Genomic DNA, 57,671 nt, shown 5'->3' with positions numbered 1-57,671 from the left:
CGAGCAGCCGGCCGACGAGGCGGATCAGCTCGGCAGGGATCTCACCGCGGATCACTCCGAGGGGCGTCGGCTCGGCCTCGAGGTGCTTGCGGGCGAGCTCGAACGGCGACTCGCTGACGAAGGGAGGTACCCCGACGAGCATTTCGTACAGCACACAGCCCAGCGCGTACAGGTCGGCGGCCTGGGTCACCTGACGGGCCTCGAACTGCTCGGGCGCCATGTAGCGGGCGGTGCCGACGCTGACGCCGGTGCTGGTCAGCCGGGCCTCGTCCGGGTCGTCGACGATGCGGCCCATGCCGAAGTCGAGGACCTTGACGGTACCGCCCCGGATCAGCATGACGTTCGCGGGCTTCAGGTCGCGGTGCACCACGTCGGCCGCGTGGGCGGCGGAGAGGCCGTCGGCCATCTGGGCGCCGATCGCGGCCACCCAGGAGATGGGCAGCTGGCGCTCCTCCTCGATGAGATCGCGCAGCGTCTCGCCGTCCAGGAACTCCATGGCCAGGTACGGCAGTCCGCCGTCCGCGCTGATCCCTCCGGCGATGAGCCGTGTCAGGTTCGCGTGCTCGAGGCGGCGCATGATGCGCACCTCACGGGCGAACCGGTCCACGGCCTTGTTGTCCGCCCCGGTGTCGATCAGGCCGCCCGTGCGGCGGCGCAGGATCGTCTTCACGGCGACAGAGCGTTCGGCGCTGCCCTCCGGGGCCTGGAGGTCCTCGGCCCGGTGAACCTCCCCCATGTTGCCCTTGCCGATGACCTGTCCGACGCGGAATCTGCCATCGATCAGCTCGTGGCCCACGGCTGCTCCCCTGCCCTCTACTTCCCCGACCCCTAAGGGACTTGCCCCTGTGCCCGCCGCCGCTCCGCCATCCTGACCGAACGGAGAGTGCAGACGCGGTCACCGTACACGAGAAGCCCCAAGTTTCCTAGAGGCATGATGCGTTGACAGTGTTAACGTGACGCCCTTACTGTCTGGCGTGTAAATCACGTTGGGGGTGGGTGGCATGGCGGAGTATCAGGGGGTTGGCGGGCGGGGGGCCTCCGTCACCCGGGCTGCCCTGGCGGAGCTGATGGCTCAGCTCCGCCGGGCCGTGGTCGGCGGAGTCGTGCCGGAGGCGGTGTTCCTGGCGCAGACACGCAGGCTGGGGCTCGGTGAGGACGAGCGGGAGCGCCTGCGGCGTGAACTGCTCAGGCTGAGGGTGCCTGTCCAGAGGAACGTGGTGCATGCAGGCATCGACATTCCAGATGTGGGAAAGGTTGCGCGGAAGCGTGTAGAAATTGTGTTCCCCCGGCTCGATCGGGTGATGCGGCTGCTCGAGCGGTACGCGGACACCGAGGGATACGTGACGTCCCGGGCCCTGGAAGGAGTCGTACGGCTCGCGGGGCTGAACGCACGCGAGGCGGCGGCCCTTCGGGAGGCTGCCAGGGTGCGGCCCGAGAAGCCGTCCGTGGACACGACGGCCGACGCCACGCCCGAAGAGGCGCCCGGAAGGCAGGAGGCGGCCAGTGGCGGCCGGGCCGCAGGAGAGATGTCGGCCTTCGAGGAGCCTTCGGTCGCGGAGGAGCAGGGCTCACCGGAGCAGGTGGGCGAGCCGCCGGAGGACTTCCTGCCCGAGCCGTCCGGAACGGTCGTACGGACTGACGCGGACGTGGCCGCCGCAGTGGCCGCGGCACGGGCCGTCATGCGTGAGGACCGCATGCGCCGTCGGCCGGAGAACCGCCTGCTCACCGCGCAGGAGGAGGTCGGGCTCGCCGTGCTCGTCAGGGGCGCGGCGAACGAGGAACCCGACCAGGAAACGCTCAGCGCCCTGCCTCCGGAAGACATCAGGATTCGCGCGCGGGACTGCCTGGTCGTGCACAACCAGAGACTCGTCCACAGCCTTGTTCCCCGCTATCTGGAGCAGGGGCTGGACTACGACGACCTGTTCCAGCACGGAGCGCTGGGGCTGATGCGGGCGGCGCGCAAGTTCGACGCGGCCAAGGGGTTCAAGTTCTCGACCTACGCGACGTGGTGGATCCGGCAGTCGATCACCCGGGGTCTCTGGGACGAGGGAACCGTCATTCGCATCCCCGTCCACATGCACGAACGGATCCGCAAGGTGGCGGGCGCCGAACGGACTCTCGCGGCGCAGGGAAGACCGGCGACCACGGCCGACGTAGCCGTGCTGTGCGACCTGAGTCTGAGCAAGGTCGAAGAGGCCCGGAGACTGAGCCGACGTACCGACTCCCTGGACCGCGTGATCGGGGACGGGGCGACCCTCGGGGACTTCGTCGCGCGTACCCGGGCCGTGCCGCCGTTCGAGGAGCAGGTGCACAACGCCCTGCTCCTCACAGAGGCCATGACCGTGGTGGACACATTCTCCGGCCGGGACCACCGGATCCTCGTACGGCGCCTGGGGCTCGACGACGAGCCACCGTCGACCCTGGACCAACTGGGCGGCGAGTTCGGTGTGACGCGGGAGCGCATCAGGCAGCTGGAGGTCAAGCTGGTGCCCGAGCTGCGGGAACGCCTGCGCAGGGCGCGTCTTCTCCGTGTCGGTGGCTCGTCGGTGCCCGAGGAGTCCGGGAACGCACGGAGCGTCTCCACCGGTGCTGCACGTCGCCGCGTCTCTCGCGCGGCCCGTCCGGCTCGTCTCGTCCGCGCCGTCGGTCCGGCAGCTCGTTCTCTGGCCGCCCCGCCCAGCGGCCGGGCCACAACGGAGGCCGAGATGCCTCCGGCCGGCGGGATGACGACGGACAGGGCGACGTCCGTGGACGCGGCGGACCGGGCCAGGGCCCGTCGGCCGGCCGATGAGCCGTCCGGCCAGGCGGGGCTCGCGAACTACGCGCTCGCCGCTGTCGGAGGTCCGGGACTTGCCGAGATCCTCGGACCACCGGCGGCCGACGCGGTGCTGAGGATCGCGCGCGAGCGCGAGCCGGCCGACCACAGCGTGCTCATGGCGCTTGAGGTGCTGCGCCGTGTCTTCGACGCCGTTGCCGAGGCCGGGTTGCGGCCCGAGGACTTCCTGGACCGCTCTTTCGAGGCGCTCTGTGGCGTCACGCCACGGGCCTACCTCGCCCGCAAGCCGTTGGTGCACGGCGAGCCCCGGCTGGCGATGCGCGACGCCCTCCGGGAGTTCCTGGCCGCACCGCGGGCCCTCGCGGAGGCGGTGACGGCGGAAGGCGAGGCGGAGGCGCCGGCCCCGCCGGAAGCAACCGATCAGAGGTCGGCTGAGCTGGAACCGACCGAAAGGGCGCCGACCGGGCCGGAGCAGACAGCCGACCAGCCGGCGTGCGACGCCCCGACGGCCGCTGCCGACGAGCCCGACGCGGAGGCGGCCGAATCGCAGCAGAGCCGGACCACCGCGGGTGCCGCCGAGACCCCGGCGGGTGCGGCAGATGCCGAGGAGACCGCGGCGGATGCCGTCGGCACCGATGACATGCCGGTGCGGACGCAGTACACCGCCGACTGGCACAAGGCACGGGAGCTGACGGCGCCGCCCTTCGGTGGGGGATTGGTCTGGCTCGCCGAGTACGCGCTGCTCGCCGTCGGGCATCTGCAGCTGGCCGTGCTGCTCGGCTCGTCCGCCGCGGACGCCGTGGTCAGGGCCGGGCGGGAGCGGGGCATGCTCGACCGTCGTGTGATCAGCGCCCTGGAGGTACTGCAGGGCGTCTTCGATGTGCTCAGGGAACTCGAGCTCCGGCCCGAGCACTTCTTCGAGTGGACGTCCGAGGCCCTGGGCGGGACGACGCCGCGTGCGTACCTTGCTGCGAAGCCTCTGGTGGACAACGCGTCACGGCTCGCGATCCAGGACGCCCTGAACGAGTTCGCGTCGGTGCGGGTGACAGGGAGCGATGCCGATGCCGATGCGGAGAACGGGGACGGCGGTGCTTCGCAGGACGCTCCGGTTGAGACCGGGGAGGATGTCGAGCGGCGGCTCGCCGAGGCCCACGCCAGGCACGAGGCGGAAGTCGCGTGCCTCACGCAGGCCCATGAACGTCGCATCGCCGAGGAACGGCAGGCAGCCGACGCTCGTGTCACGGCCGCCCTGGCGCAGGCGGAACAGCAGCTCGACAGCTGGGAAGAGATCCTGCTGAACCGCGCGGACAAGGCGCTGGCCCGGCGGGAGCAGTACCTGCGACGTCAGGCCGACGAGCGCGTCGCGCGGCTCAAGGAGGAGCAGCGTGAGGCGACCGTCGCTGCCACGCGCCGCGCGCAGGAACGCATCGTGGACCTGGAGATCCGGTTGCGGCACACGGAATCGGCGGCGTCCACGGCCGGGGCCGAGCGAGTCTCCCGTTTCCAGGCCCGGGCCGAGGAAGCGGAGCAGCGGCTGCGCCGGTACCGCGAGGAGACCGAGGCGCGCATCGCGCACCTCGAAGCCCGGCTGCGGCAGGCCGAGACCCGCCTCATCGCCCGGGACCGGGCGATGTACGAGGCCGGGCAGCGTGCCGCCGCCGACGTCGAGCAGGCCCAGCAGTGGGCCGAGGCGGCGGAGCGGCGGGCCGAAGCACTCGTGTCGGCCGCCGACCAGGCGGAAGCCCGCGCGGCGCAGGGTCAGCAGATCGCTGCCGCACGCCTCGCACAGGTCGAGCACGACGCCTGGGCCCGGATCAGCGAGTTGCAGGCGCAGCTCGCCGCCCTGCAGGCACCGGCCGCCGGCCGGGCGTCTTTGAGGGATCGCTGGCGCCGGCCCTGAGCACGAGCCTCGCCCTTCCCCCCTTTTCGAACTTCTCGATCAGTTCCCAGGAGCACCATGGACGCCCGGCAAGAGCTCGTCGACTACCTGCACCGCCAACTCGTCGGCCCGGCAGTCGGAGAGCAGGAGATCCTCGACGCCCCGCCCGACCGGCAGTACCTCATGGGCACCCTGTACCCACAGGAAGCCGATCTGCAAAGACAGTTGGACCTCGCGGCGGAGGAGCCGGACGGCCCGGGCACGGAAGCACGCGCCGACGACACGGCTCCCTCCACGGACCCCGTTCCCGAGGCCAACTCCTGGCTGCCCTCTTCCCTGGGGCTGAGCTTCTACACGGACACGACCACGGTCACCGTCGGCTGCTCAGGGGCCCGGTACGAGACGAAGGCGGCGACGGGTGACCGGGGCCGGCGCTGGAAGCGGGTTCCGCTCCGCTCCGAGACCCACACGCTCGGACCGGAGCGCGACCGCGTGCCCGTACTCGACGGCCGGGCGGAAATCCGCGTGCGCCGCCGGACGTTCCGGGGTGGACACCTGGTCACCGTGGCCCTGGTCAACGCCGCCCACCACGAGCAGGCCCTCGGCAAGGCCGCGCAGTGGGACCGCATGCTGTTCCAGGTGGGCCTGGAGGCACGGCCCGTGGAGGGTGCCGTACTGCCGTACCCGAGCGTTCGCCTGGCCAGCCGCGACCCCGAGGAACAGGAACTGCGGCTGCAGTACCGGCACGTCCGGACCCATGCCGTCGGGCACGGGTGCGCGGTCGAGGAGCAGCGCGACGAGGACTCGGGGCAGGTGACCGGGGTGAAGGCCGCCGTCATGCCGCAGGCCGAGGTCAGCGGTACCAAGGCCGCGGGCCTCACCGGCACGCCCGTCCTCAATGTCCTGCACCTCGCGGACCCCCTGGTTTCCGTGGCGCAGCTCCGCGAAGAGCTGGGCGAGTTCGCGGCCCACTACCGCGCCTGGTACGTGGGCCAGCTCAACACCGACATCCCCGAGTGGGGACGCGAAGCCGCCGACCGGATTCTCGGCCGCGTCCACACCGCGGTCACCCGCATCGAATCCGGTGTGCGCACGCTCTGCGACCCGGACCGCCCCGAACTCCTGCGTGCCTTCCGGGCCGCGAACCGTGCCATGGCGTTGCAGATGCGGCACTCCGCTCGCGACCAGGCCGGCGAGCGGCGTGCCCGGCGCGACCCGGTGCTGCTCGACCCGGCGCCGAACCCGGAGGCGACCTGGCGGCCGTTCCAGCTGGCGTTCTTCCTGCTCGCCATGGACGGCGTCGCCGACCCGCGGCATCCGGACCGGGACGTCACCGACCTCATCTGGTTCCCCACCGGCGGTGGAAAGACCGAGGCGTACCTGCTGCTGGCCGCCTTCGTCATGGTCCTGCGGCGCGCCGCACCCGACGGTGGCGGGACCGCCGTCCTCAGCCGCTACACCCTCAGCCTGCTGACGACGCAGCAGTTCCAGCGCGCGGCCACCACGGTCTGCGCTCTGGAGACCCTGCGCCGCGCCGACCCCGAGACCTATGGAGAGGAACCGTTCTCCATAGGCCTCTGGGTGGGCGAGGCCACGTCTCCGAACTCCTACGACACGGCCCGTACCAAGTTCGAGGAGGTCCGCCGGGCTGCCAAGCCGGACGACGTGTTCATCCTGGACCGGTGTCCCTGGTGCGGCACGCGCATCGTTCCCTCCCACAAGTCGCCCGACATCGGCGACTACGGTGTGCGTGCGACCGCCGACTCCTTCGCCTTCCACTGCCCGCGCGACGACTGCGCCTTCCACGACGAGCTGCCCGTCGGCGTCGTGGACGAGCAGCTCTACGACCGTCCGCCCACGTTCGTCCTGGGCACCGTGGACAAGTTCGCCCGGCTGGCCTGGGAGCCGCGCGCGGGGCGGCTGTTCGGCGCCGGGACCGGGAACCTCCCGCCGTCGCTCGTCATCCAGGACGAGCTGCACCTGCTCACCGGCCCCCTCGGTACGACCGTCGGCCTGTACGAGTCGGCCGTGCTCGGTCTGTGCACCACGCCCGAGGGCGTCGGACCGAAGGTGGTGGCCTCCACGGCGACCATCCGCCGCTCCGGTGAGCAGATCCGCGCGCTGTACGGCAGCGACGTGCAGCTCTTCCCGCCTGCCGGACTCGACGCCAGGCACTCGTACTTCGCCGAACCCGACAGGACGCGTCCCGGACGGCTCTACCTCGGCGTGATGGCCCAGGGCCACACCGCGGGCCGCGCCTCCGTGGCCACCGCCGCGGCCATGCTCCAGGGCGCCTGGGAACTGCCCCTGGACCACCGCGACGACTACTGGACCCTGGTCGCCTACCACCACAGCCTGCGCGAACTCGGGCGTACCGTCACGGCCGCTGCCGACGACATCCCGGCCCAGCTCAAGGGACTGGACTCGGGATCCGGCTCCGGAATACGGGAGTTGAGTGACCATCAGGTCCAGGAGCTGACCAGCAACCTGCTGCGGGCGGAGCAACCCGTCCTGCTCGACCGGCTCGAGAAGAGCTGGAGGGACGAGCAGTCGGTGTCCTTCCTGCCCTGCACGAACATGCTCTCCGTGGGCGTCGACGTGAAGCGGCTCGCCCTCATGCTCATGCAGGGCCAGCCCAAGACGACGGCCGAGTACATCCAGGCCACCAGCCGGGTGGGCCGGCACACCGTGCCCGGACTCGTCGTCACGTTCTTCAACGCCACCCGGCCCCGCGACCGCTCGCACTACGAGACGTTCGACGTCTATCACCGGTCGCTCTACCGACACGTCGAACCGACCAGCGTCACGCCCTGGTCCGTACCCTCGCGGCGCCGAGCCCTGCACGCGGCGCTCGTCATCCTCGTACGGCATCGCCTCGGCCTGTCCGCGGAGAACCAGGCGGGCCGGATCCTCGACCGGATGCCCGAGGCGGAGGCGCTGCTGGACGAGTTGTCGGCGCGGGTGGTGACCGCCGGTGAGTCCGTCTCGGCAGACGCCGTGCGCAAGGAACTCGGTGAACTCCTCGCCGCCTGGGAGGAAGCCGCCCGCGAGGCGCGCAAGGACGGCCGGGAGCTGTACTACCGCAACCAGGGCAAGGGTCAGTCCAACCTCATCAAGAGCTTCGAGCAGCGCTACGGCCTGTGGGAGACGCCCAACTCCATGCGCAACGTCGACCGTGAATGCCAGGTCATGGTGAAGGGAGCGGACCTGTGAGCCGCACACTACGGGTACGTCAGTCGCAGACCGTCCTGCCGTTCGGTGTCGGGGCCGTCTTCGACATCCAGGGCGAGTCGTTCGTGGCCACCGGCATCGGCGACTGGCCGCAGCGGGCCAAGCAGCACGTGGAGTCGCCCCGGCTCGCCACCCGCCTCGGGGTCACGGGCTTCTACGCCGCCCCGCCCACCGCCAACGAACGCTACGACGTCCCGGACGCACCCGGCGCTCCCTACATCCGCTTCCCCGCCTGGCTCTTCTGCGGGGCGTGCCGACGCATGAAGCGCTGGCGCATCGCGGACGAGAAGCCGGGACAGCCGCCGCGCTGCCCGTCGTGCTCGCCGGGCCCCACGCTGGCGCCCATGAGGTTCGTGCAGATCTGCTCCGCCGGTCACCTCGGTGACATCGACTGGTGGTTCTGGGCCCACTCGCGGCGCGAGGCCACTGAGCGCACGGAATGCGAAGAACGCGAGAAGCTGCGGTTCCTGGTCTCCGAGCGGGCCTCCGGCCTCGAGGCCCTCTCCGTCGCGTGCACGGCGAAGGCCTGCGGAGCCTCCCGCGACCTGCTCGACATCCTCGGCACGCACGGCATGCGCTGCTCCGGACGCAACCCGTGGCAACGGGCGAACGAAGCCGTGGAATGCGTCAAGCCCATCCAGATCGTGCAGCGCACCGCCGGCAATCTGTACTACCCCATCGTGCACTCGGCCCTCGACATACCCGAGACGGAAACTCCGATGTACCCCGACGAGCAGGTCGCGAGCCGGGTACGCGAGCACGACCTGTGGGTTTCCCTGTGCAAGGTCGCCGCCACTCCGCGCGCCGAGGTCTTCCGCGAAATGATCAAGGATGACACCGGAGCGGACGATGCCCTGCTGGATCTGCTCCTGGCCGACGAGACCGGACAGCCTGCGGCACCGGCTCCCGGATCGGCGGCCGCACCTGCACGTCCCGATCTCAGCCGCGAGGAGTGGGAGGCGTTCATGGCACCCGTCCCGCCTGCCACCCGGGACTTCGCGCTGCGCGAGACCACGCTCGGCCTGGCCCAGGAGACCACGGAACCCTGGGTGGGCCTGCGGCGCGGCATCGGACGGATCCTGCTCGCCGACCGGCTGCGCGAGGTGCGCGCCCTGTCCGGCTTCACACGGGTCTCGCCGGACGCCACCGTCGTACCCGCCGACACCTCCCGGCGCCTGAAGTGGCTTCCCGCCGTCGAGGTCTTCGGCGAGGGCATCTTCCTCACCCTCGACAAGGACACGCTGAGGAGCTGGGAAGCCGACGACCGGGTGGTGCGACGGGTCGCCGGGATGCGGGCCGACCTCGACCGCGCCTTTCAGAAGGACCGGCTTCAGGCCCTCACCGGCGCGGAGCTCTCCCCGAGGTTCGTCCTGCTGCACACACTCGCGCATCTCCTCATCCGCCAGCTCTCCTTCGAGTCCGGCTACACGACGGCGAGCCTGCGCGAACGCATCTATGCCCGGCCAGAACAGGACCAGTACGGCATCCTCGTCTACACCGCGGCCGGCGACGCCGAGGGCACGCTCGGCGGACTCGTGCGCCAGGGCGAACCGGCGCGGCTGGCGGAGACGCTGCTGCGCATGACCGAAGCAGCCGCCTGGTGCTCCGCCGACCCACTGTGCGCCGAGCATTCCGGACAAGGCTTCGGCAACCTCAACCGGGCCGCCTGCCACGCCTGCGCCTTGCTGCCCGAGACGAGTTGCGAATCCGGCAACACGCTGCTCGACCGTGCCCTCGTCGTGGGCGGGGAGCAAGTGCCGGGCTACTTCGAGCCCATCGTCACCGCCGCCCGGACAGCGGCGGCCGCAGCCCTGGAGCAGCCCACGCCATGACGCTCACCTACCTCGACCTCGGTCCGGCCCAGCGAGCCGCGCTCGACAGCCTGCCGTTCGACGGCAACCACCTGATCAGCGGCCCGCCGGGCAGCGGCAAGAGCCTGCTGGCAGCCCAGCGCGCCGTCATGCTCTCACTCACCGGCACCCCGGCCGTCCTGCTCACACGGTCTTATCTGCTGCACCAGTCCCTGTCGTCCGTCGTCCACGCACTGGGGCCGAGGGACCGCGGCGTGCGCGTGGCCACGGCGCACTCATGGCTCGCCGACTGGTACGGCCCGAAGGCTCCACGGGCTGAGGACGGCTGGTACGACTGGGCCGCCTTCTACCAGCGGGCCGCCGAAACCGAGCCCCCTCCCGGTCTCACCCTGGTCGTCGACGAGGGACAGGACCTTCCCCCCGGGTTCTACCGCCTTTGCAGGGTCCTCGGGGCCAGGGTCACGGTGTTCGCCGACGAGTGCCAGCGCCTCACCGACGCCAACTCCACCCTGGCGGAGATCGTCCAGCGCCTTGGTGACTGCACACGCCTGGAGCTCGACGGCAACCATCGCAACACCCGTCAGATCGCCGCATTCGCCGCCCACTTCCACACCGGGGCCGGCCTGCCCGTGCTGCCCGACCGCGACGGCCCCTGGCCACGCCTTCACCGCCTGCCCGACCGCGGCGCCGCGGATCTTCTGGTCACGCTGGCCCAGCGGCACCCCGACCACACCATCGGCGTGATCGTGAACTCCACACACACGCAGTTCTCGCTCCTGGGCAGTCTGGAGCGCAGAGCACCGCGCCTCAAGCCGCAGCTGTACACCTCCCAGGCCACCGGGGGCCGGTACCGCACCCTGGACCTCGCTCGTCCGGGCATCGTCCTGGTCCACCGCGCCAGCGCGAAGGGGCTCGGATTCGACACGGTCGTCATCCCCGACACCCACACCGATGCGGCTGTGGATCCCACCTCGGCAGCCCTGCGGATGACGTACTACGTGCTGGCCACCCGTGCCCGGCATGAACTCCACCTCGCCCACGAGGGCGAGCACGAGCCGCCGCTGCTGGCTCAGATCGGGACGGGGGAGCTGGTGCGCGGCTGAACCATGTGCGATCCGGGGCCGGGAGACACGGATGTGACAGGTGCCGCGTGGTGACCGCCGTACCGGTCAGTGACTGAACAGAGCATCGATGCCACACGTATCCCCCCACCGTGGGAGGATCCCTCACCATGAGCGCGTCCCCGGCGGTGAGGAGTCTGCGTGCCGCGGTGTTCGCCGCGGTGTGCGTGCTGCTCGCTGCCGCCGGGCACGGGCTGGCCATGGGGGACATGCCGCCGCTGTGGGCCGACGGCGTCGGCTTTGGTGCCGTCTTCGTGTTCGGCTGGGTGCTCAGTCGGCGTGAGCGGTCGTTGCCCGGCATCGGCGCGGCCATGCTCGCCACCCAGGCGGGGCTGCACTTCGGCTTCGGCGCGGCCCACCGGACGGCCGGACCGACGCACTCGTACGCCATGCACATGGCATCCATGTCGGGGCACGCCATGGCCGGCATGCCGGCCGATGCGATGCCCCACCCCGCCCCCGCCCACGCCACCGCCGCCCACCTCCTCGCCGCCCTCGCGGCGTCCTGGTGGCTGCGGCGGGGGGAGGCCGCGCTGTGGTCGGTGCTGCGGCGGGCCGTCGCGCTCGTGCCCCGGCTCATCGCCTGGTGGCGCGACACCCCGCTGCCCGCCTCTGTCGAGCACGCCCCGCGCATGCCGACGGCCCCCCGACCGCCCCGCCTGACCCTCCTGCGGCACGCGGTCAGCAGACGCGGGCCCCCGGTCCCGATCCCGTACTCGCTCTGACACCCCTCACACGTCACTCGTACGGAGATCGAAACATCATGGCCATGCCACGCTGCACGCTGCGCCGCGCCGGAACCGTCGCCGCCCTCGCCGCCACCACGGTCCTGCTCGCCGCCGGTGCCGCCGCCGCGCACGTCACCGTCCACCCCGAGAGCTACGCCAAGGGAGCCACCGACGGTGTGCTGACCTTCCGCGTCCCGAACGAGGAGGACAAGGCCTTCACCACCAAGGTGCAGGTCTTCCTGCCCACCGACCATCCCGTCCTCGGCGTGCTCGTCCACCCGCAGGACGGCTGGACCGCCAAGGTCACCACCGCCAAGCTGAAGACGCCGGTCAAGACCGACGACGGCACCATCACCGAGGCCGCCTCCGAGATCACCTTCAGCGGGGGGAAGATCGGCGCCGGGGAGTACGAGGACTTCAACGTCGCTTTCGGTCAGCTGCCTGATGACACCGGCCAGTTGGTGTTCAAGACGCTGCAGACGTACTCCGACGGCAAGGTGGTGCGCTGGATCGAGGAACCGGCCGGCGGCGACGAGCCGGAGAACCCCGCCCCGGTGCTGAAGCTGACGGCCGGGGACGCCAGCGGCACACCCGCGGCCGCCAGGACCGCCACCGCCGGCACCGCCAAGGCCGCCGACACCGGCGACTCCACCGCCCGTGGGCTCGGCGTCGCCGGGCTGGTCGTCGGAGTGCTCGGCCTCGCGGCCGCCGCGTTCGCGATCGTACGGAGCCGGGCCGCACGGTCGTAGCCGTCACCCCACGCCGAAGGGCCCGGACCGTACCCCGGTCCGGGCCCTTCCCCCTGCCGGCGTCGCTCAGCGCGCCGCCAGCTCCAGCAGCTCCGTCCCGGCCGCCGCCTCCACGGATATGCGGGAGGTGCGCCACAGCCACCACACGTCCCGGCCGAAGGACCACAGCAGCGAGCCGAGGGCCATGAGCACGATCGCGAGGTTCGCCGGGTGCGGGAGGAGCTGCGCGCCCGCCAGGAGCAGGGCGATGCCCTGGACGGCGGCGACGGTCTTGCGCGCGAAGGACGGCGGCAGCGGGGCGTTCAGCCAGGGGGCGAACCGGGCCGCGGCGACGAACGCGTAGCGCATGCCGCCGATCAGGAGCACCCATGGGCCGAGCTGCACGGACACGTACACGCTCAGCACCAGGATCAGGAACGCGTCGACCTCCATGTCGAAGCGCGCGCCGAGCGCGGTCGACGTACCCGTGCGGCGGGCCACCTTGCCGTCGACGCCGTCCAGGAGCAGGGCGACCGCGGTCAGGCCGACCAGCAGGGTCACCGGCGGAGCGCTCTCGAAGGAGTCCGCGACCAGCGCGGTCACCCCGCCCACCAGGGTCGCCCGGCCGAGCGTGACGCGGTTCGCCGGGCCGAACGAGCGCAGGCAGGAGCGGTGCAGGGCGCGTGCCAGCACCGCCCAGGTGGCGAACGCGAATGCCAGCCCTGTCAGCCAGCCGGCGGGCCCCATGCCTATCGCCGTGCCGAGCAGGGCGAGCAGCAGCAGCTGTATGCCCGCTCCCACAGCGGTCTCCTGCTGGGGCCTCGCGTCGTACGTGTTGTTCAGGGCCACCGCACACCCTCCGGCCGAGTGACAGAGTCGATCACGCCGCGTACTGTGCGCGGCCTGTGCACTTCTCGGTACGTGAACAACTTCCCTACTGTTCAGGAGGATGCCGATGAACCGTTCGGCCCGCGCGTTCTGGCTGCGCTCACCCGGCCACGGCGAGCTGCGTGACCTCACCCTCGCGGAGCCCGCCGAGGGCGAGGTCCTGGTGCGTGCCCTGTACTCCGGGGTGAGCCGCGGGACCGAGACCCTGGTCTTCCGCGGCGGGGTCCCGGAGAGCCAACACGCCGCGATGCGGGCGCCGTTCCAGGAGGGTGACTTCCCGGGTCCGGTGAAGTACGGCTACCTCAGCGTCGGCGTGGTGGAGGAGGGCCCGGATGCGCTGCTCGGGCGAACCGTTTTCTGCCTGTATCCGCACCAGAGCCGTTACGCCGTTCCGGTGAACGCCGTGACCGTCGTGCCCGACCGGGTGCCCGCCGCGCGTGCCGTCCTCGCCGGCACCGTGGAAACCGCCGTGAACGCCCTGTGGGACGCCGCGCCGCAGATCGGCGACCGGATCGCGGTGGTCGGCGGCGGCATGGTCGGCTGCTCGGTGGCCGCCCTGCTCGCCCGTTTCCCCGGCATCCGGCTGCAGCTCGTCGACGCCGACCCGGCCCGCGCCAAGACCGCCGAGGCCCTCGGCGTGGACTTCGCCACGCCGGAGGGCGCCCTCGGCGACTGCGACCTCGTCGTGCACGCCAGCGCCACCGAGGCCGGCCTCACCCGCGCCCTGCAACTCCTCGCCCCGGAGGGTACGGTGGTGGAACTGAGCTGGTACGGCGACCGGCGCGTCGCCCTGCCGCTCGGCGAGGCCTTCCACTCGCGCCGGCTCACCGTGCGCAGCAGCCAGGTCGGCACCGTCTCCCCGGCGGCCCGCGCCGGCCGCACGTACGCCGACCGGATGGCGCTCGCCCTCGATCTGCTCGCCGACCCGGCACTGGACGCGCTCATCACCGGGGAGAGCGCTTTCGAGCAACTCCCGGACGTCATGCCGAAACTCGCCTCGGGCGACATCCCCGCCCTGTGCCACCGGATCCGGTACGCCGAGACGGGCCTGACCTGAGAAAAGAGTGAGAGAGGGCTGAACACGGGGAAGCGAAGAGCCGTACTACACGGCATCCCCCGACGGGTAAGGACAGGGGGACCAGACGCGTCGTACCTGGAGGGACGTCCGTTGTTCAGCATCACCGTCCGCGATCACATCATGATCGCCCACAGCTTCCGCGGCGAGGTGTTCGGACCTGCGCAGCGACTGCACGGCGCCACGTTCCTGGTGGACGCCACCTTCCGCCGCGAGCAGCTGGACGAGGACAACATCGTGGTGGACATCGGCCTGGCCACCCAGGAACTGCGGCTCATCACCGCCGAGCTGAACTACCGCAACCTCGACGACGAACCCGACTTCGCCGGCGTCAACACCTCCACCGAGTTCCTCGCCAAGGTCATCGCCGACCGGCTCGCCGAACGCGTCCACAAGGGCGCCCTCGGCGAGGGTGCCAAGGGCCTCGCGGGCATCGCCGTCACGCTGCACGAGTCGCACATCGCCTGGGCGAGTTACGAGCGTGGCCTGTGACCGGGACGACCACGGAGCGGACCCGTCTATCCTATGTGCCGGTGCAGACCGGCACCGTCGAGAACGCCGGAATCACCCCCATGTCCCTGCGCACCGTGCACTTCGTCCTGCCGGGCGGCGTCGACGACCCGACGGCGCCCAGCGGCGGCAACGCCTACGACCGCCGGGTCTGCCTGGACCTGCCCGGCTTCGGCTGGCAGGTCACCCGGCACACCGCACCCGGCAGTTGGCCGTGCCCCGACCAGACCGCCCGCGACCACCTCGCCCGCACCCTGGGGGACCTGCCGGACGACGCGGTGGTGCTGCTGGACGGGCTCGTCGCGTGCGGCGTCCCGGAACTCGTCACCCCGCACGCCGACCGCCTGCGCCTGGCCGTGCTCGTCCACCTCCCGCTCGGCGACGAGACGGGCCTCGACCCGGACGTCGCCGCCGGCCTCGACGCCCGCGAGCGCGCCGTGCTGCGCGCCGCGCCCGCCGTCGTCGCGACCAGCGACTGGGCCGTGCGCCGGATCGTCTCCCACCACGGACTGGCCCCCGAACGGGTGCACGTCGCCGCGCCCGGCGCCGACATCGCCCCCCTCGCGCCCGGCACCGACGGCGTCTCCCGGCTGCTGTGCGTGGCCGCGGTCACCCCGCGCAAGGGCCAGCACCGGCTTGTGGACGCGCTCGCGGCCGTACGGGACCTGCCGTGGACGTGTGAACTCGTCGGCGGCCTCGGCCACGACCCCGACTACGTCACCCATCTGCGCACCCTCATCGACCGGTACGGCCTCACCGACCGGCTGCACCTGACCGGCCCCCGCTCCGGCGCCGACCTCGACGCCACGTACACCGCCGCCGACCTGATGGTCCTCACCTCCTACGCCGAGACCTACGGCATGGCGGTCACCGAGGCCCTGGCCCGCGGCATCCCGGTCCTCGCCACCGACGTGGGCGGCCTGCCGGAGGCGGTCGGCCGCGCCCCCGACGGCGGGGTGCCCGGCATCCTCGTGCCGCCGGAGGACCCCGCCGCGCTCGCCGCCGAACTGCGCGGCTGGTTCGGCGAGCCCGACGTGCGCCGCCGGCTCAAGGCCGCGGCCCGCGGCCGCCGCGCCGCGCTCGACGGCTGGGCCACCACCGCCCGCAGCCTGGCCGCGGTCCTCGCCCGGCTCCCCGAAGCCCCGAGGAGGGCGGCATGACCCGGCCCAGGGCCACGTCGAACGGCATGGCGTCGATCCCGGCCCAGGCCGGACCGAGGGACACGACACCGGAGCACAGGAGCGAGAGCGAGGTGGAGTCGGTGCGCGGGACCGAGGACCAGGTCGAGGCCGGTCGCGGTGAGGCACCAGCCCCGGTCGCGCCGGTGCGTGCCGAGGCGTCCGGGGCCGCGGACGACGCCCGGGACGCCGGGGGCACCGCCGGCGCGGCGCACGGTGCCGAGTCCTCCGTCGTCGCCGGGGCCGGGCCCGTCGCCCGTCCCGGTGAGCGGGCCACCGTACGGCTGCGCGACGACGAGCCCGCGGAACCGCCCCGGTACGCGCCCGAATGGCTGCAGCTCAGGGAACCGGCCGACGCGGCCGCCCGCGCCCAGGACCTGCTGGATCCCCTGCGGATCCGGCTGGCGAACCTGCCGGGCCGCACCGGCGCGCTGGCCGTGCACGACCTGGGCTGCGGCACCGGCTCGATGGGCCGCTGGCTCGCGCCCCGCCTGGACGGAGCCCAGCACTGGGTCCTGCACGACCGCGACCCCTACCTGCTGCACTTCGCCGCCGTGGCCTCCCCGCGCTCCACCGCCGACGGCAGCGGCGTCACCGTGGAGACCCGGCGCGGTGACGTGGCCCGGCTGACCCCGGACGCGCTGGCGGGGGCCTCGCTGGTCACCGCGTCCGCGCTGCTCGACGTCCTCACCCGCGAGGAGGTCGTCACCCTCGTCGACGCCTGCGCCGGGGCCGGCTGCCCCGCGCTGCTCACCCTGTCCGTCGCCGGACGCGTCGAACTCACCCCGGCCGACCCGCTGGACACGGAGATCACCGAGGCGTTCAACGCGCATCAGCGGCGGGGCGGGCTGCTCGGTCCGGACTCGGTCACCGTGGCCTGCGAGGCGTTCGCCGCGCGCGGGGCCGCCGTACGCGTGCACCCGAGCCCGTGGCGGCTCGGCCCCGAGGAGGCGGCGCTGACGGAGCAGTGGCTGCGCGGCTGGGTGGGCGCTGCCGTGGAACAGCGGCCCGAGTTGCGCGAGCGTGCCGAGCGCTACCTGCGGGACCGGCTGGCCGCCTGCGCGGCCGGTGCCCTGCGGGTCGTGGTCCACCACAGCGACCTGCTGGCGCTGCCCCGGCCGACGGGCGGTACCTCATGAGCACGCGGTCGGCCGCGACGGAACACGGGCGGCGGCTCACCGGAGCCGACGGCCACGCGCGCGTGCCCGACGGCGGCCCGGCCGATGCGTGCGTGTACGGCGCCGGCACGATGCACGCGCGCGCGGCGGGTGCGGGCCCGGCGCAGGCGGCCCGCCCGGCCGGTACCGTGCTTGCCGAACGGGCCTCCTCGCCCCCGGAGTCTCCGGCCCCGCCGGCGCAGCCGTCGTCCCCGCCCGAGCCCGCGCGGACCGCCAACCCCCGACGTCCCGGACTCCGGGCGCTGCGCACGCACTTCGGCACCGTCGCCGGCGTGGTCATCCTCGGCGCCCTGCTGTGGCGGCTGGGCACCGGTGTGCTCCTCGACGGGCTGCGCCGGATCGACACCGTGACGGTGCTGGCCGCGCTGGGCATCGGCCTGGTCACCACCGTGCTCAGCGCCTGGCGCTGGCAGTTGGTGGCCCGCGGGCTGCGCATCCGGCTGCCGCTGGGCCCCGCCGTCGCGGACTACTACCGGGCCCTGTTCCTGAACGCGGCCCTGCCCGGCGGGATCCTGGGCGATGTGCACCGGGCGGTCCGGCACGGACAGAGCGCCGGTGACCTGCGGCGCGGGGTGAAGGCCGTCGTCCTGGAACGCGTCGCCGGACAGATCGCGCTGGCCGTGTTCGCCGCCGTCGTGCTGCCGACGCTGCCGTCCCCGGTCCGCGCCGCGGCCCGCGACGCCGCCCCGCCGGTGGCCCTCGCGGTCGCCGGCGTGTTCGCCGTGGGCCTCGCCGTGCGCATGAACCGGACACCGTCCGGCCGGGCCGGCGGTCTCGGCACCGCCCTCGGAGAGGCCCGCCGGGGCCTGTTCTCCCGCAGGGGCGGACCGGGCATCGCACTGTCCTCCGCCGTGATCCTCGCGGGGCACCTGGCGATGTTCGTCGTGTCGGCCCGGGTCGCCGGCTCCGCCGCCCCGGTCGCGGTGCTGGTGCCGCTGGCCGTCCTCGCCCTGGTCGCCATGGGACTGCCGCTGAACGTCGGCGGCTTCGGGCCCCGCGAGGGCGTGACCGCCTGGGCGTTCGGTGCCGCGGGACTCGGCGCGAGCACGGGTGTCGCCGTCGCCGTCGTCTACGGCGTGCTGAGCTTCGTGGCGAGCCTGCCCGGCGCCGTGGTCCTCGTGGTGCGCTGGTACGCCGGGCTGCGCCGCACGACCGGCCCGGCGGACCGGGCTCAGGACGCCGTCGCAGGCGATCCCGCGGCGGATCGTCCGGGCTCCCGTGCCGAGGTGAGCAACGCGAAATACGGCTCGAAGGATTCCGCCAGGGCCGCCAGCAGTTCCTTGCCCTTTTCCGCCGAGCCCAGGGAAGGACGGCCGATGACGCCCGATTCGGTATAGGCGGACATTCCCACGGTGAGCAGATGACGACGGTCGTCGGCGGTGAAATCGGCGGACTCGTGACCAGGGCGGACGAATTCGGGGTGAGCGTGCAGCAGAATCGAGGTCTCGATTTCGCCCGCGTGCATGTCGGTGAGCAGCGAGGTGCGCACTCCCGCCCGCTCCCGCGCCGTCTCCCAGTCCTCGGCGGCCGGGAACAGCGCCATCCGCTCACCGCGCGCGAACGCCTCCTGGACGACGTTGCCGAGGACGTAGTTGCCGCCGTGCCCGTTGACCACGACGAGCGCGTCGACGCCCGAACGGCGCAGCGACGCCGCGATGTCCGAGACCACCGCATGGAGGGTCACGGCGGAGATGCTGACGGTCCCCGGCCAGTGAGCGTGCTCGTGCGAGCAGGAGACCGTCACCGGAGGAAGGAGGTGCACCGGGTACGCGGCGGCGATCTCCCGTGCCACGGCACAGGCGACGAGCGTGTCGGTCGCCAGCGGAAGGAACGGACCGTGCTGCTCGAAACTGCCGACGGGAAGGACGGCGACCTGTGCTGAAACGCCCGCCCCCCGCGCCCGCACGTCGTCCGTGGTGTCCGTCGGCACCACCCCGTGCGCCACGCTGTTCGACTCCCCACTTGCTGCCGTCCGCGCGTCCGAACCACTCATCTTTTCACGGCCTTTCGTCTCTGCTTAGGAATCAGATCATGACAGAAAACACCGGCGTCAACATGGGCGTACTCGGCAAGAAGTCACCGCGGCGTTCGGGTGCGGAACGCGTCGTGAATGCACCGCTGCCCACCGTGTACGGGAAATTCCAGGCGATCGGCTACCTGGACCACGACCGCGGTGACGAGCAAGTGACCCTGGTGTACGGCGAGATCGGCACGGAGAACGTGCTGACCCGGCTGCACTCCGAGTGCCTGACCGGGGACGCGTTCGGCTCCCGGCACTGCGAGTGCGGCGACCAGCTGGCGTCCGCGCTGCGTGCCGTGGTCGCCGAAGGCAGCGGCATCGTCGTCTACTTGAGGGGCCACGAGGGCCGCGGCATCGGGCTGCTCGCCAAGCTGCGGGCGATGGCCCTGCAGGCGGAGGGCCTGGACACGGTGGAGGCGAACCTCGCCCTCGGTCTGCCCGTCGACGCCCGCGACTACGGCGTCGCGGCCGAGATCCTGCGCGACCTCGGGGTGCGCTCGGTACGCCTGATGTCCAACAACCCGCGCAAGCGGGAGGCGCTGGTCCGGCACGGCATCCAGGTCAGCGAGCAGGTGCCGCTGCTGATCGAGCCGTGCGAGAGCAACATCACCTATCTGCGCACCAAGCGGGAGCGGATGGACCACATCCTTCCCCATCTGGACGCCGTCGCCCACGGCTCCTGAAGCCGGCCGTGCCGGCGCCCGCCGCCTCCCCCCACGGGCGGCGGACGCCGGGGCGGTCAGTCCGCCAGTGCCTCGTGCACCAGCCGGCGCAGCTCCGGGAAGATCTTCAGGGTCTTCGGCCGTACCTGCGTCATGAACTGCACCGTCAACTCCCGTGCCGGATCGACCCAGAACGCCGTCGTGGCCACGCCGGTCCAGCCGTACGTGCCGAGGCCGGCGGGGGAGAGAGTGCGAGACGGGTCCGTCACCACCGACACGTTGAAGCCGAAGCCCAGCCCGTCGTTTCCGGGCTCCTGGTGGACGGGGGCGCCGAAGGAGCGCAGGCCCGCGTCGCCGGGCAGCTGGTTGCGGGTCATCTCGGCGACCGTGGCCGCGGACAGCAGCCGGACGCCGTCCAGTTCGCCGCCGCGGCGCAGCATCTCCATGAACCGGTGGAAGTCGTGGGCCGAGGAGACCAGGCCGCCGCTGCCGGAGAGGAACCGCGGCCGGCCGTGCACCGGCAGCCCCGGCACCGGGGTGATCCCGCCCTCGTCCGTCTCCCCGTACAACTCGGCCAGCCTGCCCGCCTGTCCGGGCTCGATGTGGAAGCCGGTGTCGGCCATGCCGAGCGGGCGCAGGATCCGCTCGGCGAAGAACGCGTCCAGCGGCTGCCCCGACACCACCTCGATCACCCGGCCCAGCACGTTCGAGGCGACCGAGTAGTTCCACTGCGTCCCCGGGTCGAACTGCAGCGGCATCCGCGCGTACACCTCGACGGTCTCGGCCAGATCGGCGCCCGGCGGGACCGAGTACTCCAGGCCGGACGCGCGGTAGAGGGCGTCGACGGGGTGCCGGTGGTAGAAACCGAACGTCAGGCCGGCGGTGTGGGTGAGCAGATGCCGGATCAGGACCGGGCCGGCGGCCGGGCGGGTGCGCAGCTCCGCGCCCGAACCGCTCTCGTACACCACAGGACCGGCGAACGCCGGCAGATGGCGGTCGACCGGATCGTCCAGCGACAGCCCGCCCTCCTCGGCCAGCAGCAGCACGGCGACCGCGGTGACCGGCTTGGTCATCGAGTAGATCCGCCACAGGGTGTCCACCTCGACCGGCAGCCCGGCCGCTACGTCACGCAGGCCGTACGTGGTGAGGTGGGCGACCCGGCCGCCGCGGGACAGGGCCACCAGAAAGCCGGGCAGTCGTCCCGCGTCGACGTGGTCGGCCATATGCCGGTCCAGGCGATCCAGCGCCCCGACGTCCAGCCCCGCCTCGTCCGGGTCGACTTCCTGCCGCAGCCGTGCCATCGCTCTCCTCCGGTCGCCCGATACGTGCTGCGCCCCCGACTGCCCGCCGGGGACGCACCGTTCCTCATCGTCCCGCAGAAGCACCGCCGCGGACCCCCTCATCAGCGCTGCGTGTGATCGACGCGACGCCGCCGGACCCGGCCGCGGCACACCCGCCCGGAGCGCCGGAGACAGCACGCTCGCCCTCGGCCCTGCGCTGCGCCACGTCGGCGCCGACCGTGGTCACGGCACACTCCCAGGGGCCCGGGAGGCAGCTCGCTCGCCTTCGGTCCCGGGGTGTGTCTTCCCCTGCACCTCGGCGAGCGACGCGCCCAACTCCCTTTGCAGACGGGGCTGAGCGACCGTGAGGACCGTACCGTCCAGCGCGACGACCACCGCGCCCGCGACGCTGCTCGCCGGCGTCCACCGCCGGTTCACCGGCCGTCCTCCGCGGCCAGGTGAGCCACCAGATGGGTGGGGAAGCAGCGGCGCGGCGCCCCGTGCGAGACGCCGGCGCGCCGGGCGATCTCTCGCAGGGTCAGCGCCCGCAGCCCCTCGGTGGCGAGCAGTTCCGCGCCCGCGTCGACCAGACGTTCGCGCAACCCGGTGTCGGACTCGGTCATGGACGCTGTCTGCCAGCGATCAGTAGACAGTGTCTACTGACTATCTGTCCGGGAATGCGCGGGGCGCCGCCACGAGTTGATTCGGTCATGACTCAGGACTCCACGCAGGACGCGTTGCTGGAACTGCTCTCCGAGGGCCATGGCGGCGTACTGGTCACGCTCAGGCGCGACGGCCGCCCCCAGCTCTCCAACGTCAGCCACGCCTACTACCCGGACGAACGGATCATCCGCATCTCCGTCACGGACGACCGCGCCAAGACCCGCAACCTGCGCCGCGACCCTCGCGCCTCCTACCACGTCACCAGCGCCGACCGCTGGGCGTACACCGTCGCCGAGGGAACGGCCGAACTGTCACCGGTGGCCGGGGACCCGCACGACGACACCGTCGAGGAACTGATCCGCCTCTACCGTGACGTCCTCGGCGAACACCCGGACTGGGACGACTACCGGGCGGCGATGGTCCGCGACCGCCGTCTGGTGGTGCGGCTGCGCGTCGACCGGGCGTACGGCGTCCCGAAGCGCTGACCCCGGGCCGGTTCCCGCTACGCCGCCCCGGCGCTGCGCGTCTCGATCGCCCGTAGCACGGCGACCATGTCCTCGTCGCCGTGCCCCTGCCTCACCGTCTCCTCGAACAGGGCGTGGCACACGTCGAGGAGCGGTGAGGCCAGCTGTGCCCTGCGGGCCGCCTCGGCGATCAGCCGGTTGTTCTTCAGCACGTCCAGCGCGGCCGCCTGCACCGCGAAGTCCCGCTCGCGCAGCTTCGGCGCCTTCATCCGGGAGACACCGCTGGCCATGGGGCCCGCGTCCAGGACGTCCAGGAACAGGCGCCGGTCCAGGCCCTGCCGCTCGGCGAAGTGGAACGCCTCGGTCAGGCCGGTCACCAGGGTGATCAGGAAGAGGTTCACGGACAGCTTCATCAGCAGCGCCCCGGGTGCCGGGCCGCACACGAACGTCTCCCGGCACAGCGGCGCGAGCAGCGGCCGTACGGCGTCCACGGCGTCCTTCCGGCCGGCGAGCATGGCCACCAACTGCCCCTCCTGCGCCGGGACCCGTGATCCGGAGACGGGTGCCTCGACGTACCGGCCGCCGGCGGCGCGCACGTCGGTCTCCAGGCCGTGCGAGTACTCGGGGGAGGTCGTGCCCATGTGGACGAGGGTGTGCCCGGCCACCCGTGCGGCGAACGCGGGCGTGCCGCGGCCCAGGACGGAGTCGACCGCCGTCTCGTCGGCGAGCATCAGCAGCACCACCTCCGCCCGCGCGAACACCTCGTCGGTGTCCGCGGCGACCGTGGCCCCGGCCGCACGCAGGGGTGCGGCCCGTTCCGGGGTCCGGTTCCAGACCACCAGGGGAGTGCCGGCGGACACCAGGCGCTGCGCCATGGGGCGGCCCATCACTCCGAGACCGATGAAACCGACGTCCACGAGGACCGTCCTTCGCTCCGGGGAGACGACTATGACCGCTGTCATAGTAGCCGCCGTTATGACGCCGGTCATACAGTGGGGCCGGCGACGAACGGAGGACGGCGATGGGCGAGGTGCGGGGACCGCGGGAGCGGATGGTCTTCAGCGCGGCCCAGCTCATCCGGCGCGACGGAGTCGCCGCGACCGGCATGCGGGAGGTCGCCGCCCACGCCGGCGCCCCCCGCGGCTCACTCCAGCACTACTTCCCGGGCGGGAAGGAACAGCTGGTCAACGAGGCGGTCGGATGGGCCGGACGGTACGCGGGCAAGCGGATCGCGCGCTTCGTCGCGGGGCTGAAGGAGCCGACGCCGGGCGGTCTGTTCGCGGCGATGGCCGGGCAGTGGACCGACGAGTACACGACGGACGGCTTCGCGGCGGGCTGCCCGGTCGCCGCCGCCACCGCCGAGTGCGCCTCCGCCGGCGGCTCCACCCGTGAGGCCGCGGCCGCCGCGTTCACGACCTGGCGCACGCCCCTCGCCGAGGCCCTGTCCGGCATGGGCGTGCCCGCGGACCGGGCCGGGTCCCTGGCCACGCTGATGATCAGCACCCTGGAGGGCGCCATCCTGATGGCCCGCGCCGAACAGGACGTACGTCCCCTGACCACGGCAGTACGGGAACTGGCGCCCTTGCTCGACGCGGCGGTGACCCGGGCCCCTTGACCGCGCGCGGCTCGTGGTCCTCGTCTAGTCCTCGTCCCGCAGTCTCCGCCAGACGCGGGTGCGGTGCAGCACGTAGAAGGCGGCGAGCAGGACGGCCAGCTGGAGGCCGACGGCGAGCAGCCAGAAGACCACCCGGCTTTCCAACTCGTCGGTCAGGAAGGTGAAGTTCATGCCGAAGAAACCGGTCAGGAAGGAGAGCGGCAGGAAGATCACCGACACGATGGTCAACCGGTTGATCACGCCGTTCTGCTCGCCCGCGATCAGCGAGCCGTAGCTGGCGAGGGCCCGGCGGGCGGCGTCCTGGAGGGACTCGGTGTCCGCGAGGACCAGTCGCGCCGCGCGCTGGAACTCCTGGGCGAGCCGCTGCCGATCCACCGGGAAGTCACGGCTCATCATCCTGCGGGTGATCACCTCCTCGACCACCTGCAGGTAGGGCAGCAACGAGTGGTGCAGTACGGCGGCACGGCGGCGCAGCCGGGTCAGACGGTAGATCTGCCCGGGGCGCCGCTCCTCGAACATGTCGTCCTCCAGCTCCTCCACCTGGAGCAGCGCATGCACCGCGGCGCGCCGAAACGTCGCCAGCGCCTCCTGGAGCACCAGGAACAGCGTGGCCACGGCGTCGTGGGGCCTCTCCTGCCGCAGGTGCGTCGTGATCTGTGCCGCGAGGACGGCCCGGCCGCGATGGGCCGTCACCAGGAAGCGTTCGCCCGCCAGGGCGTGCATGTGGACGATCCGCTCGTCATGGACCACCGGCACGACGAAGCCCACGACGTCACCCGCGAATTCGGCCCGCGCGGCCTCACCCCGTCTGCCGAACCAGGCCAGCTCCAAGGCGTCCAGCCCGAGCCTGTGCGCCAGTGGCTCCTCCTCCGGGACCTCTTCCTCCGGCAACTCGACGTCCAGGAGCAGAAAAGGGTCGGTCGCGAGCCGCCGACGCGCCTCCGACACGGAGACACGCGTGGTGACGCCCTCCGGCATCGACACCATCGTTACGATCATCACCCTCACCGCTGATCCCGTGGCCCAAGCCCAGCGTGCGTGCGGTGCGGTGTCCGCGCACTCGGGTGCGCTCATGTGCCTGGGCGGGCGACCTCGAACGGGTGAGGGTCAGGGGCCTCGGTCCCGTGCCGTACGCCGTGCTCAGGGCGTGGGGGTGGTGGGCACGTCGTGCCTGGGTCCGGCCGTCCCGGTTCCCGCGAGGACCAGGTCCTTCGCCCGCCGGAACTCGTCGTCGGTGATGTCGCCGCGCGAGCGCATCTCGGACAGCTTCGCGAGCTCGTCGGCACTGCTGGGACCCGCGCCCGCCCGGGCGGTACGGCGGATGTAGTCGTCGACGGCCCGCTGCTGTGCCTGGGCCTGCGCGACCTCCCTGCGGCCCATGTTCCGGCCACGGGCGATCAGGTAGACGAAGACGCCGAGGAAGGGCAGGACGACGACGCCCACGAGCCAGCCGGCCTTGCCCCAGCCGCCCAGGTCGTCGTCACGGAAGATGTCGGTGACGACCCGGAAGAGCAGGACGAACCACATGATCCACAGGAAGAACACCAGCATGGACCAGAAGACACTCAGCGCCGGATAGTCGTACGCGAGGTAGGTCTGCGCGCTCATGTCGCTTCCTCCGTTCCGGGTCTGCACCCGGTAGCCGTTCTCTACGGTTCTCAGCGTGCGCGGGGCCGAGGCCCGGCCACCTCACCCGGGGCGGGTGAACGGCGCACGCGAGAAGCGTGACCGCGACTCCGTCATGGCCCCGCTCACGCGATCAGCGGATCCGCTCCCGGCCGGCGGGCGGGCCGGGCGCGTGGTGCTCACCGGGCCCGCGTCCCGCCGGCCGGTCGCCGGGGCGTCACCCCTGGCGGGTGATCCGGGCCGGGGGCCGGGACGATGAGGTGGGATACCCAGGGCCGGTGACCGGCCCGCGGCGGAGCGGACGAAGAGGCACGAGATGACCGATCCAGTGGCGGCCGGGAAGCAACCGGACTCGCCGAAGCGGGCGGAGTGTCCCGGCGGGCCGGGGCCCAGGGCCGCGACCCTGTCCGTCGCCCGGTCGGCCGGCGTCGCGGCCGGCCTCGTCACCGCTTACTACCTGTTGCCGCTGAACTGGCACGGCGAGGGCGTCACCACGCTGATCCTCATCGGCGGCCTGCTGGGGGTCTGCCTTTTCTTCGGGTGCGAGGTGTGGCTCATCACGCGCTCGCCCTCGCCGCGGCTGAAGGCCGCAGAGACCGTGGCCGCCACGTTCGCCTTGTATCTCGTCCTCTTCGCGAGCGGTTACTACCTGCTCGAACGCGCCGCGCCCGGTTCCTTCAGCGAGCCCTTGACCAAGACGGACGCGCTGTACTTCACGCTCACCACGTTCACCACCGTCGGCTTCGGCGACATCACCGCGGTCTCCCAGACGGGCAGGGTGCTGGTGATGTGCCAGATGACATGCAGTCTGTTGCTGGTGGGGCTGGCCGTACGGGTGATCGCGGCCGCCGTGCGCGTCGGTCTTCGCCGCCAGGGGCGACAGACGCCGGAGTGAGGCTCCGGGCGCCCAGCCCGCGCAGGGACGGTTCACGACGGCGACTGGCGGATCTCGAGCACGCGCAGCCCGAGTGACTGGCAGCGGCCCAGCAGCCCGAACAGCTGTGCCTCGTCGACGACCGCTCCGAAGAGGATGGTCTGACCGGCCATCAGCACATGGTCCAGCTCGGGGAACGCCTTGACCAGCGTCTCGGTCAGCTGTCCGTCGACGCGAATCTCGTAGCGCATGAGCCGCTCTTCCCCACGTGTCCCCGAAAGGGTGTGCCTGTCCCTGCCCGTACGATCCTCCGCCCCGGTCCGCCACCGTGCCTCACCCGCGGGAGGTGATAGAGCCGGGCCCGCGCCTCGGGGGCCGACGCGCCGGGCCGGCCCACGACGCCCGCGCAGCGGTCCCCTCACAGCAGCCCCAGGTCGCGTGCGCGGCGCACCGCGTCGTGACGCCGGTTCACGGCCAGTTTCCGGTAGGCACTCTTGAGGTGCGTCTTGACCGTGTTGACCGACACATACAGGTCGGCGGCGATCTCCTGGGTCGACATCATCTGCGCCAGCCGGCGCAGCACGTCACGTTCGCGTTCGCTCAGCTCCTCCACCACCGGCGGGGGCGGTCGCTCGCCGGCCCGCGCCGGCCCCCCAGGCGTCGGCGGGCCGGGAGTGAGCCAGCCCTCGGCCAGCGCGTGCAACGACGCTGTGCGCAGCAGCGGGCGCAGCCACGGTCCCGCGTCCGCGAAGGGGCGCCGCAGCCGCTCGCGCCGGGCCTCCCGCAGGGCTTGGGCGACGAGCCGGTGCTGGATGGCGAGGTCTCCCTCGTCGCCCGCCACCTGGGCTCTGACCAGTGCGGCCCGCACCGCGATGGCGGGGCCGAGGTGGCCCTGTGGCCGCACCCCGTCGAGCAGTGCGGCCGCGGCCCCGGGTCTGCCCGCGGCCAGCTCCGCCTGCGCGGCCGTCACGAGGCACAGCGGATCGCCGTCGGACTCCTCCGTCAGCAGTTCGACGGCCATGCCCGGCCGGCCCTCGGCGAGGTGGGCGGCGGCGGCCACGGCCGCCGTGTGCGCCGCGGCCCAGGGAGACGCCACCTCGGCCACGACGGCCCGGTCCGCCGCCTCGAGCGCGGCCCGCGGGTCGCCGCGGGCCAGGCACAGGCGCCCGGTGACGATGGACCGTCCCGCCTGCAGCACGGGGTCCAGCGGCAGGCTCCGCGCGTCCGCCGCGGCGTCCAGGAACGCCTCGGCCCGGTCCAGCTCGTCGCGGTCGACCGCCACCGCGGCCAGGACCAGTGAGGCCAGGCCCGGTCCGGGCACCGGCGGGGGGCTGCCGCCCCGCACCGCGGTGACCGTGGCCAACGCCTTGCGCTCGGCCCGGCCCGGCCAGCCCAGCAGATGGTCGATCAGCGCCAGGTGGCCCAGACACTCCTGGCGCGCCGGTGCCGTCGCCCCCGCCCGGCCGGAGTCCACCACCGTGGTCAGAGCCGCTCGGGCGTCCCGGACCCGGCCGGCCCACAGGCGTGCCGAGCCGAGATGGGTGAGCAGGAGTGCGATCAGCTCGGGATGCGCTTCCAGGAGCTTGCCGGGCACGTCGTGCTGGAGTTGCTCAGCTGCCCGGGCCGCCGCCTCCGCCCGTGCCGGCGCACCGGTCAGGCGTGCTGCCAGAGCCTCCAGGAAGGCGCAGCTCAGCCGGGCCGCGGCCAGGTCGTCCGCGTCGTCCTCGGACGATGCGGTCCGCGCTGCCAGGTCCTGGGCCGCCCGGCGCAGGCGGGAAAGGCCGCGCTCGACGTCGCAGCGGGACAGCGCGCGGGCCGCACGGACGAGGTCCGTGGCGGGACCGGCGGGTTCGGACCCCATGCCCGAGAACAGCTCGGACAGATCGTCGACGTGTAGGCCGGTGAAGATCTCCCCGATGGCGAGATCGCCGACGAGGGCCCCGGCGGCGGTCTCCCAGTCGTGCGCCGCGGCCGCATGGCCGAGGGTCTCGCCGAGGGACCCCGAGCGCCGCAGCCAGTGTGCCGCGCGGCGGTGGAGTCCGGCCTCCAGCCCCGGGCAGCGCACCCGGAGGTGGGCGCGCAGGATCTCCCCGAACAGCGGATGGAGCCGGAACCAGGCGTGCCCCAGGTACTCGACGAACGCGTTCTCGCGGTGCAGCTCGGCCAGGACGGGTTCGGCGTCGGTGCGCCCGGTGAGGGCGTTGGCAAGATCCGGGCAGAAGCGTTCGAGGACGCTGACCCGCAGCAGCAGATCCTGCGTCCCGGCCGTCTGCCGCTTGAGCACCTCCGCCAGCAGGTAGTCGGCGATCGTGGTGCGATCGGCCTCGAACTCCTTCAGATACCTGCCGGGGTCGGGCTCCGCCTGCGCCGCCAGGGCGCACAGCCGCAGTCCGGCCGCCCAGCCCCGGGTGCGCTCCACCAGCGCACTCACGTCGTCGGCCGACAGGCGCAGCCCGTGCAGGGCCAGAAGTTCCGCCGCCTCGTCCGGGGTGAAGGCCAGCTCGGCGTTCCTGATCTCCGTGATGGCACCGTCCGCCCGGTACCGGTGCAGCGGGAGCAGCGGTTCGGTGCGCGTGACCAGCACCAGGCGCATGCCGTGCCCCGCCTGCGTCAGCACGAATTCCAGCTGGTCGGCGATCTCGGGATCGGCCGCCCGGTCGTACTCGTCGACGACGACGACCACCGGAGTGCTCCGGGCGCTCAGTTCGGCGGCGAGCCGCGTGAGCAGCGCCTCGTGCACGCGGCCGGGTTCGGTGGGGAAGCCGACCTCGGGGGTCAGCGGCACACCGGCCACCCTCAGGGCCTCCAGGAGGTACGCCCAGAAGGTTCCGCAGCCCTTGTCCGCCACCCGCGCGGTGAGCCAGGCGACGGGCCCGTCACGCGCCGAGACCCAGTCGGCGACCAGGAGCGTCTTGCCCGCTCCCGCGGCGCCATGGACCACGGTCAAGGGGGTCGGACGGCCCTCGTCGAGGTGTCCGGCCAGCCGGTCGCGGCGCAGGAACGTCACGGGACGCGTCGGCACGGCGAATCGTGTCCGGAGGAAGGGATCCCCCCGGGGATCGGCACGCGACGGGGCCGGCGCCGGTCCGCTCCCGCCCGGTACGGCCATGCCGCTCACCACCAGTCATGATCGTCAGGCAGCGCACAACGTTTCCCTACGCCACAAGCGTGACTCCCGTAGTCCCATCTGCAACAGGGGCCACTGGTCCCCGGCAAGGGCGGAACAGCTCAGGTGAAGAAGGCGGAACAGCTCCGGTGAAGAAGGAGGAGGTGACAGGGCCCGAGGTCTCGCCCGGCCCCGGCGGCGGCCGGTGCTTGTCCGGGCCCGCCCGCCGCACTAGCCTCCCCGCGTGATCAACGGTGCACATGTGGTGCTCTACAGCCGGGACGCGGAGGCCGACCGGGCCTTCCTGCGCGACACGCTCGGATGGGCGCACGTCGACGCGGGCCACGGATGGCTGATCTTCCAGGCGCCGCCCACCGAGGTGGCCTGTCACCCCACCGACGGCGAACCGGCGCACGAGCTGATGCTGATGTGCGACGACCTCGACGCGACCCGGAGCAGGCTCACCGGGCAGGGCGTCGAGTTCACCCGTCCGGTGGAGGAGGCGCGCTGGGGCCGGGTGACCGCCCTGCGCCTGCCCGGCGGCGGCGAACTCGCCCTGTACGAACCGCGCCACCCGAAGCCGTAGCGGGCCCCGGCCCCCGGAGAGCGGCTCACCTCAGGCCGTGACCCGCTCCGACCGCCTCGCCCGCCCGGCCGACCGCTCTCCGAGCAGCTCCGTGGGCACCGTGTGCGTCTCGCGGGCGGTGAGCGCGGCCAGGGCGGGAGGCAGGCACAGCGCGGCCGTGAACAGGGCCACCGCCGACCAGTCGTCGCCGCCCGGACCGGCGATCCCTGCGGCGAAGGTGACCGCGAACCCGGCCACCGCGAAGCCGGTCTGCGTGCCGATGGCCACGCCCGACAGCCGGACCCGGGTCCCGCCCTGTACGAACCGCGCCACCCGAAGCCGTAGCGGGCCCCGGCCCCGGAGAGCGGCTCACCTCAGGCCGTGACCCGCTCCGACCGCCTCGCCCGCCCGGCCGACCGCTCTCCGAGCAGCTCCGTGGGCACCGTGTGCGTCTCGCGGGCGGTGAGCGCGGCCAGGGCGGGAGGCAGGCACAGCGCGGCCGTGAACAGGGCCACCGCCGACCAGTCGTCGCCGCCCGGACCGGCGATCCCTGCGGCGAAGGTGACCGCGAACCCGGCCACCGCGAAGCCGGTCTGCGTGCCGATGGCCACGCCCGACAGCCGGACCCGGGTCGCGAACATCTCGCCGTAGAAGGCGGGCCACACCCCGTTCGCGGCGCTGTAGACGAGCCCGAAGGCGACGATACCGAGGGTCATGGTCAGCGGGCGGGAGCCGGTGGAGATCGCCCAGAGACAGCCGGCCATCGCGACCGCGCTGCCCACCGCGCCCACCAGGAACACCGGCCGGCGCCCGATCCGGTCGGAGAGCATGGCCCACAGCGGGATCGCGGCCAGCGCGGCGAGGTTGGCCAGCGCGCCGACCCACAGCATGAACGTACGGGACATGCCGACCGCGTCACTGGTGGCGTACGCCAGCGCCCACACCGTGAAGACCGTGCTGACCGAGGCGATGAGCGCGCCCGCCGTCACCCGCAGCACGTCCGCCGCGTGCTCGCGCAGCAGCACCGCGAGCGGCAGCCGGACCACGCCCTCACCGGCCGCCTGCTTCGCGAAGGCCGGGGTCTCGCGCAGCCGGCGCCGGATGACGTAACCGGTTGCCGCCACCACCAGGCTCAGCCAGAACGGCACGCGCCAGCCCCAGGACAGCAGCTCGTCCTCGGGGAGCCGGGAGACGGGGATGAAGACGAGGGTGGCGATGAGCTGGCCGCCCTGGGTGCCGCTGAGGGTGAAGCTGGTGAAGAAGCCACGGCGGCCCGGCGGTGCGTGCTCCAGGCTCATGGAACTCGCGCTCGCCTGCTCGCCGGCCGCCGATATGCCCTGCAGGACGCGGCAGAGCACGAGCAGCACCGGAGCGACCGCGCCGGCCTGGGCACGCGTGGGCAGACAGCCGATCAGGAAGGTCGACAGACCCATCAGGACCAGCGTGAACACCATGATCTTCTTGCGCCCGGGCCGGTCGCCGACATGGCCGAGGACCAGCGCGCCGAGCGGGCGGGCGGCATAGGCGACACCGAAGGTGGCGAGCGACAGCAGGGTCGCGGTGGCCGGGTCGGAGGAGTCGAAGAACACCTTCGGGAAGACCAGCGCGGCGGCACTGCCGTAGACGAAGAAGTCGTAGTACTCCAGCGCGCTGCCGATCCAGGCGGCCGTCGCCGCCTTCCAGGGCTGGCCCTCAGGGGCGTCGGCGGCGGAAGCGGGGGCGGGGACGGACACGGGCGGTCCTCCTTCGGGCTCGCCAGTTAATTAACCCACTGGGTAGTTAGTTGCGGTGGCTGGGATGGTGCGCCCGCGTCACCCCCGTGTCAAGAGTTCGCGCGACAGGTCCCGGCCCCGGCGTCAGCCGGCCGTGCGCTCCGCCGTCAGGTAGGCGATCACCATGTCGCCGAGCATGGTCCGGTAGTGCTCCCGCTGGGCCGGGTCCACCAGGTCGCGCCCGAACAGGGCGCCGAACGTGTGCCGGTTGGCGACCCGGAAGAAGCAGAAGGAGCTGATCATCGCGTGCAGGTCGACCGCGTCCACGTCGGCCGTGAACAGCCCCGACTCCTGTCCCGCGGTGAGGATCCGGCGGATCACCTCCAGGGCGGGTGAGCCGATCCTGCCGAGCTCCTCGGAGGCCGCGATGTGCTCGGCGCCGTGGATGTTCTCGATGCTGACCAGGCGGATGAAGTCGGGGTGGCGCTCGTGGTGGTCGAAGGTGAGCTCGGCCAGGCGCCGGATCGCGGCCACCGGGTCCAGATGTTCGACGTCCAGCTGCTGCTCGGCCTCGCGGATCACCCCGTAGGCCCGCTCCAGTACGGCGGTGAACAGCTGCTCCTTGCCGCCGAAGTAGTAGTAGATCATCCGCTTGGTGGTGCGGGTGCGGGCCGCTATCTCGTCCACCCGGGCACCGTCGTAGCCGGCCCGGGCGAACTCCTGCGTGGCCACGTCGAGGATCTCGGCCTTGGTGCGGGCGGCGTCGCGCACCCGACCCCCGGGTCGTACCGGTTCTTCGACGCTGGTCATCGCTGTCCTTCGGGCCGGGGGGCGCCTGGGCGGCGCACGCGTGGGTGCGTGCCGGTGATTGTAGAAGCAGGGCGCCGGAAGTCGCCGAGGTCTTCCTCACGCCCCGCCCGGCTGATATAGCTAACGTACTGGTTCGTACATTAGCGCCGCCTCGGGAGGTCGCGTGGCCAAGGACTCGTTTCTCTTCGGGCTGATCGGGGCCGGGATCGGCCCCTCGCTCAGCCCCGCCCTGCACCAGCGGGAGGCGGACCGGCAGGGTCTGCGCCTCGTGTACCGGCTCCTCGACATCGACGTCCTCGGGCGGGCCCCGGAGGCGGTCGGCGACCTGGTCCGCGCCGCCCGCGACCTCGGCTACGACGGGCTGAACATCACCCATCCCTGCAAGCAGCTGGTCATCGGCCACCTCGACGCGCTCGACGCGCGGGCCGAGGCGCTCGGCGCCGTCAACACCGTGGTCTTCGACGACGGCCGGGCCGTCGGGCACAACACCGACGTAACCGGTTTCGCCACCTCTTTCGCGCGCGGCCTGCCGGACGCCCCGCTGGAGCGGGTCGTGCAGCTCGGCGCGGGCGGCGCGGGCGCGGCCGTCGCGCATGCGGTGCTCACCCTCGGCGCCGGCCGCGTGACCGTCGTCGATGCGCTGCCCGCCCGTGCCGACGTTCTCGCCGATTCCCTGGTACGGCACTTCGGCCCCGGCCGGGCCGCGGCGGCGACGCTCGACCGGCTGCCGGCGCTGATCGCCGAGGCCGACGGCGCCGGGGGGCTGGTGCACGCCACGCCCACCGGCATGGCCGCACATCCCGGACTGCCCCTGCCCGCCGAGTCGCTGCATCCGGGGCTGTGGGTGGCGGAGGTCGTCTACCGGCCGCTGCGCACGGACCTGCTGCGGGCGGCTCAGGCACGCGGCTGTGCCGTGCTGCCCGGGGGAGGGATGGCGGTGTTCCAGGCCGCCGACGCGTTCCGGCTGTTCACGGGGCGGGAGCCGGACAGCGGTCGGATGCTGGCCGACTTCGAGGAACTGGTGGGCGTGGAGCCCTCGGGGAGCGCCGTCCGATGACGGGGAGCGCAGGCACGCACACGTCCATCGCCACCGTCTCCCTCAGCGGCTCCCTCACCGAGAAGCTCGCCGCCGCCGCGCGCGCCGGGTTCGGCGGGGTGGAGATCTTCGAGAACGATCTCCTCGCCTGCCCGCTCGCCCCCGAGGAGATCCGGGCGCGCTGTGCCGACCTCGGCCTGAGCATCGACCTGTATCAGCCGATGCGGGACGTCGAGGGCGTGCCCGACGAGGTCTTCGCGCGCAACCTGCGGCGCGCCCGCCACAAGTTCGAGCTGATGAACCGGCTCGGCGCCGACACCGTCCTGGTGTGCTCCAGCGTCTCGCCGGACGCCGTGGACGACGACGCCCGGGCGGCCGGCCACCTTGCTCAACTGGCCGGTCTCGCCGAGGCGTTCGGGATCCGGGTGGCGTACGAGGCGCTCGCCTGGGGGCGCCATGTGAACACCTACGACCACGCGTGGCGGATCGTCGAGGCCGCCGGTCACCCGGCGCTCGGCGTATGCCTGGACAGCTTCCACATCCTCTCCCGCAGCTCCGGTCCCGAGGACCTGGAGGCGATCGCGGACATCCCGGGCGAGAAGATCTTCTTCCTGCAGCTCGCCGACGCCCCGCTGCTCGCGATGGACGTCCTGCAGTGGAGCCGCCACTACCGCTGTTTCCCCGGGCAGGGCGGCTTCGACCTCGCCGGGCTGCTGCGCCACGTCCTCGCCGCCGGTTACCGCGGCCCGCTGTCCCTGGAGGTGTTCAACGACGTCTTCCGGCAGGCGGACGCCGGCCCCACCGCCGTGGACGCGCACCGCTCCCTGCTGCTCCTGAGGGAGGCCGCCGGCGCCGCCGAACTGCCGCCGGCCGTCGTGCCCACCGGGGTCGCCTTCGCCGAACTCCGCACCCCGGACGCCGAACCCGTCACCGCGCTGCTGACCGCCCTCGGCTTCGCCCGGGCCGCCCGGCACCGCCGCAAGCCCGTCGAGCTGTGGCAGCGCGGCGAGGCCCGCATCCTGGTCAACACCGCCGCCAACGCCCGCCGCGACGGCACCCGGCTCGCCGCGATCGGCCTCGAGTCCCCGGACCCCGCCGCTGCGGCCCGCCGCGCGGAAGCGCTGCTCGCCCCCGTGCTGCCCCGCCGGCGCGCCCCCGAGGACGCCCCGCTCGACGCCGTGGCGGCCCCGGACGGCACGGAACTGTTCTTCTGCGCCACCGGAGTTGCCCAACTCCCCGACTGGCGGGCCGACTTCGCCGACCTGCCGGACACCCCGGCGCCCGCCGCCGGCGCCGCCCCCTGCGCAGCCCGTATCGACCACCTCGCCCTCACCCAGCCCTGGCACCACTTCGACGAGGCCACGCTCTTCCACCGCAGCGTCCTCGGGCTGACCGCACAGGAGAGCGTCGACCTGGCCGACCCCTACGGCCTGCTGCGCAGCCGTGCCGTCGCGAGCGCCGACGGCGGCGTCCGCATCGCCCTCACCGTCGGCGCGGCACCCACCGACGACACCGCGCACGCAGCGCACATCGCGCTGTCCACCGGGGACGTGGTGGCCGCGGCCCGGGCCTTCCGCGCGGCGGGCGGCCGGCTGCTGCCGGTGCCGGCCAACTACCACGACGACCTCGCCGCCCGGTACGACTTCGCCGACGGCGAGCTGGAGACGTACCGCGAACTCGGCATCCTCTACGACCGGGACGCGGGTGGCGCCTTCCGGCACTGCTACACGGAGACCGTCGGCCGGGTCTTCTTCGAACTCGTCCAGCGCGATCCCGGCTACCAGGGGTACGGTGCCGCGAACGCGCCGGTGCGGCTCGCGGCGCAGCACGCCGGGCGGCGGTGAAAGAGCCGTGGCGGCGCGGTGGCCGGCGGGCTGCCCGCCCAGGCGGCGCGGCGACGCCGGTGAAGGAGCCGGTGAGCCCGCGGTGAGACGTCGGTGAGACCCGGCCCCGCCCCACGCCGCTCCCCGGCCCGGCGGCCGATACTCACACGGTCCGGGGCAGACAGACCCGGTGTCCCGGACCCGAGAGTTCCCGGACCGGGTGCCTGGAAGTCCCATGCCGATACCCGCCGGCCGGCCGATGCTGCCGTGCGGCCTGCCGCCGACCGCAACCGTCCTGCCCGCCGCCGTCCCGCCCGTGCGGACCCGTGCCGACCGCTACGAGCGTCCGGTGCTCGCCGCCCTCGCCGTGCTCGCCGCCGTCCTGTGCCTGTGGGGCCTGGACCACAGCACCTACCACGCCTTCTACGCGAGCGCGGTGCGCAGCATGACCGACAGCCCGGCCGACTTCTTCTACGGCTCCTTCGACCCGGCGGGCTCCATAACCCTGGACAAGCTGCCCGGGTTCCTGTGGCCGCAGGCCCTCTCCGCGCTGGTGTTCGGCTTCCACCCGTGGGCGCTGGTACTGCCCCAGGCCCTGGAGATGGTGGGCTGTGTGGTGCTGCTGCATCTGCTGGTGCGCCGCTGGGCCGGGGTGACCGCCGGGCTGCTGGCCGCCGCGTTCCTGACGCTGACCCCGGTGACGGTGGGCCTCGGCCGCTCGGTCACCGAGGACGCCCCGTTCGTGCTGCTCCTGCTGCTGGCCGCCGAGGCCACCTGGCGGGCCACCGAGCGGGCCCGCCCGCGCCCCCTGCTGCTCGCGGGCCTGTGGGTGGGCCTCGCCTTCCAGTGCAAGATGCTGGAGGCCTGGGCGGTGCTGCCCGCGCTGGCCGCGACCTACCTCGTCGCCGCGCCCGCCGGACGGCGGCGCCGTATCGGCCATGTGGCCCTGGCCGGCGCGGTGAGCGTGGCGGTGTCGGCGTCGTGGATGCTGGTGGCCGCCCTCACTCCGGCGGGCTCCCGCCCGTACCTGGACGGCACCACCGACGACTCCCCGTTCGCGCTGGTCGTCGGCTACAACTTCCTGACCCGTTTCCACGCCGTCGGCATCGACGCGGCCGGCACCGGCAGCATCGTGGCGAGCCGCGCCGCCCGCGCGGGCGCACACCTGGGCCCGGGCATGGGCGACGGCGTGGGCAAGATGTTCAGCCCGGGCCTCGCCACCCAGACCGGCTGGCTGTACCCGCTGGCCGCGCTCGGTCTCGTCGGCGGGCTGCTGGCACTGTGGCGGCGCCGGGTTCCGCGCACCGACCGGCTGCTGGCCGGGTATGTGCTGTGGGGCGTGTGGGGCGCGACCTTCTTCGCCGTGTTCAGCTTCGGCAGCGTCACCGGCCACACCTACTACATGGGCGTCGTCGCGGTGGCCGTGGCCGCGCTCGCCGCCGTCGGCGTCGTCCGGGCCCGCCGCTCCCGTGTGCTCGCCGCCGTCCTCGCCGTGGACGTCGTCTGGTGCGCGGCCCTGACGCTGTGGTACCCGCGCTTCCAGCCCTGGTCGGCGCCCTGTGCGGGCGCCCTCGGCCTGCTCGCCCTGCTGCTCGCGCCGGCCCGCCGGCCGGCCGCGCTCGCCACCGGCCTCGCCGCCGTCCTGCTGGTCCCGGCCGTCTGGACGGCGTCCGCCCTGTCTCCGCGCTACAACCAGCCCGGCGCCTTCGGCCGGGTCGGCCCCACCAGCACCCGGGCCGGGTTCGCGCCGTCCCCCCTCGGCCCTCAGCACCGGCGGCTGCTCGCCTACTTGACGGCGCACCGCGACGGCGCCCGCTACCTGGCCGCCGTACCCGCCTGGCAGAGCGCCGCGCCGTACATACTCGACGCCGACGCCTCCGTCCTGCCGATGGGCGGCTTCACCGGCCGCGTCCCCTATCCGGCGCCGGGCGCCTTCCGCCGGCTGGTGGAAACCGGGCAACTGCGCCACGTCCTGCTCGCGCGCGCCGACCTGCGCCCCGGCGCCCCCGTGGCCGGCAGCCCGGCCGGCGTGCTCCTGCGCTGGACCGCCGCCCACTGCGCGCTCGTCCCGCCGACCGCGTACGACCCCGCCGACCGGACCCGGCTGCTGTACGACTGCGGCCCGGTTCGCCAGAGGTGAACCGGGCCGCGGGGACGGGCCGTTACGGGCGTCTGTTCCACTCGGTGATCACGGGCCGGCCGTGCTCGGTGGAGAGCCGGCTGACCGTGCCGGTGGCCAGCTGGAACAGCCGGCCCTCGGCGGGCGGCAGACCCAGGCGGCGGGCGGTGAGCACGCGCAGGAAGTGGGCGTGGGCGACGAGGACCACGTCCCCGGCGTCGGCGGCGAGTGCCTTCTCGACACGGGTCAGCACCCGGTCGGCGCGGGCCCCGATCCGCTCCGGTGACTCGCCCGGGTGGCCCGGCGGGCCGGGCGGTACGCCGTCGGTCCACAGGTCCCAGTCGGGCCGCTCCCGGTGGATGTCGGCCGTGGTGACGCCCTCGTAGCCGCCGTAGTCCCATTCGTGCAGGTCGGGGTCGGGCACGATCCCGGTCAGGCCCGCCAGTTCGGCGGTGCGTATCGCGCGGTCCAGCGGGCTGGCCAGCGCCAGGGCGTAGGCCCGGCCGGTGAGGAGCGGGGCGAGGGACTTGGCCTGTTCCTCACCGTGCCCGGTCAGGGGCAGGTCGGTGAAGCTGGTGTGCTGTCCCGACAGGCTCCACTCCGTCTCACCGTGGCGGACCAGCAGGAGGTCGCCCACGGCCGGTCAGTCCTTCTTCTCGACCGCGTGGCCGCCGAACTGGTTGCGCAGCGCCGCGATCATCTTCATCTGCGGCGAGTCCTCCTGCCGGGAGGCGAACCGGGCGAAGAGGGAGGCGGTGATCGCCGGGAGCGGTACGGCGTTGTCGATGGCCGCCTCCACCGTCCAGCGGCCCTCGCCGGAGTCCTCCGCGTAGCCGCGCAGCTTCTGCAGGTGCTCGTCCTCGTCCAGGGCGTTGACCGCGAGGTCGAGCAGCCAGGAGCGGATGACGGTGCCCTCCTGCCAGGAGCGGAAGACCTCGCGGACGTTCTCCACCGAGTGGACCTTCTCCAGCAGCTCCCAGCCCTCGGCGTAGGCCTGCATCATGGCGTACTCGATGCCGTTGTGGACCATCTTGGAGAAGTGCCCGGCGCCGACGCGGCCCGCGTGGACGTAGCCGTAGGGGCCCTCCGGCTTGAGCGCCTCGAAGATCGGCTGCAGCCGGTCCACGTTCTCCTTCTCGCCGCCGACCATGAGCGCGTAGCCGTTCTGCAGGCCCCACACACCGCCGGAGACACCGGCGTCGACGAAGCCGATGCCCTTGATGGCGAGGGCCGCGGCGTGCCTCTCGTCGTCCGTCCAGCGGGAGTTGCCGCCGTCGACCACCGTGTCGCCGGGGGAGAGCAGGTCGCCGAGCTCGTCGACGACGGTCTGCGTGGCGGTGCCGGCCGGGACCATCACCCACACATGGCGGGGCGCGTCCAGCTTCTCGACCAGTTCGGCGAGGGACTTGACGTCGGAGACCTCGGGGTTGCGGTCGTAGCCGATGACGGTGTGGCCGGCGCGGCGGATCCGCTCGCGCATGTTGCCGCCCATCTTGCCGAGACCGATGAGACCGAGCTGCATGATCAGTTCACTTCCTGAGCGTTCTTGAGGGTGCGGTAGGCGGCGACGAGGGCGGTGGTGGACGGGTCGAGACCGGGGACCTCTGCGCCCTCGGTCAGGGCGGGCTCGATGCGCTTGGCGAGGACCTTGCCCAGTTCGACGCCCCACTGGTCGAAGGAGTCGATGTTCCACACCGCGCCCTGCACGAAGACCTTGTGTTCGTAGAGGGCGACCAGCTGGCCGAGCACCGACGGGGTCAGCTCGGTCGCGAGGACGGTGGTGGTCGGGTGGTCGCCGTGGAAGGTGCGGTGCGCCACCTGCTCCTCGGGAACGCCCTCCGCGCGGACCTCCTCGGCACTCTTGCCGAAGGCGAGGGCCTGGGTCTGGGCGAAGAAGTTGGCCATCAGCAGGTCGTGCTGCGCCCTGAGTTCACCGCTCAGCTCGGCCACCGGCTCGGCGAAGCCGATGAAGTCGGCCGGGATCAGCTTGGTGCCCTGGTGGATCAACTGGTAGTAGGCGTGCTGCCCGTTGGTGCCGGGGGTGCCCCACACGACCGGCCCGGTCTGCCACTGCACCGGCTTGCCGTCCCGCTGCACCGACTTGCCGTTGGACTCCATGTCCAGCTGCTGGAGGTAGGCGGTGAACTTCGACAGGTAGTGGCTGTACGGCAGCACCGCGTGCGACTGGGCGTCGTGGAAGTTGCCGTACCAGATGCCCAGCAGACCCAGCAGGAGCGGTGCGTTGGCCTCGGCGGGCGCGGTGCGGAAGTGGTCGTCCATCAGCCGGAAGCCGTCGAGCATCTCCCGGAACCGGTCCGGCCCGATCGCGATCATCAGGGACAGGCCGATCGCGGAGTCGTACGAGTACCGGCCGCCGACCCAGTCCCAGAACTCGAACATGTTGTCCGGGTCGATGCCGAACTCGGTGACCTTCCCGGCGTTCGTGGACAGCGCCACGAAGTGCCGGGCGACCGCCTTCTCGTCGCCCTCGAAGGCGTTCAGCAGCCAGGAACGGGCCGAGGTCGCGTTGGTGATCGTCTCGATCGTGGTGAACGTCTTGGACGCGACGATGAACAGCGTCTCGGCCGGGTCCAGGTCACGGGTCGCCTCGTGCAGGTCGGCGCCGTCCACGTTGGAGACGAAACGGAACGTCAGCTCCCGTGCCGTGTAGGGGCGCAGGACCTCGTAGGCCATCGCGGGACCGAGGTCGGACCCGCCGATGCCGATGTTGACGACGTTCCTGATGCGCTTGCCGGTGTGGCCGGTCCAGGCGCCGGAGCGGACGCGGTCGGCGAAGTCGGCCATCTTGTCGAGCACGGCGTGGACCTGCGGGACGACGTTCTCGCCGTCGACCTCGACCACCGCGTCCCGCGCGGCGCGCAGCGCGGTGTGCAGCACCGCGCGGTTCTCGGTGACGTTGATCCTCTCGCCGCGGAACATGGCGTCCCGCAGCGCGAACACGCCCGTGGCGGTGGCGAGTTCCTGGAGCAGGGCCAGGGTCTCGTCGGTGATCAGGTGCTTGCTGTAGTCGATGTACAGGTCGCCGACCCGTACGACGTACCGCTCGGCACGGCCGGGATCCGCCGCGAACAGCTCGCGCAGGTGCGGCTGTCCCTCGGCGCGGTGGTCGGCGAGGGCCGTCCACTCGGGCCGGTTGACGAGCTTGGGAAACTCGGACTCTGCCATCTCAGGCGTTCTCCTTGGCGGCCTCGCCCTTGAGGGCGATGGCGTACATCTCGTCGGCGTCGAGGCGGCGCAGCTCCTCGGCGATGAGTTCGGAGGTGGAGCGGACCTTCAGGGCCAGGGTGCGCGACGGCTGGCCCGGCAGGGTCAGGGTCGCGAGGGGGCCCTCGGGGCGGTCGATGACGATCTCACCGTTCGCGGTGCCGAGGCGCACGGCCGTGACGACCGGGCCCGCGGTGACCACACGGTCCACGTTCACGTGCAGCCGGGCCTCCAGCCAGCGGGCCAGCAGTTCGGCGCTGGGGTTGTCCGCCTCGGCCTCGACGGCCGCCGAGGTCACCTTCGCGCGGGCCTGGTCGAGGGCGGCGGCCAGCATGGACCGCCACAGCGTGAGCCGGGTCCAGGCGAGGTCGGTGTCGCCGGGGGCGTAGTTGCGGGCCCGGGTGTCCAGGACCTCCATCGGCCGCAGAGCCGCGTACAGGTCGGTGATCCGGCGCTGCGCGAGCGCACCGAGCGGGTCCTCGGACGGGGCGTCGGGCGCGTCCACCGGCCACCACACGACGACGGGCGCGTCCGGCAGCAGCAGCGGCAGGACGACCGAGTCGGCGTGGTCGGACACCTCGCCGTAGGTGCGCAGCACGACCGTCTCGCCGGTGCCGGCCTCGGAGCCGACCCGGACCTCGGCGTCGAGCCGGGAGTGGGTGCGGTCGCGCAGGGTGCGGGCGTGCCGCTTGATGACCACCAGGGTGCGCGAGGGGTGCTCGTGCGAGGCCTCCTCGGCGGCCTTGATCGAGTCGTAGGCGTTTTCCTCGTCCGTGACGATGACCATCGTCAGGACCATGCCCACGGCCGGGGTGCCGATGGCGCGGCGGCCCTGCACCAGCGCCTTGTTGATCTTGCTTGCCGTGGTGTCGGTCAGGTCGATCTTCATGGCCTGCGCCAGCTCCGTCCGTCTCGTGCGAGCATCTCGTCGGCTTCACTCGGTCCCCAGCTGCCCGACGCGTACTGGGCCGGCCTGCCGTGCGCCGCCCAGTACTCCTCGATCGGGTCGAGGATCTTCCAGGACTCTTCCACTTCCTGGTGACGGGGGAACAAATTCGCGTCGCCGAGCAGCACGTCCAGGATGAGCCGCTCGTACGCCTCGGGGCTCGACTCGGTGAACGACTCGCCGTAGGCGAAGTCCATGGAGACGTCCCGGATCTCCATCGAGGTGCCCGGCACCTTGGAGCCGAACCGCACGGTCATGCCCTCGTCGGGCTGGACGCGGATCACGATCGCGTTCTGGCCCAGCTCCTCGGTGGCGGTGGAGTCGAAGGGGGAGTGCGGGGCCCGCTTGAAGACCACCGCGATCTCGGTGACGCGGCGCCCCAGACGCTTGCCGGTGCGCAGGTAGAAGGGGACGCCCGCCCAGCGGCGGTTGTCGATGCCCAGTTTGACGGCGGCGAAGGTGTCGGTCTTCGACTTGGGGTCGATGCCCTCCTCCTGGAGGTAGCCGACGACCTTCTCGCCGCCCTGCCAGGCTTGCGCGTACTGGCCGCGCACGGTGTGGCTGCCGAGGTCCTCCGGCAGCCGCACCGACTTGAGCACCTTCAGCTTCTCGGTGAGCAGCGCCTCCGCGTCGAACGCGATCGGCTCCTCCATGGCGGTGAGCGCCATCAGCTGGAGCAGGTGGTTCTGGATGACGTCACGGGCGGCGCCGATGCCGTCGTAGTAGCCGGCGCGGCCGCCGATGCCGATGTCCTCGGCCATGGTGATCTGGATGTGGTCGACGTACGACCGGTTCCAGATCGGCTCGTACATCTGGTTGGCGAAGCGCAGCGCCAGGATGTTCTGGACGGTCTCCTTGCCGAGGTAGTGGTCGATGCGGAACACCTGGTCCGGCTCGAACACGTCGTGCACGATCGCGTTCAGCTCGCGGGCGCTGGCCAGGTCGTGGCCGAACGGCTTCTCGATGACCGCGCGCCGCCAGGAGCCCTGGGGCGGGCTCGCCAGGCCGTGCTTCTTCAGCTGCTGCACGACCTTCGGGAAGAACTTCGGCGGCACCGAGAGGTAGAACGCGAAGTTGCCGCCGGTGCCGCGGGAGGCGTCCAGCTCCTCGACGGCGTCCTTGAGCTGCTTGAACGCGGTGTCGTCGTCGAAGTCGCCGGGGATGAACCGCATGCCCTCGGCGAGCTGCTGCCACACCTCCTCGCGGAACGGGGTGCGGGCGTGCTCGCGCACGGAGTCGTGCACGACCTGTGCGAAGTCCTGGTCCTCCCACTCGCGGCGGGCGAACCCGACGAGGGAGAAGCCCGGCGGCAGCAGACCGCGGTTGGCGAGGTCGTACACCGCGGGCATCAGCTTCTTGCGGGACAGGTCACCGGTCACACCGAAGATGACCAGCCCGGAGGGGCCCGCGATCCGGGGGAGCCGGCGGTCGCGGGTGTCCCGCAGCGGGTTCTCCCAGTCGACGGCCGGGGCCACCGGGACCCGCACCGCGTCGGGTGCGGGTGCCTGGGCGGGTGCGTTCTCGGTCATCGGGCGTCAACTCCCTTGCTCTTCAGGGACGTCGCGACGGCGTCCAGCAGTTCCTGCCAGGCCGCCTCGAACTTGGCGACGCCCTCGTCCTCCAGCTGCTGGACGACCTCCTCGTAGGAGATGCCGAGCCCTTCCACGGCGGCCAGGTCGGCGCGGGCCTGTGGGTAGCCGCCGGTCACCGTGTCGCCGGTGATCTCGCCGTGGTCGGCGACGGCGTTCAGGGTGGCCTCGGGCATGGTGTTGACGGTGCCCGGCGCGACCAGCTCGTCCACGTACAGGGTGTCCTTGTAGGCGGGGTCCTTCACACCCGTGGAGGCCCACAGCGGACGCTGCTTGTTCGCCTTGTCCCCGGCGAGCGAGACCCAGCGCGCGGAGGTGAAGACCTCCTCGTACGCCTCGTAGGCCAGGCGGGCGTTGGCGAGGGCGGCGCGGCCCTTGAGGGCGAGGGCCTCGTCGGTGCCGAGGGCGGTCAGCCGCTTGTCGATCTCGGAGTCCACACGGGAGACGAAGAAGGACGCCACCGAGTGGATGGTGGAGAGGTCGATGCCGCGCTCGCGGGCCTTCTCCAGACCGGCCAGGTAGGCGGCCATGACCTCGCGGTAGCGCTCCAGGGAGAAGATCAGCGTCACGTTGACGCTGATGCCGAGGCCGATGACCTCGGTGATCGCCGGCAGGCCCGCCTTCGTCGCCGGGATCTTGATCATCACGTTGGGGCGGTCGACCAGCCAGGCGAGCTGCTTGGCCTCGGCGACGGTGGCCTCGGTCTCGTGGGCGAGGCGCGGGTCGACCTCGATGGAGACCCGGCCGTCCCGGCCGGCGGAGGCGTCGTACACGTCACGCAGGATGTCGGCGGCGTCGCGCACGTCGGCGGTGGTCATCATCCGTACGGCCTCGTCCACCGTCACGCCCCGTACGGCGAGGTCGGTGAGCTGCTCCTCGTAGCCCTCTCCGGACCCGATGGCGGCCTGGAAGATCGACGGGTTCGTGGTGACACCGACGGCGCTTCCGCTCGCCACCAGCTCGGCGAGGCTGCCCGAGGTGATCCGCTTGCGGGACAGGTCGTCCAGCCAGATCGACACGCCCTCGTCGGCGAGGCGCTTGAGGGCTCCCGGGGTGGCGATTGCTTCGGTCACAGTGATCATCTTTCTTTCGTGAAGGTATCGCGTCGGTGTCAGGCGCGCGCGGCGGCGAGCGACTCGCGGGCCGCCGCGGCGACGTTCTCGGGGGTGAAGCCGAACTCGGCGAACAGGGTCCCCGCGTCCGCGGAGGCGCCGAAGTGCTCGAGGGAGACGATGCGGCCGGCGTCGCCCACGTACCGGTACCAGGTGAGACCGATCCCGGCCTCGACGGCCACCCGGGCCTTCACGGCCGGCGGCAGCACGCGCTCGCGGTACTCGCGCGGCTGCTCCTCGAACCACTCCACGGACGGCATCGACACCACGCGCGTGCCGATCCCCTCGGCCTGGAGCAGTTCCCGCGCGGCCACGGCCAGCTGCACCTCGGAGCCCGTCGCGATGACGATCACCTCCGGGACCTCGGTCGAGGACTCGCGCAGCACATAGCCGCCCTTGGCCGCGTCCTCGTTCGGCGCGTACACCGGCACGCCCTGGCGGGTGAGCGCGAGCCCGTGCGGGGCGGGATGCGTGGCGTGCCTCTTCAGGATCTCGGCCCAGGCCACCGCGGTCTCGTTGGCGTCGGCCGGGCGGACGACGTTCAGGCCCGGGATCGCGCGCAGCGAGGCCAGGTGCTCGACCGGCTGGTGGGTGGGGCCGTCCTCGCCGAGGCCGATGGAGTCGTGCGTCCACACGTACGTCACCGGCAGCTGCATCAGCGCCGACATGCGCACCGCGTTGCGCATGTAGTCGGAGAAGACCAGGAAGGTGCCGCCGTAGACGCGGGTGTTGCCGTGCAGGGCGATGCCGTTCATCTCGGCGGCCATGGAGAACTCGCGGATGCCGAAGTGCACGGTACGGCCGTACGGGTCGGCCTCGGGCAGCGGGTTGCCCTCGGGCAGGAAGGAGCTTTCCTTGTCGATGGTCGTGTTGTTCGACCCGGCGAGGTCGGCGGAGCCGCCCCACAGCTCCGGGATCACCGGGCCGAGGGCCTGCAGTACCTTGCCGGAGGCGGCGCGGGTGGCGACGGACCTGCCCTCCTCGAACACCGGCAGCGCGTCCTGCCAGCCCTCGGGCAGCTCGCCCTTGCTGATCCGCTCGAACAGTTCGGCGCGCTCGGGCTGCGCGGCGCGCCACTCGGCGATCCGCTTGTCCCAGGCCGCGTGTGCCTCGGCGCCCCGGTCCAGGGCCCGCCGGGCGTGCGCGAGGACCTCGTCCTCGACCTGGAAGGTCTGCTCCGGGTCGAAACCGAGGAGCCGCTTCGTGGCGGCGATCTCGTCCTCGCCGAGGGCGGAGCCGTGGGAGGCCTCGGTGTTCCGGGCGTTCGGCGCGGGCCAGGCGATGATCGTGCGCATCGCGATGATCGAGGGCCGCTCCGTCTCGGTCCGCGCCGCCTTCAGCGCCGCGTACAGGGCAGGGACGTCGATGTCGCCGTCGGCGGTGGGCTCGACGCGCTGGGTGTGCCAGCCGTAGGCCTCGTACCGCTTCAGCACGTCCTCGGAGAAGGCGGTGGCGGTGTCGCCCTCGATGGAGATGTGGTTGTCGTCGTAGAGGAAGGCCAGGTTGCCGAGCTTCTGGTGGCCGGCGAGGGAGGAGGCCTCCGCGGAGACGCCCTCCTCCAGGTCGCCGTCGGAGACGATCGCCCAGACGGTGTGGTCGAACGGGGAGGTGCCCGCGGGGGCCTCCGGATCGAACAGGCCCCGCTCGTAGCGGGCGGCCATCGCCATGCCCACCGCGTTGGCGACGCCCTGGCCCAGCGGGCCGGTGGTGGTCTCGACGCCGGCGGTGTGCCCGTACTCGGGGTGGCCGGGGGTCTTGGAACCCTGGGTCCGGAACGCCTTCAGGTCGTCCAGCTCCAGCTCGTAGCCGGAGAGGAACAGCTGCGTGTACAGGGTCAGCGAGGTGTGGCCGGGGGAGAGGACGAAGCGGTCGCGGCCGGCCCACTCGGGGTCGGCCGGGTCATGTCGCATCACCTTCTGAAAGATCGTGTACGCGGCAGGTGCCAGGCTCATCGCCGTGCCCGGATGCCCGTTGCCCACCTTCTGGACGGCGTCGGCCGCCAGCAGACGGGCGGTGTCCACGGCACGCCGGTCGAGGTCGGTCCACTCGAAGCCATCGGAAGTCTGCGCGGTCATCTTCAAGAAGTCCTCGTTCAGTGCGGGATTGCTGGCCTGACGCGTTCAAACTTAAAAGTCTGACTTTTTCGGGGGAAGGTCGGGGTGTGTCAGCCTGTGGTGAATCTGGGACAGTGATCACGCGACAGGAACGGCACGAAGAGGACATGGCTGACAGAGCACCCCAAGCGGGCGGCGAGGACGCGGACCGCGTGAGGACCGCGGACGACGACGGCATCAGAACCTTCCCCTTCCCGACCGAGCTGGCCGTCGGCGGCGTGGGCATGCAGGTCGGCCCGATGGGGACCGACCACACCTGGCACGCCGACGCCCCCCTGCACCGCGTCCACCGCATCGACTTCCACGTCGTCATGCTCGTCACCGGCGAGCCCGTACGGCACATGATCGACTTCACCGAGTACGAGGCCGGGCCCGGCGACCTGCTGTGGATCCGCCCCGGACAGGTCCACCGCTTCTCCCGCGAGGCCGTGTACCGCGGAACCGTGCTGACCATGCAGCCCGGCTTTCTGCCGCGTGCCACCGTCGAGGCCACGGGCCTGTACCGCTACGACCTCCCGCCGCTGCTGCATCCCGACCCCGACCGGCTCGCCGCCCTCCAGGCCGCCCTCGACCAGCTGCGGCGCGAGTACGAGGACACCGCCACACTCCCGCTCAGCCTGCACACCGCCGTCCTCAGGCACACCCTCACCGCGTTCCTGCTGCGCCTCGCGCATCTCGCCGCCAGCTCGGCGGAGGCCACCCGGCAGCAGTCGGACAGCACCTTCACCCGTTTCCGCGATGCCGTGGAACACGGTTTCGCCGGCAACCACAGTGTGAGTGCCTACGCCGACGCCCTCGGCTACTCCCGCCGCACCCTCGTCCGCGCCGTCCGCGCCGCCACCGGCGAGACCCCCAAGGGCTTCATCGACAAACGCGTCGTCCTGGAGGCCAAGCGCCTCCTCGCCCACACCGAGCTGCCGATCGGCCGCGTCGGGGTGGCCGTGGGCTTCCCCGACGCGGCGAACTTCAGCAAGTTCTTCCATCTGCACACCGGCCAGACGCCGGTCGCCTTCCGGGCCGAACTGCGCTGACGGCTCAGCAGGCGGCGAGCCACGGCATCCGGCGCGCCGGAGCGTCCCGCGTCCGCATCCGCGTCAACGCCTCGCTCCTCGTGGTGACGCAGGGCGGAAACCGGTGCCGCGCGAGGACCTGGCCGGGAGCCGGGGCGGGTGCGGAGACCTCGGTGATCCGGATGTCGCCGGGTGCCGGCAGCCCGCGCGCCGGGCGGGTGGCGAGGCGGGCCTGAAGTCCCGTACGGGGAAGGAGCGTTGGCGTCGTCACGGCGACGACGCCGGGGGTCGGCCCGTACGGGAAGGCCGACCCCCGGCGCGCGGGCGATCAGTGGCCGAAGTCGAACCAGTTGACGTTCACGAAGTCCGCCGGCTGGCCGCTGGTGAAGGTCAGGTACACGTCGTGCGTTCCGGTGACCGAACTGATGTTGGCCGGGATCGTCCGCCAGGACTGCCAGCCCCCGGTGTTGCCGACCGCGAAGCTGCCGACGGGGGCGTTGGAGCGGCTGTCCAGGCGCACCTCGACCAGTCCGCTGACGCCGCCGGCCGCGCCGCTCGCCACCCGCGCGGAGAACTGGGTGGCGGGCGTGGAGCCGAAGTTCACGCCCTTGTACAGCGCCCAGTCGCCGTTCGCGATCCAGCCGATGTCCTGGCCGCCACCGCTGTCCGTTGTGGTCTCCGTGCCGATGCCGGACTGGCCGTCGTAGGACTCGGCCTGGACGGCGCTGTAGGCGTCGCGGTTGCCGGGCGGCGGGGGAGTGGTGCCGCCGCCGCTGCCCGAGGACTGCAGGACCTGCACGTAGTCGACGACCATCGGGTGCCCGGGTTCCGTGGCGCTGGTCGGGCCGCCGCCGAACGCCGCGGGGAAGCCGCCGCCCATCGCCACGTTCAGGATGACGAAGAACCCGTGGTTCGTGGCGTTGGCCCAGGTCGTGGCGTCCATCTGGTTCGCCGTGACCGTCTGGTAGTTGACGCCGTCGACGGAGAACCGGATCGCCTCCGGACTGACCGAGCGGTCCCACTCCATGGTGTAGGTGTGGAAGCCCGCCTGGCAGGCGGTGCCGGGGCAGGCGGTCGAGTTGCCGAGGCCCGTGGTCTCGTTGCAGGGGCCGCCCGGGTTGGTGCCGCAGTGCATGGTGGCCCAGGTCTTGTTCAGGCCCTGGACGTTCTCCATGACGTCCAGCTCGCCGACGCCCGGCCAGTTCTGGTAGTTGCCGCGGTACGGCGCGCCCAGCATCCAGAACGCGGGCCAGTAGCCGGCGGCCGCGTTCCCCGTCACGTCGGGCATCTGGATCCGGGCCTCCACGCGGAGTTTGCCGCCGGCCGGGGGCTGGAAGTCGGTGCGGGTGGTCTCGATCCGCCCGGAGGTCCAGTTGCCGGAGGCGTCCCGCCGGGGGGTGATGAGCAGGTCGCCGTTGCCGTCGAGCGAGACGTTGTTCGTGCTGGAGGTCATCGTCTCGACCTCGCCGGTGCCCCAGTTCGCGGCCCCGCCCGGGTACGAAGTCCCGGTGTCGTACTGCCAGTCGGAGGTGTTGACGCCGGAGCCCGCCGAACCGTTGAAGTCGTCCAGGAAGACCTGGGACCAGCCCGAGGAGGGCGTGGGGGCGGTGGCGTTCGCGGGCGCGGTGGCGGCCGTGGCGACGGCGGCCGCCAGGCCCAGCGTGGCGACGACGGCTACGAACGCGCGCCGCAGGGGGCGAGGTCTGGGTATGCCGGAGGAATCGCTCATGGGGAGGCCTCTCGGGTACGGGGAGTGTGCGGGGAGCCTCGAAAGGTGCCCCCAGATAGTCCTGAGAGCGCTCTCAAGGTGTCGCCAATGTGCTCCCCGCCCCTACGGCCGTCAAGGCTTGAAGCAAAGAAAGTCCCCTTCACGTAGGGGAGTTCACGGGGTGAAGCCGCCCGTACCGCCGCAGACCGCGCTGCCCGCCTGCCAGGCGGCCCAGGACAGGTGCCAGCCGTTGAGTCCGTTGGCCCGATCGGCGGTCCTCTCTCCCGAGTTCCTGACGATCACCACGTCACCGGGCACCGAGCTCTCGTAGAACGTGCAGGTCTACTTCGGCGGAAAGTTGGGACACCGGTCCCGTCCGCTGGGGTGCGGCGCCGCCGGATCACCGCTCGCGCTGCTCCGGCCGCCAGCCCAGCGCCCGGGAGATCCCCCGCGCCGCCAGCCGGACCGCCGGGGCCAGCGCCGGCACCTGGGCACCCGCCCGGGGCACCACCACCGACACCGCCGCGACCACGTCCCCGCCCGGCCCGCGCACCGGCGCCGCCACCGACAGCGCGTCCTCCGTCACCTGACGTTCACTCACCGCCACACCGGAACGCCGCACTTCGGCGAGCACGCGGCGCAGCAGCACCGGGTCGCTGATCGTGTACGGGGTGAAGGCGGCGAGCGGACCCGCGCAGTACTCCTCCTGCGCGTCCGGTTCGCCGTGCGCGAGGAGGACGAGCCCGACGCCGGTCGCGTGCAGCGGCCAGCGGGCGCCGACCCGGATGTGCACACCCACCGCCGAACGGCCAGACAGCCACTCGATGTAGACGACCTCCGCCCCGTCCCGCACCGCCAACTGCACGTTCTCGTGCGTCGCTTCGTACAGGTCCTCCAGGTACGGCACCGCCAGCTGTCTGAGCCCGAGACCACGCGGGGCGAGCGCTGCCACCTCCCACAGCCGCAGCCCCACGTGGTACACCCCGGACGCGTCGCGTTCCAGCGCGCCCCACGCGGTCAGGGTGCCCGCCAGCCGGTGCGCGGTGGTCAGGCTGAGCCCGGCCCGGCGGCTGATGTCGGTCAGGCACAGGGCGGGGTGCTCGTGGTCGAACGCGGCGAGCACGGCCAGCAGCCGGTCGGCCGCCGACCGCTCGCTCACCGACACCCCCACCCCTCTCGCCGTACGTCCCGGCCGGATCGTAACCGACGTCCCCCTGCGCCGCCGATCACCAAGTGGCCTCTTCAGGCGCCGGTGTGGAGGTAGGCCGCCCACAGGGTCGGAGCGGCCCGGTAGGTGTCACGGGCGGCGCGCAGGCAGCGGTGCAGGGTGAGTGCCGGGTGCGGTGGAGGAGCCGTACGGCGGTCCGTCGGTTCGGCCGGGTGGTAGAAGGCGGCCGCGAGACGGGCCGCGAAGACGTCGTTGACCGGCCACAGGGTGCCGATCACCTCGGGGAAACCGGCCAGCTGGAAGGCGCTCGTGATGTGGATGGCCTCGTCGACCAGCCGTACGGCGTTGCGCGCGGTGTCGCAGGCCGACAGGAAGGCCAGCCGGGAGCCGCTCAGCTCCATCCGGGAGATGTCCTGGACGGTCAGCGGGTCGTCGGCGTGGTCGTGGAGCAGCAGCCTGCTGAGCGACGGGTCGGACGCTTCACTGACGGCGTGGCAGGCGAAGTGCACACCGCGGTGCCGGTCCATCGCCGCACGCACGGCCGCCGATGTCGCCTCCGCCCCGCTGAGTACCGTCGCCCGCTGCGCGCGCAGCGACTCGGCCTCCCGCTGCGCACCCGGCAGTGGGCGCGCCCCGGGCGTACGGGGCATGGCGACGACCAGCAGACCTTCCTCGGCGGGCGGAGCCGTGGTCCGCCCGCGGGCATGGACGAGCGCCCGGATGGTGGGCGTGTAGGAGGACGCCACCCGGTCGAGGACCGTACGGGGGCGGGCGCCGTCCTCGCCGGCGCCGTCGTGGTGCCCGGCGGCGTGCAGCGGCAGGAAGGTGAGCTGCCCGGTCGGCGACCACCAGACCCTGGGCGGCGCGCCGCCTTCCGGGCCGTCCGCTCCCGGGCCGAGGAGCCCGAGCGCTTCGAGCCGGTCCAGCGCCGGTCCGGTGACGGTGTCCCAGAGCCAGCCCAGGACGCTGTGGACGGTCCGTTGGGCGGCTCGCTCGTCCGCTCCCGCGGCGGCGTCCACGACGGCCCGGTCGAGCCGCGTCACCTGCTCGTCGACCGCCTGCGGGGTGAGGCCGGGCAGGGACACCGTATCGACGCCGTCCCGGGTGACGAGCAGGGCGTCGGAGCGGTACGCACTGACGTTGACGACCACGATCGGTCCGTCGGCGGCGGCCCGCAGCAGTGCTCCGGCGTCCGGTGAGCCGAGGAAGTTCCCGAAGCCGGGCAGTGCCCGGATGCGGCCGAGCACGTCCTCCCAGGCGCTCGTCGCCGACCGGGACGCCCGCGTGGCCGCGGTCGGCGCCGTGGCGGTGGGCGCGGGCACGGTGTCCTCGGGGCCGCCGTCCCGCTGCTCCGCGGTCAGCCGGGCGAACTCCGCGGCGAGGTCCGGGTACTGCTCGCGCAGTGCCGCCAGATCACCGCTGCCGTCGATCGCCCGGGTGAACAGGACCCCGCGGCCCTGTTCGAGGATCCGCAGCGCGCCCAGCGGATCCCCGGTCGTCAGAGCGCATGCCGCGGCGTCGGTGGCCAGGCCCATGTGCCGGCCGAGCCCGTACTCCTGGTCGTGCCGGGCCAGAGAGTGCGGGGCCACCCTCGGCAGCAGGTCCACCGCGAGCGCGAACGCGTCGCGCGCCTCGGCCCACCGGCTCTCGGCGGCCAGCAACGCCCCCCAGTTCCGGGCGTCCTCCACGCGGTCCAGGGGCGGCGAGGCCTCTGTCAGCGCGGCCTCCCGGTAGGCATCGAGCGCTTCCTGCCGGGCCGCGTCGTCTCCGTGCAGGTCGGCCTTCCTGCGCAGGGCGAACGCCAGGTTGCTCAGTCGTGAGGCCCGCAGGTTCCGGCCTTCCGGCACCATGGTCGCGGCCTGCCGCAGCAGCCCCACCGCCTCGTCCAGGTCGGCAGGGTCGCCGGCCGATTCCGACCGCAGCCTCAGGGCCACGGCCAGGTTGTTGCGGTAGCTCCCCAGGTAGGCGTCCTCGGTGTGGCCGGTGTCCCGGACCAGGGCGACAGCCCGCCGGTAGAGGGCGATCGACTCGTCGAGTGCGGCCGCGTCCCCCGCGCGCTGGAAGACCATCCGCAACGCTCCCGCGAGGCTCTCCAGCCGGCTGGCCCGCTCCGCGTGCCCCTCCGGGGTGAGGTCGACGGCCTGCCGGTACAGGCCGACCGCCTCCACGAGCGGTTCCGTGGTGTCGGTGCGCTGGGTGACGTCGGTGAGGATCTCGGCGAGCACGGTCATGCGGTGAGCCCGGCCGGCGTAGCCGGGCGGGGTGAGTTCGAGCGCCTCGCGGGTGACGTTCATGGCCTCGACCAGCGCCCCGGAGTCGCCCACGCTGCGGTAGCGGGCGGTGAGCGCGTAGGCGAGCTGCATCAGCCTGTCGGCGCGCCCGGGGCCGTCCGGGGGGAGCGCGGCCAGGACCTCCCGGTGCAGCGCCAGCGACTCCTCCAGGATTTCCGGCCGGGGAACGTAGCGGAACCACGAGCGCAGGACGTGCGCGAGGGCGCCCTGGGCGGACAGCCACGTCGGGGTTCCCCGCTCCGCGAGAGCGGCGGCCTCGCGGGCCAGGCCGACGGCTTCCTCCACCAGTTCCGGTGCCTGGCCCCGGTAGTGGTCCAGCGCCAGCAGATCGACGGCGAGGTTCATCCGGACGACCGCGTAGACCCGGTGACCGGGCGGCGCGCTCGCCACCGCCTGCCGGCGCAGGTCGATCGCCTCCCGAAGGACCGCAGGGTCGGCGCGGCGCTCGAAGTCGGTCATGAGCGCCGCCGCCAGGGCGTTGAGCAGGCCGATCCGGTCGACGGGGTCCCCGGCCGCCTCGCGCAGCCCCCGGCGCAGCACCAGGATCGCCTCGTCCAGATCCGCCTGGCGGTCCCTGTTCTTGGCGAGGTCGTGCAGGACCTCGCCCAGCGCGCCGAGCGCGGCGGGACGGAGCGAGCCGTCGTCGGGTGCGGCCGCCACGGCGGCCCGCCCGGCCTCGACCGCCCGGTGCAGGGCCTCGGTCCCACCGGTGATCTCGTACCGCAGGTGGCATGCCTTGCTCAGGCTGGTCAGCGCTGCCCAGCGGTTGGGGTTCGACGTGGAGAGGGTGGCCACGGCCTCGTCGAAGAGATCCACCGCCTCGTCGAGGACGGCCAGGTCCCGCGTCCGTTCGGCGGTGTCCGTCAGCGCGTCGGCCGTCAGGGCCAGCACGGTGCCGCGCTGCGGTTCGTCCCTGGGGGTGAGGGCCACCGCCTTGCGGCCCGTCACGACGATGAGGCGCAGGTCGTCCGGATCGGCCGCCAGCCGGTACCGGGTGTGGAGCGCCATGAGCAGGTTCCGCCGGTGTTCCCCCTCACCCGGCATCCCGCTCCGCTCGATGGCCGCGTAGAGCAGGTTGTCGATGGCGCAGTCCAGGTAGCGGCGGTCGCCGGTCTCGTAGTACTCCTCCATCAGCCCGATGGCGAAGCCGCTCCACTCGGCCGCGCTCGCGCCGATGCGTTCGACGTGTTCGCGTACGACGTCGGGCACGACACCCGGGTGGGTGACCGTCAGCGGCAGCAGGTGCAGACCCGCGAGACGCAGCTCCCGCATGGCGTCGACACCGAACGGCAACTCGGCGAAGCGCCAGAAGCTCAGCATTCCGATCCAGTACATGGCCTCCGCGTCCTGACGCCCACGCAGGAGCCCGACCAGGCGGTCGGCTTCCTCCGACGCCTCCGGATCCAGGACCACGGCCGGGTCACGGTCCTCCTGGCACCGCCGTACCCGTTCCCGCAGTCGCGCCACGAGGCGGTCGCGGCGCTCGGTCCAGTCGTCCTGTGCACCGTCCGTCATCGCTGTTCCCCTCAGGTGTCCGTCAGGTGTCCTTGCGCAACGACTTCGTGACCTGTTCGCCCACCTCTCGCGTCAGCCGCTGCGGGCACTCGAAGCCCAGGGCCCGCGCCAGTTCGGCGCCATGGACGTCCACCACGGACTCCACCAGCAGGGCGAGCACCTCCGCGGTCGCCCTGCCGCGCCACCACCCCGCCGCGCCCACCAGGCAGGCGATCACCGCGGCGGGCCACCACCACACGGCCAGTACGGCGTAACCACCGGCCCACGCGATCAGCTGGGCGGCGGTGGAGAAGGCGGCCCGTGCCCGGTGCAGGTCCGAACGGGCACTGTCGGGGAGGACCAGCCACAGGCGGGGCCAGGCCGAGACGAGGTCCAAGTCGTACGTCTCGTGCACACGGGTTTGCGCGGCAGCCAGCCGGTCGCCCATCCAGGTCGGATGGCACGGCTCGCACAGCGAGATCCGGTTGCGCACGGCATAGGCGCGTTCTGCCCGGCGGATCAGCGCCTGCCGCTCGTCCGCGACGGCGGAACGTCCGGCTCGCGCCGCCGCCAGATGAGCGCCGTGGGCCGCCTGCGCCGCCGTCCGGTACCGCGCACGCCGGCGTCGGGTGAGCCGCGCGACCGGCCCGGTCGCGTCGGGGTCACCCTCGATCAGCCATGCCCGTTCCACCAGGCCCCCGAGTCCGCGGGCCGTGACCGCGGCGCCCGCGGCGCAGGCCAGCGCCATGAAGGCGGCCAGCAGCACCGCCCCGGGGCTGTGCCCGGCTGCGCCCGCCGCCAGCGCCGCGAGCCGCCGGCGCGCCTGCGGTGCCGGATACCAGGGGTGTTGGCCGAGTGCGGAGGCGAGGACGGCGACCGCCACGTACAGCAGGCCCGGCAACGCCAGTGCCGCGGCCCAGCGCTCGGCGAGTTTCCCGCCGAGCGCGCCGAGCACGCCGGTGGTCACGCGATGCGGTCGCGTCGCAGGGCCCGCTGCCACACCGCGCACACGGGAGGGTCCTCCCGCGCCCCGGGGGGCAGTTCGACGCGAGGGCACCGCCCGGTGGGGCACACCAGGGCCTCCAGCACCGGGTGCCCGCCCGCAAAGGCTCCCGGCAGCAGGGAGAACACGGGGTCCGAGCCGGTGCGGTAGGAGCCCGGCCCACCGACGTAACCGGCGCGCAGCAGGAGATCGTCCAGCAGGTCGAGCCCGGCCGTCGCGTCCTGGCCGGAGCGCACCAGGTCGAGCACCCGCTCGGACGCCGCGGCGAGCTGCGGATCGGTGGCCAACGGCCCCGTACCGTCGGCCAGTCGGGCGCACAATCGGCCCAGGCGTGCGTCGGCCCCCTCGCCCTCGGACGGTCCGTCGACGGTCACTGGCGTACCCCCTGTCCGGCGCACCTGCGGACGCCGGACGCGACCGCCACCACCCGTCAAATCTATCGCGATGCAGGTCCGGCGAACGGACCCGGAGCCCCTGCCGACCCGGAGGGCCCCAACAGCCCCCTGGACCGTCCCCTGGCTCAACGAACGGACGACAGGGGGCAGTTCCCCTCTGGACCGGCGGACGTCGGTCCCGCCCGCTGGTCCCGCCCGCTGATCCCGCGCGTCTCCGCGCACGCGCCGCACCCGCTCGCGGCCGTCCACCGGACACGGAATTCACCGTGCGATCCTTCAGCCTGTGCCACATGCGATCCTGCAGCCGGTGCCGGGGTGGTCGTGGCGGGAGCAGAGGGAAGGGTGCAGAAGGTGAAGCTGACGATTCTGGGCGGCGGCGGGTTCCGGGTACCGCTCGTCCACGGTGCGCTGCTGACCGACCGCACCGAAGGGCAGGTCACCGAGGTCGTCCTGCACGACCTGGACGACCGTCGGCTGCACGCCGTACGCCGGGTACTGGACGAGCAGGCCGCCGGCGTCCCGGACGCGCCCCGGGTGACCGCCACCACCGACCTCGACGAGGCGCTCGCCGGCGCCGACTTCGTCTTCTCCGCGATCCGCGTCGGCGGCCTGGAGGGCCGGGCGAACGACGAGCGGGTGGCGCTCGCCGAGGGCGTGCTCGGCCAGGAGACCGTCGGCGCGGGCGGCATCGCCTACGGCCTGCGGACCGTCCCCGTCGCCGTCGACATCGCGAGGAGGGTCGCGCGCCTCGCCCCCGATGCCTGGGTCATCAATTTCACCAACCCGGCCGGCCTGGTCACCGAGGCCATGTCCCGGCACCTCGGCGAGCGCGTCATCGGCATCTGCGACTCACCCGTCGGGCTCGGCCGCCGCATCGCCCGCGTCCTCGGCGCCGATCCGCAGGAGACCTTCATCGACTACGTCGGCCTCAACCACCTCGGCTGGGTGCGTGGCGTGCGTGTCGCCGGGCGCGACGAACTCCCGCGCCTGCTCGCCGACCCCGCCCTGCTCGGCTCCTTCGAGGAGGGGAAGCTGTTCGGCGTCGACTGGCTGCGGTCGCTCGGCGTGATCCCCAACGAGTACCTGCACTACTACTACTTCAACCGGGAAGCCGTCCGCGCCTACCAGGACGCCGAGCAGACCCGGGGTGCCTTCCTGCGTGACCAGCAGGCCCGTTTCTACGACGAGGCCCTGCGCACCGACCGGTCCGCGCTGGACCTGTGGGACCGCACCCGCGCCGAACGCGAGGCCACCTACATGGCCGAGAACCGGGAGAGCGCCGGCGCGGGCGAACGCGAGGCCGAGGACCTGTCCGGCGGCTACGAGAAGGTCGCGCTCGCCCTGATGCGCGCCATCGCCCGCGACGAGCGGACCACGCTGATCCTCAACGTGCGCAACGGGAAGACGTTTTCGGCGCTCGACGGTGACGCGGTGATCGAGGTCCCCTGCCTGGTCGACGCGGGCGGCGCCCGTCCGCTCGCCGCCGGCCCGCTGCCCTCCCACGCCACCGGGCTGGTCTGCTCGGTCAAGGCCGTCGAACGGGAGGTGCTCGCCGCCGCCGAGTCCGGCTCCCGGCAGACGGCCGTGAAGGCCTTCGCGCTGCACCCGCTGGTCGACTCGGTCAATGTGGCCCGCAGACTCGTCGAGAGGTACGCCGAGGTCCATCCTGGCCTGGCATATCTGAAGTAAACCTCAGCCTGTTCCGCGCCCCGCGCGTCCCCGACCCCGAGGCGGACCAGGGCCGGCACCGTTTCACCTGTGCGCTGCTGCCCGGCGCGAGCATCGAGGACGCGGTCGCCGAGGGCTACGCCCTCAACCTCCCGCTCCGGGTGGCGCCGAGGTCACGGACCTGCTGGAGCAGACGCTGGGTGACGCGCGGACCGATGCGGACGGCGTCGTCCCGGCCGAGGTGCGGCCCTTCCAGGTCCTGACCCTGCGGCCACGGCGGGGACAGGCGCACCGGGACTCACATGAACAGAGACGGTGGCCCTGGCCCGTGGCCTGGGCAGTCCGACCCGGCCGGCCCGCGAAGCCGCCGCGGGGCGGGGCGCGGCCCCCCCCCCCCCCCCCCCCCCCCCCCCACCCCCCCCCCCCCCCCCCCCGGGACCGCCCCCCGCGCTAACGCCGGCAACTAATCT

The 57,671-nt window shown here is 72.7% G+C and carries 45 protein-coding genes and 4 pseudogenes (1 of these 49 running past the window's edge); 22 read left to right on the top strand and 27 right to left on the bottom strand.

Annotation, left to right across the window (positions count from 1 at the left end; all coding sequences use genetic code 11):
* Positions 1-796: the start of a protein kinase gene (locus tag AB0D93_RS31250; protein WP_362126514.1), read on the bottom strand. 5,498 nt of this gene lie to the left of the window's left edge; 796 of the gene's 6,294 nt are visible here — the first part of the coding sequence; its start codon is at positions 794-796; its stop codon lies off the left edge, out of view.
* 505 nt (positions 797-1,301) lie between these two features.
* Here AB0D93_RS31250 and AB0D93_RS31245 point away from each other — a divergent pair.
* From AB0D93_RS31245 to AB0D93_RS31220, 6 genes are all read left to right on the top strand, one after another.
* Positions 1,302-4,676, top strand: coding sequence for a sigma-70 family RNA polymerase sigma factor (locus AB0D93_RS31245; protein WP_362126511.1), 3,375 nt, complete (start codon positions 1,302-1,304; stop codon positions 4,674-4,676).
* 57 nt (positions 4,677-4,733) lie between these two features.
* Positions 4,734-7,868, top strand: a complete 3,135-nt coding sequence (locus AB0D93_RS31240) for a helicase-related protein (RefSeq protein ID WP_362126508.1) — start codon at positions 4,734-4,736, stop codon at positions 7,866-7,868.
* On the top strand, positions 7,865-9,718 hold the full coding sequence (locus AB0D93_RS31235) for a DUF1998 domain-containing protein (protein ID WP_362126505.1): 1,854 nt from the start codon (positions 7,865-7,867) through the stop codon (positions 9,716-9,718). Before AB0D93_RS31240 ends, AB0D93_RS31235 begins: the two co-directional genes overlap by 4 nt.
* On the top strand, positions 9,715-10,800 hold the full coding sequence (locus AB0D93_RS31230; protein WP_362126502.1) for a DNA helicase: 1,086 nt from the start codon (positions 9,715-9,717) through the stop codon (positions 10,798-10,800). Before AB0D93_RS31235 ends, AB0D93_RS31230 begins: the two co-directional genes overlap by 4 nt.
* A 128-nt stretch (positions 10,801-10,928) precedes the next feature.
* Entirely contained in the window at positions 10,929-11,543 is a 615-nt protein-coding gene (locus AB0D93_RS31225) for a hypothetical protein (RefSeq protein ID WP_362126499.1), read from the top strand.
* Positions 11,544-11,581: 38 nt separating this feature from the next.
* A complete protein-coding gene (locus tag AB0D93_RS31220; RefSeq protein WP_362126496.1) occupies positions 11,582-12,295 on the top strand; it encodes a YcnI family protein in 714 nt (237 codons plus the stop codon).
* A 66-nt stretch (positions 12,296-12,361) separates the two neighbouring features.
* On the opposite strand, the gene AB0D93_RS31215 is transcribed toward AB0D93_RS31220, so the two are convergent.
* Positions 12,362-13,123 carry a CDP-alcohol phosphatidyltransferase family protein gene (locus AB0D93_RS31215; protein ID WP_362126492.1) on the bottom strand — a complete coding sequence of 254 codons (762 nt, stop codon included), beginning with the start codon at positions 13,121-13,123 and terminating at the stop codon, positions 12,362-12,364.
* A gap of 106 nt (positions 13,124-13,229) precedes the next feature.
* Between AB0D93_RS31215 and AB0D93_RS31210 the strand changes: the two genes are divergently transcribed.
* The 5 genes and pseudogenes from AB0D93_RS31210 to AB0D93_RS31190 all read left to right on the top strand — a co-directional run.
* Complete coding sequence (locus tag AB0D93_RS31210; protein ID WP_362126489.1) at positions 13,230-14,219, top strand: zinc-binding alcohol dehydrogenase; 990 nt, start codon at positions 13,230-13,232, stop codon at positions 14,217-14,219.
* A 111-nt stretch (positions 14,220-14,330) separates the two neighbouring features.
* Entirely contained in the window at positions 14,331-14,729 is a 399-nt protein-coding gene (locus AB0D93_RS31205) for a 6-carboxytetrahydropterin synthase (protein ID WP_362126486.1), read from the top strand.
* Positions 14,726-15,907, top strand: coding sequence for a glycosyltransferase family 4 protein (locus tag AB0D93_RS31200; protein ID WP_362126483.1), 1,182 nt, complete (start codon positions 14,726-14,728; stop codon positions 15,905-15,907). The genes AB0D93_RS31205 and AB0D93_RS31200 overlap by 4 nt, the downstream gene beginning before the upstream one ends.
* The gene (locus tag AB0D93_RS31195; protein ID WP_362126480.1) at positions 15,904-17,064 is read left to right on the top strand and encodes a trans-aconitate methyltransferase; all 1,161 of its coding nucleotides are present in this window, start codon (positions 15,904-15,906) and stop codon (positions 17,062-17,064) included. The genes AB0D93_RS31200 and AB0D93_RS31195 overlap by 4 nt, the downstream gene beginning before the upstream one ends.
* A pseudogene (locus AB0D93_RS31190) lies at positions 17,061-18,197 on the top strand (lysylphosphatidylglycerol synthase transmembrane domain-containing protein); the annotation flags it as partial. The gene AB0D93_RS31195 and the pseudogene AB0D93_RS31190, both read left to right, overlap by 4 nt.
* A gap of 77 nt (positions 18,198-18,274) precedes the next feature.
* On the opposite strand, the gene AB0D93_RS31185 reads toward AB0D93_RS31190, so the two are convergent.
* Positions 18,275-19,096: a creatininase family protein gene (locus AB0D93_RS31185; protein ID WP_362126477.1), complete on the bottom strand. Its 822-nt coding sequence runs from the start codon at positions 19,094-19,096 to the stop codon at positions 18,275-18,277.
* A gap of 38 nt (positions 19,097-19,134) precedes the next feature.
* On the opposite strand from AB0D93_RS31185, the gene ribA reads away from it, so the two are divergent.
* Positions 19,135-19,806, top strand: a complete 672-nt coding sequence (ribA, locus tag AB0D93_RS31180) for a GTP cyclohydrolase II (RefSeq protein WP_362126474.1) — start codon at positions 19,135-19,137, stop codon at positions 19,804-19,806.
* A 56-nt stretch (positions 19,807-19,862) separates the two neighbouring features.
* On the opposite strand, the gene AB0D93_RS31175 is transcribed toward ribA, so the two are convergent.
* Positions 19,863-21,086 (bottom strand): serine hydrolase domain-containing protein, encoded by a 1,224-nt coding sequence (locus tag AB0D93_RS31175; RefSeq protein ID WP_362126471.1) that lies wholly within the window; start codon positions 21,084-21,086, stop codon positions 19,863-19,865.
* A 446-nt stretch (positions 21,087-21,532) separates the two neighbouring features.
* A pseudogene (locus tag AB0D93_RS31170) lies at positions 21,533-21,688 on the bottom strand (helix-turn-helix domain-containing protein); the annotation flags it as partial.
* Positions 21,689-21,775: 87 nt separating this feature from the next.
* Here AB0D93_RS31170 and AB0D93_RS31165 point away from each other — a divergent pair.
* On the top strand, positions 21,776-22,213 hold the full coding sequence (locus tag AB0D93_RS31165; protein ID WP_362126468.1) for a PPOX class F420-dependent oxidoreductase: 438 nt from the start codon (positions 21,776-21,778) through the stop codon (positions 22,211-22,213).
* Between the two features lie 17 nt (positions 22,214-22,230).
* Here the strand turns inward: AB0D93_RS31165 and AB0D93_RS31160 are convergent, their stop codons facing one another.
* Positions 22,231-23,109: an NAD(P)-dependent oxidoreductase gene (locus AB0D93_RS31160; protein ID WP_362126599.1), complete on the bottom strand. Its 879-nt coding sequence runs from the start codon at positions 23,107-23,109 to the stop codon at positions 22,231-22,233.
* 104 nt (positions 23,110-23,213) lie between these two features.
* Here AB0D93_RS31160 and AB0D93_RS31155 point away from each other — a divergent pair, with 104 nt between their 5' ends.
* Entirely contained in the window at positions 23,214-23,807 is a 594-nt protein-coding gene (locus AB0D93_RS31155) for a TetR/AcrR family transcriptional regulator (protein WP_362126466.1), read from the top strand.
* Between the two features lie 24 nt (positions 23,808-23,831).
* Here AB0D93_RS31155 and AB0D93_RS31150 read toward each other — a convergent pair whose 3' ends face one another.
* Both AB0D93_RS31150 and AB0D93_RS31145 read right to left on the bottom strand, forming a co-directional pair.
* Entirely contained in the window at positions 23,832-24,794 is a 963-nt protein-coding gene (locus tag AB0D93_RS31150) for a CorA family divalent cation transporter (protein ID WP_362126463.1), read from the bottom strand.
* A 153-nt stretch (positions 24,795-24,947) separates the two neighbouring features.
* Positions 24,948-25,415 (bottom strand): SHOCT domain-containing protein, encoded by a 468-nt coding sequence (locus AB0D93_RS31145; RefSeq protein ID WP_362126460.1) that lies wholly within the window; start codon positions 25,413-25,415, stop codon positions 24,948-24,950.
* Positions 25,416-25,749: 334 nt separating this feature from the next.
* Between AB0D93_RS31145 and AB0D93_RS31140 the strand changes: the two genes are divergently transcribed.
* Positions 25,750-26,328 (top strand): ion channel, encoded by a 579-nt coding sequence (locus tag AB0D93_RS31140; RefSeq protein WP_362126457.1) that lies wholly within the window; start codon positions 25,750-25,752, stop codon positions 26,326-26,328.
* A gap of 32 nt (positions 26,329-26,360) precedes the next feature.
* Here AB0D93_RS31140 and AB0D93_RS31135 read toward each other — a convergent pair whose 3' ends face one another.
* Positions 26,361-26,558 carry a hypothetical protein gene (locus AB0D93_RS31135; protein ID WP_362126454.1) on the bottom strand — a complete coding sequence of 66 codons (198 nt, stop codon included), beginning with the start codon at positions 26,556-26,558 and terminating at the stop codon, positions 26,361-26,363.
* 167 nt (positions 26,559-26,725) lie between these two features.
* Positions 26,726-29,416, bottom strand: coding sequence for a LuxR C-terminal-related transcriptional regulator (locus tag AB0D93_RS31130; protein ID WP_362126452.1), 2,691 nt, complete (start codon positions 29,414-29,416; stop codon positions 26,726-26,728).
* Positions 29,417-29,657: 241 nt separating this feature from the next.
* Between AB0D93_RS31130 and AB0D93_RS31125 the strand changes: the two genes are divergently transcribed.
* A complete protein-coding gene (locus AB0D93_RS31125) occupies positions 29,658-29,999 on the top strand; it encodes a VOC family protein (RefSeq protein ID WP_362126448.1) in 342 nt (113 codons plus the stop codon).
* 30 nt (positions 30,000-30,029) lie between these two features.
* On the opposite strand, the pseudogene AB0D93_RS31120 reads toward AB0D93_RS31125, so the two are convergent.
* The 3 genes and pseudogenes from AB0D93_RS31120 to AB0D93_RS31110 form a co-directional block, all read right to left on the bottom strand.
* Positions 30,030-30,287 (bottom strand): annotated as a pseudogene (locus AB0D93_RS31120) (MFS transporter); the annotation flags it as partial.
* 65 nt (positions 30,288-30,352) lie between these two features.
* On the bottom strand, positions 30,353-31,711 hold the full coding sequence (locus AB0D93_RS31115; RefSeq protein WP_362126445.1) for an MFS transporter: 1,359 nt from the start codon (positions 31,709-31,711) through the stop codon (positions 30,353-30,355).
* A 123-nt stretch (positions 31,712-31,834) separates the two neighbouring features.
* Entirely contained in the window at positions 31,835-32,500 is a 666-nt protein-coding gene (locus AB0D93_RS31110; protein ID WP_362126442.1) for a TetR/AcrR family transcriptional regulator, read from the bottom strand.
* Between the two features lie 163 nt (positions 32,501-32,663).
* Here AB0D93_RS31110 and AB0D93_RS31105 point away from each other — a divergent pair, with 163 nt between their 5' ends.
* The 3 genes from AB0D93_RS31105 (at position 32,664) to AB0D93_RS31095 (ending at position 37,499) form a co-directional block, all read left to right on the top strand.
* On the top strand, positions 32,664-33,557 hold the full coding sequence (locus AB0D93_RS31105; protein ID WP_362126439.1) for a shikimate dehydrogenase: 894 nt from the start codon (positions 32,664-32,666) through the stop codon (positions 33,555-33,557).
* Positions 33,554-35,380 (top strand): TIM barrel protein, encoded by a 1,827-nt coding sequence (locus AB0D93_RS31100; RefSeq protein ID WP_362126436.1) that lies wholly within the window; start codon positions 33,554-33,556, stop codon positions 35,378-35,380. The genes AB0D93_RS31105 and AB0D93_RS31100 overlap by 4 nt, the downstream gene beginning before the upstream one ends.
* Before the next feature lie 214 nt (positions 35,381-35,594).
* Positions 35,595-37,499, top strand: a complete 1,905-nt coding sequence (locus AB0D93_RS31095) for a glycosyltransferase family 39 protein (protein ID WP_362126433.1) — start codon at positions 35,595-35,597, stop codon at positions 37,497-37,499.
* Between the two features lie 22 nt (positions 37,500-37,521).
* Here the strand turns inward: AB0D93_RS31095 and AB0D93_RS31090 are convergent, their stop codons facing one another.
* Genes AB0D93_RS31090 through tkt form a run of 7 tightly spaced genes read right to left on the bottom strand, consistent with a single transcriptional unit; the run spans position 37,522 to position 46,425 of the window.
* Entirely contained in the window at positions 37,522-38,115 is a 594-nt protein-coding gene (locus AB0D93_RS31090) for a histidine phosphatase family protein (protein WP_362126430.1), read from the bottom strand.
* 6 nt (positions 38,116-38,121) lie between these two features.
* Positions 38,122-39,000 carry a phosphogluconate dehydrogenase (NAD(+)-dependent, decarboxylating) gene (gene gnd / locus AB0D93_RS31085; protein WP_362126427.1) on the bottom strand — a complete coding sequence of 293 codons (879 nt, stop codon included), beginning with the start codon at positions 38,998-39,000 and terminating at the stop codon, positions 38,122-38,124.
* A gap of 2 nt (positions 39,001-39,002) precedes the next feature.
* The gene (gene pgi / locus AB0D93_RS31080; RefSeq protein WP_362126424.1) at positions 39,003-40,664 is read right to left on the bottom strand and encodes a glucose-6-phosphate isomerase; all 1,662 of its coding nucleotides are present in this window, start codon (positions 40,662-40,664) and stop codon (positions 39,003-39,005) included.
* Between the two features lies 1 nt (position 40,665).
* Positions 40,666-41,592, bottom strand: a complete 927-nt coding sequence (gene opcA / locus AB0D93_RS31075; protein ID WP_362126421.1) for a glucose-6-phosphate dehydrogenase assembly protein OpcA — start codon at positions 41,590-41,592, stop codon at positions 40,666-40,668.
* Positions 41,589-43,178 (bottom strand): glucose-6-phosphate dehydrogenase, encoded by a 1,590-nt coding sequence (gene zwf, locus AB0D93_RS31070; protein WP_362126418.1) that lies wholly within the window; start codon positions 43,176-43,178, stop codon positions 41,589-41,591. The genes opcA and zwf overlap by 4 nt, the downstream gene beginning before the upstream one ends.
* Positions 43,175-44,320 (bottom strand): transaldolase, encoded by a 1,146-nt coding sequence (tal, locus tag AB0D93_RS31065; RefSeq protein WP_362126415.1) that lies wholly within the window; start codon positions 44,318-44,320, stop codon positions 43,175-43,177. Before tal ends, zwf begins: the two co-directional genes overlap by 4 nt.
* A gap of 29 nt (positions 44,321-44,349) precedes the next feature.
* A complete protein-coding gene (gene tkt, locus AB0D93_RS31060) occupies positions 44,350-46,425 on the bottom strand; it encodes a transketolase (RefSeq protein ID WP_362126413.1) in 2,076 nt (691 codons plus the stop codon).
* 146 nt (positions 46,426-46,571) lie between these two features.
* Here tkt and AB0D93_RS31055 point away from each other — a divergent pair, with 146 nt between their 5' ends.
* Entirely contained in the window at positions 46,572-47,495 is a 924-nt protein-coding gene (locus AB0D93_RS31055; protein WP_362126410.1) for an AraC family transcriptional regulator, read from the top strand.
* 4 nt (positions 47,496-47,499) lie between these two features.
* On the opposite strand, the gene AB0D93_RS31050 is transcribed toward AB0D93_RS31055, so the two are convergent.
* The 7 genes from AB0D93_RS31050 to AB0D93_RS31020 all read right to left on the bottom strand — a co-directional run bounded on the left by AB0D93_RS31050 (position 47,500) and on the right by AB0D93_RS31020 (position 55,512).
* Positions 47,500-47,745: a hypothetical protein gene (locus AB0D93_RS31050; RefSeq protein WP_362126407.1), complete on the bottom strand. Its 246-nt coding sequence runs from the start codon at positions 47,743-47,745 to the stop codon at positions 47,500-47,502.
* 57 nt (positions 47,746-47,802) lie between these two features.
* Positions 47,803-49,203: a glycoside hydrolase family 16 protein gene (locus AB0D93_RS31045; protein ID WP_362126404.1), complete on the bottom strand. Its 1,401-nt coding sequence runs from the start codon at positions 49,201-49,203 to the stop codon at positions 47,803-47,805.
* Between the two features lie 153 nt (positions 49,204-49,356).
* On the bottom strand, positions 49,357-49,500 hold the full coding sequence (locus tag AB0D93_RS31040; RefSeq protein WP_362126401.1) for a hypothetical protein: 144 nt from the start codon (positions 49,498-49,500) through the stop codon (positions 49,357-49,359).
* Positions 49,501-49,582: 82 nt separating this feature from the next.
* The gene (locus AB0D93_RS31035) at positions 49,583-50,341 is read right to left on the bottom strand and encodes an IclR family transcriptional regulator (protein WP_362126398.1); all 759 of its coding nucleotides are present in this window, start codon (positions 50,339-50,341) and stop codon (positions 49,583-49,585) included.
* An 83-nt stretch (positions 50,342-50,424) separates the two neighbouring features.
* Positions 50,425-54,156 (bottom strand): CHAT domain-containing protein, encoded by a 3,732-nt coding sequence (locus tag AB0D93_RS31030; protein WP_362126396.1) that lies wholly within the window; start codon positions 54,154-54,156, stop codon positions 50,425-50,427.
* 22 nt (positions 54,157-54,178) lie between these two features.
* Positions 54,179-55,102 (bottom strand): hypothetical protein, encoded by a 924-nt coding sequence (locus AB0D93_RS31025; protein ID WP_362126393.1) that lies wholly within the window; start codon positions 55,100-55,102, stop codon positions 54,179-54,181.
* The gene (locus AB0D93_RS31020) at positions 55,099-55,512 is read right to left on the bottom strand and encodes a hypothetical protein (RefSeq protein ID WP_362126390.1); all 414 of its coding nucleotides are present in this window, start codon (positions 55,510-55,512) and stop codon (positions 55,099-55,101) included. Before AB0D93_RS31020 ends, AB0D93_RS31025 begins: the two co-directional genes overlap by 4 nt.
* A gap of 372 nt (positions 55,513-55,884) precedes the next feature.
* On the opposite strand from AB0D93_RS31020, the gene AB0D93_RS31015 reads away from it, so the two are divergent.
* A complete protein-coding gene (locus AB0D93_RS31015; protein ID WP_362126387.1) occupies positions 55,885-57,222 on the top strand; it encodes a 6-phospho-beta-glucosidase in 1,338 nt (445 codons plus the stop codon).
* Positions 57,213-57,655: pseudogene (locus AB0D93_RS31010) on the top strand (hypothetical protein); the annotation flags it as partial. The gene AB0D93_RS31015 and the pseudogene AB0D93_RS31010, both read left to right, overlap by 10 nt.
* Positions 57,656-57,671 lie beyond the last annotated feature (16 nt).

The organism is Streptomyces sp. NPDC048191 (assembly GCF_040652655.1).
Taxonomy (GTDB): Bacteria; Actinomycetota; Actinomycetes; order Streptomycetales; family Streptomycetaceae; genus Streptomyces.
This window is presented reverse-complemented; position numbering and strand designations above follow the sequence as displayed.

What these genes read in the sequence shown, in the direction of transcription:
- AB0D93_RS31240 (WP_362126508.1), top strand. Translation starts at nt 4,734, where the DNA reads ATGGACGCCCGGCAAGAGCTCGTCGACTACCTGCACCGCCAACTCGTC.
- AB0D93_RS31055 (WP_362126410.1), top strand. Translation starts at nt 46,572, where the DNA reads ATGGCTGACAGAGCACCCCAAGCGGGCGGCGAGGACGCGGACCGCGTG.
- AB0D93_RS31110 (WP_362126442.1), bottom strand. Translation starts at nt 32,500, where the DNA reads ATGACCAGCGTCGAAGAACCGGTACGACCCGGGGGTCGGGTGCGCGAC.
- tal (WP_362126415.1), bottom strand. Translation starts at nt 44,320, where the DNA reads ATGATCACTGTGACCGAAGCAATCGCCACCCCGGGAGCCCTCAAGCGC.
- AB0D93_RS31100 (WP_362126436.1), top strand. Translation starts at nt 33,554, where the DNA reads ATGACGGGGAGCGCAGGCACGCACACGTCCATCGCCACCGTCTCCCTC.
- zwf (WP_362126418.1), bottom strand. Translation starts at nt 43,178, where the DNA reads ATGACCGAGAACGCACCCGCCCAGGCACCCGCACCCGACGCGGTGCGG.
- AB0D93_RS31175 (WP_362126471.1), bottom strand. Translation starts at nt 21,086, where the DNA reads ATGGCACGGCTGCGGCAGGAAGTCGACCCGGACGAGGCGGGGCTGGAC.
- AB0D93_RS31045 (WP_362126404.1), bottom strand. Translation starts at nt 49,203, where the DNA reads ATGAGCGATTCCTCCGGCATACCCAGACCTCGCCCCCTGCGGCGCGCG.
- AB0D93_RS31195 (WP_362126480.1), top strand. Translation starts at nt 15,904, where the DNA reads ATGACCCGGCCCAGGGCCACGTCGAACGGCATGGCGTCGATCCCGGCC.
- AB0D93_RS31165 (WP_362126468.1), top strand. Translation starts at nt 21,776, where the DNA reads ATGACTCAGGACTCCACGCAGGACGCGTTGCTGGAACTGCTCTCCGAG.
- AB0D93_RS31220 (WP_362126496.1), top strand. Translation starts at nt 11,582, where the DNA reads ATGGCCATGCCACGCTGCACGCTGCGCCGCGCCGGAACCGTCGCCGCC.
- AB0D93_RS31095 (WP_362126433.1), top strand. Translation starts at nt 35,595, where the DNA reads ATGCCGATACCCGCCGGCCGGCCGATGCTGCCGTGCGGCCTGCCGCCG.
- opcA (WP_362126421.1), bottom strand. Translation starts at nt 41,592, where the DNA reads ATGAAGATCGACCTGACCGACACCACGGCAAGCAAGATCAACAAGGCG.
- tkt (WP_362126413.1), bottom strand. Translation starts at nt 46,425, where the DNA reads ATGACCGCGCAGACTTCCGATGGCTTCGAGTGGACCGACCTCGACCGG.
- AB0D93_RS31230 (WP_362126502.1), top strand. Translation starts at nt 9,715, where the DNA reads ATGACGCTCACCTACCTCGACCTCGGTCCGGCCCAGCGAGCCGCGCTC.
- AB0D93_RS31130 (WP_362126452.1), bottom strand. Translation starts at nt 29,416, where the DNA reads ATGGCCGTACCGGGCGGGAGCGGACCGGCGCCGGCCCCGTCGCGTGCC.
- AB0D93_RS31140 (WP_362126457.1), top strand. Translation starts at nt 25,750, where the DNA reads ATGACCGATCCAGTGGCGGCCGGGAAGCAACCGGACTCGCCGAAGCGG.
- AB0D93_RS31135 (WP_362126454.1), bottom strand. Translation starts at nt 26,558, where the DNA reads ATGCGCTACGAGATTCGCGTCGACGGACAGCTGACCGAGACGCTGGTC.
- ribA (WP_362126474.1), top strand. Translation starts at nt 19,135, where the DNA reads ATGACAGAAAACACCGGCGTCAACATGGGCGTACTCGGCAAGAAGTCA.
- AB0D93_RS31185 (WP_362126477.1), bottom strand. Translation starts at nt 19,096, where the DNA reads ATGAGTGGTTCGGACGCGCGGACGGCAGCAAGTGGGGAGTCGAACAGC.
- pgi (WP_362126424.1), bottom strand. Translation starts at nt 40,664, where the DNA reads ATGGCAGAGTCCGAGTTTCCCAAGCTCGTCAACCGGCCCGAGTGGACG.
- AB0D93_RS31155 (WP_362126466.1), top strand. Translation starts at nt 23,214, where the DNA reads ATGGGCGAGGTGCGGGGACCGCGGGAGCGGATGGTCTTCAGCGCGGCC.
- gnd (WP_362126427.1), bottom strand. Translation starts at nt 39,000, where the DNA reads ATGCAGCTCGGTCTCATCGGTCTCGGCAAGATGGGCGGCAACATGCGC.
- AB0D93_RS31225 (WP_362126499.1), top strand. Translation starts at nt 10,929, where the DNA reads ATGAGCGCGTCCCCGGCGGTGAGGAGTCTGCGTGCCGCGGTGTTCGCC.
- AB0D93_RS31245 (WP_362126511.1), top strand. Translation starts at nt 1,302, where the DNA reads ATGCGGCTGCTCGAGCGGTACGCGGACACCGAGGGATACGTGACGTCC.
- AB0D93_RS31145 (WP_362126460.1), bottom strand. Translation starts at nt 25,415, where the DNA reads ATGAGCGCGCAGACCTACCTCGCGTACGACTATCCGGCGCTGAGTGTC.
- AB0D93_RS31210 (WP_362126489.1), top strand. Translation starts at nt 13,230, where the DNA reads ATGAACCGTTCGGCCCGCGCGTTCTGGCTGCGCTCACCCGGCCACGGC.
- AB0D93_RS31150 (WP_362126463.1), bottom strand. Translation starts at nt 24,794, where the DNA reads ATGGTGTCGATGCCGGAGGGCGTCACCACGCGTGTCTCCGTGTCGGAG.
- AB0D93_RS31030 (WP_362126396.1), bottom strand. Translation starts at nt 54,156, where the DNA reads ATGACGGACGGTGCACAGGACGACTGGACCGAGCGCCGCGACCGCCTC.